Source organism: Streptomyces sp. NPDC001750 (assembly GCF_042892615.1).
Taxonomy (GTDB): Bacteria; Actinomycetota; Actinomycetes; order Streptomycetales; family Streptomycetaceae; genus Streptomyces.
In genome coordinates this window covers 266879-324549 of the sequence record NZ_JBIAUE010000003.1, presented here as the reverse complement: position 1 = coordinate 324549, position 57671 = coordinate 266879, and the positions used below count along the sequence as shown (strand labels likewise).

At 73.0% G+C, this 57671-nt stretch carries 43 protein-coding genes (2 of these 43 running past the window's edge); 27 read left to right on the top strand and 16 right to left on the bottom strand.

Features of this window, described 5'->3' with window-relative positions:
• Both ACFYY6_RS07555 and ACFYY6_RS07550 read left to right on the top strand, forming a co-directional pair.
• Positions 1–112, top strand: the final stretch of a protein-coding gene (locus ACFYY6_RS07555) for an SDR family NAD(P)-dependent oxidoreductase (protein WP_351521798.1). 662 nt of this gene lie to the left of the window's left edge; only the last 112 of its 774 coding nucleotides appear in the window; the start codon falls outside the window, past its left edge; its stop codon occupies positions 110–112.
• A gap of 71 nt (positions 113–183) precedes the next feature.
• Positions 184–1224, top strand: coding sequence for an NAD(P)-dependent alcohol dehydrogenase (locus ACFYY6_RS07550; protein ID WP_389192089.1), 1041 nt, complete (start codon positions 184–186; stop codon positions 1222–1224).
• 132 nt (positions 1225–1356) lie between these two features.
• Here the strand turns inward: ACFYY6_RS07550 and ACFYY6_RS07545 are convergent, their stop codons facing one another.
• Complete coding sequence (locus ACFYY6_RS07545) at positions 1357–1959, bottom strand: phosphatase PAP2 family protein (RefSeq protein ID WP_351521802.1); 603 nt, start codon at positions 1957–1959, stop codon at positions 1357–1359.
• Positions 1960–2456: 497 nt separating this feature from the next.
• Between ACFYY6_RS07545 and ACFYY6_RS07540 the strand changes: the two genes are divergently transcribed.
• The 4 genes from ACFYY6_RS07540 to abc-f all read left to right on the top strand — a co-directional run bounded on the left by ACFYY6_RS07540 (position 2457) and on the right by abc-f (position 7411).
• Positions 2457–2789, top strand: coding sequence for a BlaI/MecI/CopY family transcriptional regulator (locus tag ACFYY6_RS07540; protein ID WP_351521833.1), 333 nt, complete (start codon positions 2457–2459; stop codon positions 2787–2789).
• Positions 2786–3727: a M56 family metallopeptidase gene (locus ACFYY6_RS07535; protein WP_388650544.1), complete on the top strand. Its 942-nt coding sequence runs from the start codon at positions 2786–2788 to the stop codon at positions 3725–3727. Before ACFYY6_RS07540 ends, ACFYY6_RS07535 begins: the two co-directional genes overlap by 4 nt.
• A 333-nt stretch (positions 3728–4060) precedes the next feature.
• Positions 4061–5275, top strand: a complete 1215-nt coding sequence (locus ACFYY6_RS07530; RefSeq protein WP_386607718.1) for a cytochrome P450 — start codon at positions 4061–4063, stop codon at positions 5273–5275.
• A gap of 447 nt (positions 5276–5722) precedes the next feature.
• Positions 5723–7411, top strand: coding sequence for a ribosomal protection-like ABC-F family protein (abc-f, locus tag ACFYY6_RS07525; RefSeq protein ID WP_386607719.1), 1689 nt, complete (start codon positions 5723–5725; stop codon positions 7409–7411).
• Positions 7412–7522: 111 nt separating this feature from the next.
• Here the strand turns inward: abc-f and ACFYY6_RS07520 are convergent, their stop codons facing one another.
• Positions 7523–8056 carry an NUDIX domain-containing protein gene (locus ACFYY6_RS07520; RefSeq protein WP_386607720.1) on the bottom strand — a complete coding sequence of 178 codons (534 nt, stop codon included), beginning with the start codon at positions 8054–8056 and terminating at the stop codon, positions 7523–7525.
• Between the two features lie 292 nt (positions 8057–8348).
• Between ACFYY6_RS07520 and ACFYY6_RS07515 the strand changes: the two genes are divergently transcribed.
• Positions 8349–11798, top strand: coding sequence for a phosphodiester glycosidase family protein (locus tag ACFYY6_RS07515; protein WP_389192225.1), 3450 nt, complete (start codon positions 8349–8351; stop codon positions 11796–11798).
• A gap of 75 nt (positions 11799–11873) precedes the next feature.
• Here the strand turns inward: ACFYY6_RS07515 and ACFYY6_RS07510 are convergent, their stop codons facing one another.
• The 4 genes from ACFYY6_RS07510 to ACFYY6_RS07495 form a co-directional block, all read right to left on the bottom strand.
• On the bottom strand, positions 11874–12284 hold the full coding sequence (locus tag ACFYY6_RS07510) for a PTS fructose transporter subunit IIA (RefSeq protein ID WP_351521812.1): 411 nt from the start codon (positions 12282–12284) through the stop codon (positions 11874–11876).
• The gene (dhaL, locus tag ACFYY6_RS07505) at positions 12281–12895 is read right to left on the bottom strand and encodes a dihydroxyacetone kinase subunit DhaL (RefSeq protein ID WP_351521814.1); all 615 of its coding nucleotides are present in this window, start codon (positions 12893–12895) and stop codon (positions 12281–12283) included. Before dhaL ends, ACFYY6_RS07510 begins: the two co-directional genes overlap by 4 nt.
• A 20-nt stretch (positions 12896–12915) precedes the next feature.
• Positions 12916–13908 carry a dihydroxyacetone kinase subunit DhaK gene (gene dhaK, locus ACFYY6_RS07500; RefSeq protein WP_386607721.1) on the bottom strand — a complete coding sequence of 331 codons (993 nt, stop codon included), beginning with the start codon at positions 13906–13908 and terminating at the stop codon, positions 12916–12918.
• Positions 13909–14091: 183 nt separating this feature from the next.
• Entirely contained in the window at positions 14092–14457 is a 366-nt protein-coding gene (locus ACFYY6_RS07495; RefSeq protein WP_351521817.1) for a nuclear transport factor 2 family protein, read from the bottom strand.
• Positions 14458–14592: 135 nt separating this feature from the next.
• Between ACFYY6_RS07495 and ACFYY6_RS07490 the strand changes: the two genes are divergently transcribed.
• The 9 genes from ACFYY6_RS07490 to ACFYY6_RS07450 all read left to right on the top strand — a co-directional run bounded on the left by ACFYY6_RS07490 (position 14593) and on the right by ACFYY6_RS07450 (position 29734).
• Positions 14593–15762, top strand: a complete 1170-nt coding sequence (locus ACFYY6_RS07490) for a DUF711 family protein (RefSeq protein ID WP_351624661.1) — start codon at positions 14593–14595, stop codon at positions 15760–15762.
• A 191-nt stretch (positions 15763–15953) separates the two neighbouring features.
• Entirely contained in the window at positions 15954–16970 is a 1017-nt protein-coding gene (locus tag ACFYY6_RS07485) for an LLM class flavin-dependent oxidoreductase (RefSeq protein WP_351521821.1), read from the top strand.
• A 28-nt stretch (positions 16971–16998) separates the two neighbouring features.
• A complete protein-coding gene (locus ACFYY6_RS07480; protein ID WP_073785968.1) occupies positions 16999–17187 on the top strand; it encodes a tautomerase family protein in 189 nt (62 codons plus the stop codon).
• Between the two features lie 21 nt (positions 17188–17208).
• The gene (locus ACFYY6_RS07475) at positions 17209–23583 is read left to right on the top strand and encodes an amino acid adenylation domain-containing protein (RefSeq protein WP_389192085.1); all 6375 of its coding nucleotides are present in this window, start codon (positions 17209–17211) and stop codon (positions 23581–23583) included.
• Positions 23580–26063, top strand: coding sequence for an amino acid adenylation domain-containing protein (locus ACFYY6_RS07470; protein WP_389192082.1), 2484 nt, complete (start codon positions 23580–23582; stop codon positions 26061–26063). Before ACFYY6_RS07475 ends, ACFYY6_RS07470 begins: the two co-directional genes overlap by 4 nt.
• On the top strand, positions 26060–26863 hold the full coding sequence (locus ACFYY6_RS07465) for an alpha/beta fold hydrolase (RefSeq protein WP_389192079.1): 804 nt from the start codon (positions 26060–26062) through the stop codon (positions 26861–26863). Before ACFYY6_RS07470 ends, ACFYY6_RS07465 begins: the two co-directional genes overlap by 4 nt.
• Positions 26864–26904: 41 nt before the next feature.
• The gene (locus ACFYY6_RS07460) at positions 26905–27300 is read left to right on the top strand and encodes a RidA family protein (protein ID WP_351521825.1); all 396 of its coding nucleotides are present in this window, start codon (positions 26905–26907) and stop codon (positions 27298–27300) included.
• A gap of 27 nt (positions 27301–27327) precedes the next feature.
• Positions 27328–28677, top strand: a complete 1350-nt coding sequence (locus tag ACFYY6_RS07455) for a SagB family peptide dehydrogenase (RefSeq protein ID WP_389192076.1) — start codon at positions 27328–27330, stop codon at positions 28675–28677.
• A 22-nt stretch (positions 28678–28699) separates the two neighbouring features.
• Positions 28700–29734 carry a zinc-binding dehydrogenase gene (locus tag ACFYY6_RS07450; protein WP_351624649.1) on the top strand — a complete coding sequence of 345 codons (1035 nt, stop codon included), beginning with the start codon at positions 28700–28702 and terminating at the stop codon, positions 29732–29734.
• A gap of 85 nt (positions 29735–29819) precedes the next feature.
• Here ACFYY6_RS07450 and pcaB read toward each other — a convergent pair whose 3' ends face one another.
• Genes pcaB through ACFYY6_RS07425 form a run of 5 tightly spaced genes read right to left on the bottom strand, consistent with a single transcriptional unit; the run spans position 29820 to position 34914 of the window.
• On the bottom strand, positions 29820–31259 hold the full coding sequence (gene pcaB, locus ACFYY6_RS07445) for a 3-carboxy-cis,cis-muconate cycloisomerase (protein ID WP_389192073.1): 1440 nt from the start codon (positions 31257–31259) through the stop codon (positions 29820–29822).
• A gap of 5 nt (positions 31260–31264) precedes the next feature.
• Positions 31265–33244: an FAD/NAD(P)-binding protein gene (locus ACFYY6_RS07440; protein WP_386607727.1), complete on the bottom strand. Its 1980-nt coding sequence runs from the start codon at positions 33242–33244 to the stop codon at positions 31265–31267.
• Positions 33245–33247: 3 nt separating this feature from the next.
• Complete coding sequence (locus ACFYY6_RS07435; protein WP_351520553.1) at positions 33248–34069, bottom strand: methyltransferase domain-containing protein; 822 nt, start codon at positions 34067–34069, stop codon at positions 33248–33250.
• Complete coding sequence (locus tag ACFYY6_RS07430; protein WP_351520552.1) at positions 34066–34707, bottom strand: DUF2461 domain-containing protein; 642 nt, start codon at positions 34705–34707, stop codon at positions 34066–34068. The genes ACFYY6_RS07435 and ACFYY6_RS07430 overlap by 4 nt, the downstream gene beginning before the upstream one ends.
• Before the next feature lie 6 nt (positions 34708–34713).
• The gene (locus ACFYY6_RS07425; RefSeq protein ID WP_107430570.1) at positions 34714–34914 is read right to left on the bottom strand and encodes an MbtH family NRPS accessory protein; all 201 of its coding nucleotides are present in this window, start codon (positions 34912–34914) and stop codon (positions 34714–34716) included.
• A gap of 208 nt (positions 34915–35122) precedes the next feature.
• On the opposite strand from ACFYY6_RS07425, the gene ACFYY6_RS07420 reads away from it, so the two are divergent.
• Entirely contained in the window at positions 35123–36718 is a 1596-nt protein-coding gene (locus ACFYY6_RS07420; RefSeq protein ID WP_351520550.1) for a DHA2 family efflux MFS transporter permease subunit, read from the top strand.
• Between the two features lie 464 nt (positions 36719–37182).
• On the opposite strand, the gene asnB is transcribed toward ACFYY6_RS07420, so the two are convergent.
• From asnB to ACFYY6_RS07405, 3 genes are read right to left on the bottom strand one after another with little or no spacing between them, the layout of a single operon-like run.
• Entirely contained in the window at positions 37183–39015 is a 1833-nt protein-coding gene (gene asnB / locus ACFYY6_RS07415) for an asparagine synthase (glutamine-hydrolyzing) (RefSeq protein WP_351624637.1), read from the bottom strand.
• A 46-nt stretch (positions 39016–39061) separates the two neighbouring features.
• Entirely contained in the window at positions 39062–40138 is a 1077-nt protein-coding gene (locus tag ACFYY6_RS07410; protein ID WP_351520547.1) for an LLM class flavin-dependent oxidoreductase, read from the bottom strand.
• Positions 40120–41388, bottom strand: coding sequence for an MFS transporter (locus tag ACFYY6_RS07405; protein WP_386607730.1), 1269 nt, complete (start codon positions 41386–41388; stop codon positions 40120–40122). Before ACFYY6_RS07405 ends, ACFYY6_RS07410 begins: the two co-directional genes overlap by 19 nt.
• A gap of 465 nt (positions 41389–41853) precedes the next feature.
• On the opposite strand from ACFYY6_RS07405, the gene ACFYY6_RS07400 reads away from it, so the two are divergent.
• From ACFYY6_RS07400 to ACFYY6_RS07370, 7 genes are all read left to right on the top strand, one after another.
• Positions 41854–43137, top strand: coding sequence for a cytochrome P450 (locus ACFYY6_RS07400; protein ID WP_351520544.1), 1284 nt, complete (start codon positions 41854–41856; stop codon positions 43135–43137).
• Between the two features lie 2 nt (positions 43138–43139).
• The gene (locus tag ACFYY6_RS07395) at positions 43140–44660 is read left to right on the top strand and encodes an aldehyde dehydrogenase family protein (protein ID WP_351624634.1); all 1521 of its coding nucleotides are present in this window, start codon (positions 43140–43142) and stop codon (positions 44658–44660) included.
• Positions 44657–46282 carry a tryptophan halogenase family protein gene (locus ACFYY6_RS07390; protein WP_351624632.1) on the top strand — a complete coding sequence of 542 codons (1626 nt, stop codon included), beginning with the start codon at positions 44657–44659 and terminating at the stop codon, positions 46280–46282. Before ACFYY6_RS07395 ends, ACFYY6_RS07390 begins: the two co-directional genes overlap by 4 nt.
• An 80-nt stretch (positions 46283–46362) precedes the next feature.
• Positions 46363–46857 (top strand): flavin reductase family protein, encoded by a 495-nt coding sequence (locus ACFYY6_RS07385; RefSeq protein WP_351624630.1) that lies wholly within the window; start codon positions 46363–46365, stop codon positions 46855–46857.
• The gene (locus tag ACFYY6_RS07380) at positions 46854–48647 is read left to right on the top strand and encodes a non-ribosomal peptide synthetase (protein ID WP_389192068.1); all 1794 of its coding nucleotides are present in this window, start codon (positions 46854–46856) and stop codon (positions 48645–48647) included. The genes ACFYY6_RS07385 and ACFYY6_RS07380 overlap by 4 nt, the downstream gene beginning before the upstream one ends.
• Positions 48647–49426: a thioesterase II family protein gene (locus ACFYY6_RS07375; protein ID WP_386607733.1), complete on the top strand. Its 780-nt coding sequence runs from the start codon at positions 48647–48649 to the stop codon at positions 49424–49426. Before ACFYY6_RS07380 ends, ACFYY6_RS07375 begins: the two co-directional genes overlap by 1 nt.
• A 1-nt stretch (position 49427) precedes the next feature.
• Positions 49428–50624 (top strand): cytochrome P450, encoded by a 1197-nt coding sequence (locus tag ACFYY6_RS07370; protein WP_389192065.1) that lies wholly within the window; start codon positions 49428–49430, stop codon positions 50622–50624.
• 245 nt (positions 50625–50869) lie between these two features.
• Here ACFYY6_RS07370 and ACFYY6_RS07365 read toward each other — a convergent pair whose 3' ends face one another.
• Positions 50870–51472: an LmbU family transcriptional regulator gene (locus tag ACFYY6_RS07365; RefSeq protein WP_351520536.1), complete on the bottom strand. Its 603-nt coding sequence runs from the start codon at positions 51470–51472 to the stop codon at positions 50870–50872.
• Positions 51473–51520: 48 nt separating this feature from the next.
• Positions 51521–52330: an AfsR/SARP family transcriptional regulator gene (locus ACFYY6_RS07360; protein WP_351520535.1), complete on the bottom strand. Its 810-nt coding sequence runs from the start codon at positions 52328–52330 to the stop codon at positions 51521–51523.
• Positions 52331–53363: 1033 nt separating this feature from the next.
• On the opposite strand from ACFYY6_RS07360, the gene ACFYY6_RS07355 reads away from it, so the two are divergent.
• From ACFYY6_RS07355 to ACFYY6_RS07345, 3 genes are all read left to right on the top strand, one after another.
• The gene (locus ACFYY6_RS07355) at positions 53364–54878 is read left to right on the top strand and encodes an MFS transporter (RefSeq protein WP_351624621.1); all 1515 of its coding nucleotides are present in this window, start codon (positions 53364–53366) and stop codon (positions 54876–54878) included.
• A gap of 16 nt (positions 54879–54894) precedes the next feature.
• Entirely contained in the window at positions 54895–55956 is a 1062-nt protein-coding gene (locus tag ACFYY6_RS07350) for a glutathione S-transferase family protein (protein ID WP_389192062.1), read from the top strand.
• Between the two features lie 126 nt (positions 55957–56082).
• A protein-coding gene (locus ACFYY6_RS07345; RefSeq protein ID WP_389192059.1) for an NADP-dependent isocitrate dehydrogenase crosses the window boundary here: on the top strand, positions 56083–57671 show its 5' portion. Its footprint extends 634 nt past the window's final position; the window shows 1589 of its 2223 coding nt (coding positions 1–1589); it begins with the start codon at positions 56083–56085; its stop codon lies beyond the right edge, outside the window.

Here is a 57671-nt window from a genome sequence, read left to right as displayed (position 1 = left end):
CCTCGGCACGGCGGAGGAGGTCGCCGAACTCGCCGCGTTCCTCCTCTCCGACCGCGCCTCCTTCGTCCACGGCAGCTACCACCTGGTGGACGGCGGCTACTCCGCCCCCTGACCGGTGCCGGCGGGCGACGCAGGGGGAAAAACGGGGGGCGAACAAGGAACACCGAGAGCGAGGAGAACTCCATGAAGGCCGTCCAGTACCGGGCGATCGGCGCGGCACCCGAGGTCGTCACCGTGCCCGACCCGGAGCCCGGACCCGGGCAGGTGCTGCTGAAGGTCACCGCGGCGGGCGTCTGCCACTCCGACATAGCCGTGATGAGCATGCCGGCCGAGCAGATACCGTTCCCGCTGCCCCTCACCCTCGGCCACGAGGGCGTCGGCACCGTTGCCGCCCTCGGCGACGGAGTGACCGGCCTCACGATGGGCGAGTCCGTCGCGGTCTACGGCCCCTGGGGCTGCGGAACGTGCGTCAAGTGCGCCGAGGGCAAGGAGAACTACTGCCTGCGCGCCAGGCAGCTGGGCATCGCCCCGCCCGGACTCGGCGCGCCCGGGGCCATGGCCGAGTACATGATCGTCGACGACCCCCGTCACCTCGTGCCGCTCGACGGCCTCGACCCGGTGCGGGCCGTGCCGCTGACCGACGCGGGTCTGACCCCGTACCACGCGATCAAGCGGTCCCTGCCCAAGCTGGTGCCCGGAGCCACCGCCGTCGTCATCGGCACCGGCGGCCTCGGCCACGTCGCGATCCAGCTGCTGCGCGCCCTGACGGCCGTCCGCGTCATCGCCCTGGACGTCTCGCAGGACAAGCTCGCCCTGGCCCGTGCCGTCGGCGCCCACGAGACCGTGCTGTCCGACGAGCACGCCGCGGCCGAGGTCCGGGAACTGACCGGAGGCGTCGGCGCGCAGGTCGTCCTCGACTTCGTCGGCGCGCCCCCGACCGTCACCACGGCAGGGGCCTCGGCCGCCGTCGACTCCGACGTCACGATCGTGGGTCTCGGGGGCGGCGCACTGCCGGTCGGCTTCGGTTCCCTGCCGTACAACACGACGGTGACCTCCCCGTACTGGGGATCGCGCTCCGAACTCGCCGAGGTGCTCGATCTCGCCCGCGCCGGATCCGTCGAGGTCCATGTCGAGACGTACACGCTGGACGAGGCGCCGCTGGCGTACGAACGGCTGCACGCCGGGAAGATCAATGGCCGCGCGGTGATCCTCCCCAACGGCTGACCGGCCGGGTCGGGGCCCGGGACGGGGCGGTCCGACGCCCGGCGCGGCGGACCTCCCCGTCGACGTCCGGAACGACCGGGCGCGCACGGCCGCTTCGGACCGGGCGCCGGGGAAGCGCGGGTGTCCGCGTCGTCACCGGGCCGCCACCAGCGGACGCAGCGGTGAATCCCGCAGCCGGACCACCACCGGCCCGCAGCGTCGTGCCGCCACCGTCAGCACCCAGGCCACCAGGCCGCCGGTGACCAGCCCGATCAGCACGTCGTGCGGGTAGTGGACGCCGATCCACACCCGGGACGCCGCCATCAGCAGCGCGGCGGGAACGGCGATCGCGCCGAGTCTGCGGTCCGTCAGCCAGATCGCCGTCGCCGCCGCCGCCGCGATCGCCGCGTGGTTGCTGGGGAAGGACCAGTCCCCGAGCGGGGGACACGCCTCCACCGTCACGACGTGCAGGGTCCGGCAGGGCCGCTGCTCGTGGAAGAGCGACTTCACCAGGTCGTTGACGACGAACGCGGCCACCACCGCGAGCGGGGCGCAGAGCGCCGCGGCGGTACGGGCGGGCGCCGCGGCGCGCGAGCGCCACCAGGACGCGAGCATCAGCAGGGCGAACAGTGCCAACCCGTAGTCCGACCAGAGACGGACGGCCGAGTCGAGGGCGTCGGGCGAGCTCCGGGCCAGCTCGGTGACCCGGACGTACAGGCCGCCGTCGAGCGAGGCGGCGGTGGAGGCGAGCGGCATCAGCGGGTGTCTCCTTCGGCGGTGTGCCGACCGCGAGGGCGGGGCGGTTCGGTGCCGGGAGGGAAGAGGGGGACCGCAACCGTCACCGCGACGACCGGCGGCCTGCGGACGGCCCGTGACCCGTGGGCGACCGGCCGCGGGCGGGCGACCGGCGACGGGCCGAGGTCCGTGCGGGGCGCCGGGTGCCCCGGTCCGTTCCCGGGGTGGGGCGGGGGCGCGGACGCCGGTGAGGAATCGGACACGACGGAGGGCCCCCCATAATGGTGAGCGGGCGACCTCGCGGCACGCCCGGACTGACTACAGTGGTGTAGACGGTCTACTTCACTGTAGACGCCCGGAGCGGGAGGAGAGTTCCCATGAACCAGGTGAAGGGGATATCCGGCGAGGAGCCCGGCCGTCGGCCGGACGGCGGAGCCGTCGGGGAGCCGTCGCCCGGGGCCGCTCCGGAGCGCCCCTCGCGGTCCCGCGCCGGGTCGGAGCGGCGCCCGTCCGGTGAGCTGGAGTCCACGATCCTGGCGGCCCTGTGGGCGGCGGGCACCGCGCTGACGCCGGGCCAGGTGCAGGCCGCGATCGGACCGGAGCTCGCCCGCACCACCGTCACCACGATCCTGTCGCGGCTCCACGAGAAGGGCGCGGTCACCCGCACCCGTGCCGGGCGAGGCTTCGCGTACACCCCCACCGAGGACGCCCCCGGGCTGACGGCCCGCCGGATGCACAGCGAGCTGCGCAAGGAACCGGACCGCGGCACCGTGCTCGCCCGCTTCGTGTCCCAGCTCAGCGACGAGGACGAGCGTCTGCTGAGGGACCTCCTCGACGGGGACCCGCGTTGATCTACGCCGTATGGGTGCCGCTGCTGACGCCCTTCGTCGCGGTGCCCGCCGCCCGCCGTCTGGCGGACGCCCTGTCGCCGGTACGGGCCGTGCGGCTGCTCGCCGCGACGGGAGTCGGCCTGGCCCTGTGCGGCCTGCTCGCGCTCGCCCTGCTCGTGGTGCCCGGCGCGACCCGGTTCCCCGCCGTCTCCTCCTCCGGCGAACTCGTCAGGCCGCTGTCTGCGATCGCTCCCGCGGCGGCCGTGCCCCTCGCCGCCGCGGCGCTGGCCCTGCTCGTGGGGTGCGCCGTCGCCGTCGCCCGCGCCGCCCGCCGCCACTGGGCGCAGCTGCACCGGCCCGCGCGGCCCGGAGGGACCGAGGGCGAACTCGCCGTGGTGCGCGACAGCCGTCCCGACGCCTACGCCCTGCCCGGACGCCCCGGAACCTCCGGCCGGATCGTCGTCACCACGGGCATGCTGCGCGCCCTGGACCCGGACGAGCGCGACGCGCTGCTGGCCCATGAACGCGCCCACCTCGCGGGCCGCCACCACCTCTACCTCGCCGCCGTCGAGCTGGCGGCACTCTGCCACCCCGCGCTGCGGTCCCTGCGCGCCCCCATGGGCTACGCACTGGAGCGCTGCGCCGACGAGGCCGCCGCAGCGGCCGTCGGCGACCGGCGGATCGCCGCCCGGGCCATCGGCCGCGCCGCCCTCGCCGCACGCGCCGCCGAGGGGGAGGAACGCCCCCGGCCCCGGGTGGCGCTCGGCGCCGCCGTCGGGCCCGTACCGCGCCGCGTCGCCGCGTTGCTCGGCCGCGGCACCCCGCGCTCCCGCGTCGGCCGGGCGGCCGCCGCGGCGCTGCTGGCCTGCCTTGTCGTCTCCGGAGCCGCGGCCCTCGACGCCACGAGCGATCTCCACAGCAGCATCGAAGCGGCCCAGGGCGAGGCCCCGCACCACTGACCTGACGCCACCGCCCCGGCTGTTCGCACGTCCCGGCCCTTCCGGTGACCCTGCCGTCCCCGCGACCCCGCCCTTCCGGCCGGGCAGGGTCCGGCCGTCTCGCGACGCGCGTACGGACGCCGGTCGCTCCCCGGCCGGGCGCCGACGGGTGTGTACCACCCGCTTTCACTCTTTCGCGCCGGTGTGCGCCCTTTCGCACTCCGACGCGCCACCTCGACGATGAACTGCCGCACCCCCGACATCCGTTCCGGCCGCGCCGGGCGACGGCCGTTCCGCCCGGCCGCGTCGCGCGACATCCGTCCCGGCCGTGCCACGCGCAGTGAGGAGATCTCCATGAGGCAGCGGCCGGTCGTCATCGATCCGGCGGGACGCGACATCCACGGCGAGGCGCGCTCGCTCCGCCGGCACGGTTGCGTCGCCCCGGTCGAGCTCCCCGACGGCATCAGGGCCTGGGCACCCACCGGCTACCAGGCGCTCCGCCGCCTGCTCGCCGACGACCGGGTGTCCAAGGATCCGAACCAGCACTGGCCGCTCTGGCGGAACGGGGAGTTCCGGGCGAGCTGGATCAACACCTGGGTGGGCGTGTCGAACATGCTCACCGCCTACGGCGCCGACCACCGCCGACTGCGCAGGCTCATCTCGCCCGCCTTCACCCGACGGCGGGTCGACGCCCTGCGTCCGCGCATCGAGGAGATCACCACGACGCTGCTCGACCGGATGGCCGCCGACCCCGACGGCCGGGCCGAGTTGCGCACCGACTTCGCCCATCCGCTGCCGATGGGGGTCATCTGCGAACTCTTCGGTGTGCCCGAGGACCGGAGGGCCGACACCGCGCGCCTCGTCAGCGAGATCTTCGACACCACCGCGACGGACGAGCAGGCCGTCGCCACCCTGCTGGAGGTCCAGGACCTTCTCGCGAGGCTGGTCGCCGCCAAGCGCGAGCACCCCGACGACGACCTCACCAGCGTGCTGATCGCCACCCGTGACGAGGAGGGCTCCGGCCTCACCGAGACCGAACTCGTCGGCACCCTGCTGCTCCTCATCGGCGCGGGCCACGAGACCACCGTCAACCTCATCGGCAACGCCGTCCACGCCCTGCTCAGCCACCCCGCGCAGCTCGCCCGGGTGCGCGCCGGCGACGTGCCCTGGAGCGACGTCATCGAGGAGACCCTGCGCTGGGCCCCGCCGATCGCCAGCCTGCCGCTGCGCTTCGCCGTCGAGAACATCGAACTCCCCGACGGCACCACCGTCGCGCGCGGCGACGCGGTCCTCGCCACGTACGCCGCGGCCGGCCGAGACCCCCTGCGGCACGGCCCGGATGCGGACAGCTTCGACATCACCCGTCCCGACAAGGAACACCTCGCCTTCGGCCACGGCGTACATTTCTGTGTCGGCGCCCCGCTGGCCCGGCTGGAGGCGTCGATCGCCCTGCCCGCCCTGTTCGCGCGCTTCCCCGGTCTGCGCGCGGACGAGGAGTCGGCACCGGCCGCCCGCCTCGACTCGTTCATCGCGAACGGCTTCGCCACCTTCCCGGTGCGTCTTCGCTGAACCCGCGGCGGCCGGGCCCTGTCGTCGATCTGCCGCCCGCCGTGCGGCGTCCGGCACACGCGCTCGCCGCGTTGTCGGACTCGTCCTCGTGCTCGTACGTCGGGCACGAGGACGACCGTCCGCCCCGCACGCGCACGTACCGGACGCCGCGCGGCCCGGTCTTCGGCCGACGACGGCACTTCCAGGACAACGCCCAGGACGGGCCGGAGGGCGAACGGGCGGGAAAACCGGAGGCCCGCCCGAGCCGCCGCCTCTACACTGCGTCCCATGGGTTCGCGCCACTACTACTTCCGCTGAGTCCGGGCACGGACGCGCCACGCGACACCGGGTGACCCGAGGGCTGCCCCTCTCGCGTGCGACGCGCCGTTCCGCCCGTCCGACAACCCCGTCCCGCCGCGCACGTGCACACGTGCGCCGCCGCGGCATGTCATCTCAGGGAATGCGCCCATGAACCACGAACACCCCCGTGCCCAACTCGCCCTCAAGGACGTCTCCAAGCGCTACGGGGACCGCCCGGTCCTCGACCAGGTGACGTTCACCGTCCGCCCCGGCGACAAGGTCGCGGTGATCGGCGAGAACGGCTCCGGGAAGTCCACCCTCCTGCGCCTGATCTCCGGAGCGGAGGCACCGGACGGCGGAGAGATCACCGTCCGCTTCCCCGGCGGCACCGGCCATCTGCCCCAGACCCTCGCCCTCGACCCCGACCGCACCGTCCAGGACGTCGTCGACCTCGCCCTGGCCGAACTGCGTACCCTGGAGCGCGAGATCCGCGCCGCCGAGGAAGCGCTCGGCGCTCCGGGAACCCCCGACCCGTCCCGGCTCGCCGCCTACGGCGAACTGCTGACGGCGTACGAGGAACGCGACGGCTACCGCGCCGACAGCCGCGTGGACGCCGCGCTGCACGGCCTCGGGATCGGCCACCTCACCCGCGGACGACTCCTCGGCACCCTGTCCGGCGGTGAACAGTCGCGGCTCGCGCTCGGCTGCGTGCTGGCATCCGCCCCCGAACTCCTGCTGCTCGACGAACCCACCAACCACCTCGACCTCCGCGCCACCACCTGGCTGGAGGACCACCTGCGCGCCCACCGCGGCACCGTCGTCGTCATCACCCACGACCGGGCCTTCCTGGAGCGGACCACCCGCGTCGTCCTGGAGGTCGACCGCGACCTGCGCCGGGTCGTCCGGTACGGCGGCGGCTGGGACGGCTACCGCACCGCGAAGGCCGCCGCCCGCCGTCGCCGGGTCCAGGACCACCAGGAATGGCTGGACGAGCTGGCCCGTGCGGAAGAACTCGTGAACGCGACGGGGCAGCGCCTCGCCAGGACGGGGAAGGACCCGCGGCAGGGCTTCGGCAAGCACCGGCGGTCGCACGAGGCCAAGCTGTCGGGCCGGGTCGGGGCCGCCGCGAGACGGCTGGACGAACTGCGCGGGAATCCCGTCCCGGCCCCGCCCGAACCACTGCGCTTCCACGCCGACATCGCCGTCGCCGCCGGGGAGGAGACGGCGACCCCCGCTCCGCTCGCCGAACTCGACTCCGTCGTCGTCGGCGACCGGCTCCACCTGCCCGCGTTGCGCGTGGACCCCGGGCAGCGCCTTCTGGTCACCGGTCCCAACGGCGCCGGAAAGTCGACCCTGTTGCGGGTCCTGGCGGGCGAACTCGCCCCTGACGCGGGCACGGTGCGCCGCCGTGGCCGCCTCGGGTACCTGCCCCAGGAACTCCCGGCCCGGCCGACCCGCCGTACCCTGCTGGAGGCGTTCGCGCAGGAACGGTCCGGCCACCCCGACGAGCACGCCGAGAACCTCCTGGCCCTGGGCCTGTTCCGCCCCGAGGACCTGGCGGTGCCGGTCGCCGCGCTCTCGGCCGGGCAGCAACGCAGGCTCGCGCTGGCCCGCCTGGTCACCCGCCCGGCCGATCTGCTGGTGCTGGACGAGCCGACGAACCACATCGCCCTCGGTCTGGTGGAGGAGGTGGAGGCGGCGCTCGCGCGGTACCGGGGAGCGGTGGTGGTCGTCTCGCACGACCGTGCCTTCCGCGGCAGGTTCACCGGCGACCGGATGGAACTGCGCGACGGCCGCCCGGTCGTGGCGGGTGCCGGCGCGTACGGAAGCGTCGGAGGCCGGGAGCACGGCGGCTGAACCGATGTCCCGCGGCACCGGCGGGAACGCGACGCGCCCGGTCGGCGGCATCGCGAAGGAGGCCGGCCCGACGAGGGCCGACGCCCGCCCGGGGACCGTCCCGGGCGGGCGTCACCCGCACCCGCGCAGGTGCTCGCGCAGCCGGTCGAGGAACACCCGCTGCCCCGCCACGAGCCGCCGCTCCGCCTCCCGGGGAGCGCACCAGGCGAACCGGTCCACCTCCGGGAACTCCCGCAGCACACCGGAGCCCCTCGGCCACTCCATGGTGAACGTCCCCGGCACGGCCGCCGCGGGATCCACGTCCGCCTCCACCGCCCACACCACCACGGTCTTGCCGCCGGACTGCCGGGTCTCGCCGAGCGCCACCCACGCGCCGTCCGGCACCGCGTGACCGAACTCCTCCTCGAACTCCCGGCGGGCGGCGTCCCGCGGCTCCTCCTCCGGGCCGTACTCGCCCTTGGGGACCGACCACGCGGCGTCCTCGCGTCCCGCCCAGAACGGGCCGCCCATGTGCGCGAGCAGCACCTCGAAGCCGGTGCCGCCGTCCGTGGCCCGCACGCCCTCGGTCCGTTCGTCCGCGCCCCCGCCCGGACGGCGGAACAGGAGAAGGCCCGCACTGCGCCGGGCGCGTTTCGGAGGTGGCATGACGTCAAGTCTGGGCCGCCCTGCGGCGGGCCGTCGCGGACAGTGCCGCCGTCCAGGTGATCGTTCCCGTCACGGAGCCGACCCGCCGTGTTCTCCCCGTGGTTCCCGAGTCCCCCTGGTGCGCGGCCCCGGCGCGGGCCAGGCTGGCGGCCGACAGTGCCCTGCCCGTGGCCCGGGCCGGGCAACCGACGCAGCAGCAGGAGGACTTGTGGCCCTTGGCACAGCCGGCAGGAGCACCGCATCACCCGGGGGAGCGGCGCGGCGGCGCGGGAGGGCGACGCGTTCGCTCGTGCTGCTCGCGACCGTGTCCGCGCTGACGGCCGGCGCGATCACGCCCGCCCTGGCCGACACGACCCCCGACCCCCGCCCCCGTACCTCGGCCGAGATCCTCAGACCCGTCGCCCCGCCGCCCGCCGGCGGCCCGGCGGGAAGGCCCCGCTCGGTCGTGGACGGCGACGGCATCGAGACCGCGCGCACCTCGCGCCCGATCGCCCCGGGCGTCCGCCTGGACTCGTACGACCGGCTCGAATCCGACAAGTGGCTGCGGGTCGACTCGCTCTCCGTCGACCTCGACGGCGGCGGCGTGCGCGCCGACTACCTCTCCTCCGGCAAGGTCTCGCAACGGCGCACGGTCTCCGAGCTCGCCGCCGGGCACGACCCGGGCCGGGGCCGCCGCACCGTCGCCGCGATCAACGCCGACTTCTTCGACATCAACCAGACCGGGGCCCCGCAGGGCATCGGCATCAAGGACGGAGCCGTCGTCCAGTCACCGGCACCGGGCGTCGACCGGGCCGTCGGCATCGGCCCCGGCGGCGCGGGCCGCATCCTGAACCTCTACTTCGAGGGGACGCTCACCCTGCCCTCGGGCAAGCGCCCGCTCACCGCCTACAACGCCGCCGATGTGCCCGCAGGGGGAGTGGGCGCCTACACCTCGGCCTGGGGAAGCGCCGACCGCGCGCTGACCGTGGACGACGCCGCCCCCGTCGCGGAGGCCGTCGTACGGGACGGCACGGTGGTCTCCGTGTCGGACACCCCCGGATCGGGGAACATCCCGGGCGACACCACCGTGCTGACCGGCCGTGAGGCCGGGGCCGCCGCACTGCGCGCCCTGAAGCCCGGTGATCCGGTGTCCCTGACCTACCGGGCCCGCAGCGACGGCGGATCCGTGCCGCGCACCGCCGTCGGCGGCCGGGAACTCCTCGTCGTCGACGGGGTCGCCCAGGACCACGAGGGCGAGGGCAACAACACCGCCGCACCCCGCACCGCCGTGGGATTCTCCAGGGACGGCCGGACCATGCAGATCATCACCGTCGACGGCCGGCAGGCCGACAGCGGCGGCGTCACCCTCACCGAACTCGGGCTGATGATGCGCCGCGCCGGCTCGTACAGCGCGCTCAACCTCGACGGCGGCGGCTCCTCGACCCTCGTCGCACGGGAACCCGGGAGCGACGCGCTCCGCGTCGAGAACAGCCCGTCCGACGGCAGCGAACGCGCCGTCCCCAACGGCCTCGCCCTCACCGCCCCCGACGGCAGCGGCCGGCTCAAGGGCTTCTGGGTCCGGCCCCGCACCGCCGCCGCCTCCGCGCCGGGCGTCGACCCGGTCAAAGGCGGTCACCCCGACCGGGTCTTCCCCGGGCTGACCCGTCGCCTCACCGCGAGCGGATACGACGAGACGTACGGCCCCGCCGACGGCACCCCGCGCTGGCGGTCCGTACGCGGCTCGGTCGGCACCGTGGACCGGGGCGGCCTGTTCACCGCGCGGCACGGCGGCACCACCGAGATACGCGCCGAGAAGGGCACCGCGCGCGGCGGCACCACCCTCACCGTCCTCGACGAACTGGCCCGCATCGAGCCGACCGCCCGGCGCATCGGCCTGGCCGACGCGAACGCCACCGGCACGTTCGGGATCGTCGGGCTCGACGCCCACGGCACCTCCGCCCCCGTCGAACCGCGCGACGTCTCCCTCGACTACGACCACACGCTCCTCGACGTCCGGGACGACGGCCGGGGCTCCTTCACCGTCACCTCGCGCGCCGGGAGGGGCGCCGGGCAGATCAGGGCCACCGTCGCCGGCACCACCACCGTCCTCGCCGTCACCGTCGGCCTCGCCGAGCAGGCCGTCTCCTCCTTCGACGACGCGGACTCCTGGACCTTCAGCCAGGCCCGGGCGAGCGGCTCCCTCTCCGCCACCCCCGACGGCCGCACCGGCACCGGGCTGAGGCTCTCCTACGACTTCACGCAGTCCACCGCCACCCGCGCCGCCTACGCCGCCCCGCCCCGGCCGGTCGCCGTACCCGGGCAGCCCCAGTCGTTCACGCTGTGGATCAAGGGCGACGGCAACGGCGCCTGGCCGACCCTGCACCTCAAGGACGCCGCCGGCTCCGACCAATTGCTGCGCGGGCCGTACATCACCTGGACCGGCTGGCGGCAGGTCACCTTCGCCGTGCCGCAAGGGGCCGCCACGCCGCTGACCGTGTCCCGCTTCTACCTCGCCGAGACGGCCGCCACCAAGCAGTACACGGGCGAGATCGTCGTCGACGACCTCACCGCCCAGGTCCCGCCCGCCGTCGACCTCCCCGGACAGGCCGCACCGGCCGACCCGCTGATCGATCCGGCGGCCGTGACCGGGCGGCGCGACTGGCGGTTCGCGGTGATGTCCGACGCCCAGTTCGTCGCGCGGGCCCCGGACAGCGACATCGTCGCCCAGGCGCGGCGCACCCTGCGCGAGATCAAGGCGGCCCGCCCCGACTTCCTGGTCATCGACGGCGATCTCGTCGACGAGGGCTCGCCCGCGGACCTGGCGTTCGCCCGCCGCGTCCTCACCGAGGAACTCGGCGACGCACTGCCCTGGTACTACGTCCCGGGCAACCACGAGGTGATGGGCGGGCGGATCGACGACTTCGTCGACGAGTTCGGTCCCGCCCGGCGGACGTTCGACCACAAGGGCACCCGGGTCATCACCCTCGACACGTCCAGCCTCGGTCTGCGCAGCGGCGGCTTCGACCAGATCAAGGAGTTCCGCGCCCAGCTGGACGCGGCGGCGAAGGACCGGAACGTCGGCTCGGTCGTGCTGATCGAGCACGTGCCGCCGCGCGACCCGACCGTGCAGAAGGGCAGCCAGCTCGGCGACCGCAAGGAGGCGGCCCTCGTCGAGCAGTGGCTCGCCGACTTCCGCCGCACGACGGGCAAGGGCGTGGCGTTCGTCGGCGGTCACGTCGGGGTGTTCCACGCCTCGCACGTCGACGGAGTGCCGTATCTGATCAACGGCAACTCCGGCAAGGCGCCGGCCGGTCCCGCGGGCGAGGGCGGATTCACCGGCTGGTCGCTGATCGGCGTGGACCGCGTCACCTCCGGTGAACAGGCCACCGCCCGGCAGCGGCCGTGGCGGGGCGGCCCGGACTGGGTCTCCGTCCAGACCCGGGCCCATGTCGACGGGCTGTCGCTCGACGCGCCCGAGGTCGTCGGGGCCGGGAGCCGTACGAAGGTCACGGCGACCGTCGCCCAGGGCTCCCGCGAGGTGCCCGTGGGCTTCCCGCTGTCCGCCGACTGGACCGGATCCCCGAACGTCCACATCGGCCGCGCGGACGGCGCCCGGCACCGCCACATCGCGGTCCTCGACCCGTCGACCGGCACCCTCACCGCTCTCCGCCCCGGCACCGTCACGCTCGCCGTGACCGTCAACGGCACCACGCGCCAGGCCGTGATCAGGATCGCGGCAGCCCGAACCGCCCCGGCGGCCTGACCGGCCGGGTACCGTCCGGCCCGGGGCCGTCCCGCACCCGCCACGGGGGGCGCGGGACGGCCCCGTGCCACCCGCCTACACCTTGCGGTACGTGTACGCCTCCGAGGCCGCGGCCTCCACCGCGTCGACGTCCCCGCCCGCCGACGCGGTCACCACGGCGGCCACCGCGCCCTCCAGGAACGGCGCGTCCACCAGCCGCGCGCCCTCAGGCAGTTCGTCTCCCTCGGCCAGCATCGACTTGACCGTCAGCACGGCACTGCCCAGATCGACCAGCAGCACCACGCCGACCCCCGAGTCCACCGAGGCGGCGGCCCCGGCGATCAGCTCCGCACTCGTGCCGAGCCCGCCCTCGGCGGTTCCGCCGGCGGCGGCGACCGGAGCGGTCGCACCACCGGCCGCGAGCCCCTTGGCCAGCTCGGCGACCGACTCGGCCACCGGGCCGCTGTGCGAGACCAGCACGATCCCGACCTGGTTCACGCCGCTCACGCCCCGCCTCCGCCCGCCCCGGCCGTCTCGGCGAGCGCGGCGATCAGCAGGGCGGAGGACGTCGCCCCCGGATCCTGGTGCCCGATGCTGCGCTCGCCCAGATAGCTCGCCCTGCCCTTGCGCGCCTGCATCGGCACCGTCGCCAGCGCCCCCTCCTCGGCGGCCTTCCGGGCCTCCTCGAACGAGGTCCCGAGCGCGTCGGCCGCCGGCAGCAGCGCGTCGAGCATCGTCTTGTCCCCGGCCTGTGCCCCGCCGAGCTGGGCCACGGCCGCGACGCCCACCCCGAGCGCCTCCGCCAGCTGCTGGGGCGTCACCTCGGGCTCGTCGCCCAGGGCCTTTCCGGTGCGACGCAGCAGAGTCCCGTACAACGGCCCCGAGGCCCCGCCGACCGTCGACACCAGCTGCCGCCCGGCGAGCATCAGCACGGCTCCCGGGGTCGCGGGCGCCTCCCTGTCCAGGACCGCGGTCACGGCGGTGAACCCGCGCCGCATGTTGGTGCCGTGATCGGCGTCCCCGATCGCCGAGTCGAGTTCGGTGAGACGGTCCGCCTCGCGGTCCACGGCACTCGCGGCCGCGGTCATCCAACGGTGGAAGAAACCGGCGTCGAGCACATGATCTCCTTGTCGTCGGGTCAACGGCCCCAGCGCAGCGCGGGCGTCTCCACCGGCGCGTCCCAGAGGCGCAGCAACTCCTCGTCCACCTGGCAGACCGTCACCGAACAGCCCGCCATGTCGAGCGAGGTCACATGGTTCCCCACGAGCGTACGAGCCACCACGACCCCCCGCCCGGACAGCGCCCGTTGCACCTCGGCATTGAACCCGTACAGCTCCAGCAGCGGTGTCGCGCCCATGCCGTTGACCAGGACGATCACCGGTCCCGTCGGCCGCAGGTCGTCGAGTACCACGTCCACCGAGAAGTCCGCGATCTCGCGGGACGTCATCATGGGACGCCGCTCCCGTCCCGGCTCGCCGTGGATCCCGATGCCCAGCTCCAGCTCGCCCGGCGGCAGGTCGAACGTGGGGGACCCCTTGGCGGGCGTGGTGACGGCACTCAGCGCCACGCCGAAACTCCGTGAGGAATCGTTCACTCGGCGGGCCACGGCCGCCACCTGTTCCAGCGGCGCCCCTTCGTCGGCCGCCGCCCCGGCGATCTTCTCCACGAACAGGGTGGCCCCGGTGCCCCGTCGCCCCGCCGTGTAGAGGCTGTCGGTCACCGCGACGTCGTCGTCGACGACCACCTGCGTGACCCGCACCCCCTCGTCCTCGGCGAGCTCGGCCGCCATCTCGAAGTTCAGCACGTCACCGGTGTAGTTCTTGACGACGAACAGCACCCCCGCGCCGCCGTCCACCGCGGCGGCGGCGCGTACCATCTGGTCCGGCACCGGAGAGGTGAACACCTCGCCCGGGCAGGCGGCGGACAGCATGCCGGGGCCGACGAACCCGGCGTGCAACGGCTCGTGACCGGAGCCGCCCCCGGAGACGAGCGCCACCTTCCCGGCCACGGGCGCGTCCCGCCGCACGACGACGCGGTTCCCGACGTCGACGGCGAGCCCGGGATGAGCGGCGGCCATACCGCGCAGCGCGTCCGCGACGACGGTTTCCGGGGTATTGATCAGCATTTTCAACGGAGCCTCCTAGCGAGGGTGGCGGGCTGTCGCTGAACCGCAGCCGACTCTACTGAGGGAGGGTCACATTGCGGGGGAGGCCGACGGACGGATGTGTGACCCGATGGCTGGGGAGCCCCGGCCCGCGAGGAACGGGGGTGTCCGGACGCACGGCGGGCGAATAAGAGGAATGCTCCGTTCCGGTCAGCCCAGGACGCTGGGCCGGTCGATCACCCACAGCCATGTGCCGTCGGACTGGCGGCGGGCCACCTCGACCGTGGCATCCTTCCCGTCGGCCAACTGCACCGAAGTGAGCGCCAAGTCGCCATAGTGCAGCGTACGTTGCTGTTCACCATGCTGGAAGACGGGCCGGTCGGCCGTGAATCGCTCGTAGGCCCTGCGGATCTCCCGCTCGCCGGTCGCCACCGTGCCGTCGGGGAGGGCCAGGACCGCGTCGGGTTCGTACAACGCGACCAGGCCGTCGACGTCGCCCGTGTTGAGTCTCTCGACCACGAAACGGCTGAGGTCCTCGGGCTCGACGGCCCGCTCGCGCGACCTGTCACCGCTCATCTCCCGCATCTCCCCGTCAGGTCCGTCCGGCCCGGGAACAGCGCCCGGTTCCGTGATCCTGGCAGGTGACGCGCCCCGCTCCCGGCAGCCGCCACCCACGTTCATTCGAACGCGTGAACTCGCGAGGAGAAGATCATGTACAGGCCACTGATACGCACCGTCACGCTCGGGGTCGCCGAGCCCCATCCGATTCCGGAGGCGGTCGTCGAGGAGAAGGCCCTGCTCGTCCGGCGGGCGGAAGCGGCCTTCCGTGCGGCCGGGTACGAGGTCCAGACCGTACGGCTGTCGACCCGGTCCGTCTTCGCCGACCTCGCGGGACGGACGCCGTCGGACATCGTCTCCTACGCCCACCGCCTGCAGACCGTTCTCGACGGGGTCGGGATCGGCTACTGCTCGCTGGGCCCGGCGGACGCGGCCGATCCCGCCTTCCCGCTGCACACCCTCGACACCGTCGGGGACCTGCTGATCGGCGCGGAGGCGCTGAGCTGCACCGTCCGCACGGGAACGCTGCGGCACGGGGTCCGTTCCGAGGCGTCCGGACCCGTGGCGCGGATCGTCCGCAGGCTCGCCGAGGAGACGGACCAGGGGCTGGGGAACTTCCGCTTCGCCATGGTGGCCTGTGTCGATCCCGGCGGGCCCTTCTTTCCCGCGGCCCACCACGACGGGCCTTCGTCCCTCACGGTCGGCCTGCAGGGCGCGGGAATCGTCGCGGAGGCGCTGCGGGAGGTCGGCCGCCTCGACCCCGCCGCCATCACGCGCCGGGTCGGGCGGGCGCTGAGCGAACACGCCGCGCCCGTGGTGGGGATCGCCGAGCGGATCTGCGAGGAGACGGGCCCGGCGTACGGCGGCATCGACCTGTCGCCCGCGCCAGCGGGCGACGACAGCATCGCCGCGGCCATGGAGCTCTGCCTGCCCGGACCGCTGGGCGGCCCCGGAACGATGGCCGTCACCGCGGCACTCACCGAGGCGATCCGGAGCACGGGCCTGACCACCTGCGGCTACAACGGGGTGATGCTGCCGGTCATGGAGGACACCCGGCTCGCGCAGCGCTGGCACGAGGGCACGGTCGACGCCCAGCGGCTGCTGGCCTGTTCGGCGGTGTGCGGCACCGGACTCGACACCGTTCCCCTTCCCGGCGACACCCCCGAGGAGGAGATCGCGGGACTTCTGACCGACGTGGCCGCCATGGCCGTACGCCTCGGGAAACCGCTGTCGGCCCGTCTCTTTCCCGTACCCGGCAAGAAGGCCGGCGACCGCACGACGTTCTCCTCCCCCTATCTGGTGAACACCACTCTCAGGCGCTGAGTACCGTCCCGCACTACCCGGTGGACCGGTGATCCCGGACGAAGACAATCCCCACCAGCTTGTTCTGTCCCGCCGGCGGGACAGAACAAGCAACATGGTTGACGGCTCCCGGACGACAGTGCAGGGTCGGCGGCGACGAGTTCGACGCGATGCGATGTTCTTTTCCGCAGCGACGCGTTCCGGAGGCGGGCATGAAGTTCGGAATCGGAATCGGGCGCACCCTCACGGCCCGCGAATCGGCGAAACTGGCACGCCAGGCCGACGAATTAGGGTATGAACACTGCACATTCATTGATTCACAGAACCTCTGCCGCGACTCGACCGCGATGATGGCCCTGGCCGCGGCGGCGACGACCCGAATACGCATAGGCCAGGCGGTCACCAATCCGTACACCCGGCACGCCTCCGTGCTGGCCAATGTGATCGCGACCCTGGACGAGATCTCGGAGGGTCGGATATTCCTCGGCATCGGCGCCGGAGGAAGTGCCGTCGCCATGGTCGGAAAGAAGCCGCGGCCGCTCACGGAACTCGCCGAATACGTCCAGTTCTTCCGGGACTTCACCGGAGGAAAGGAAACCGAATGGCAGGGCCTGCCCATGCGTTCGGAGTGGGCCGAGCGCGAGATACCGGTCCTCATCGGCACCCACGGCGCCAAGAGCTGCCGGCTCGCCGGAAGAATCGCGGACGGGGTGTTCCTGCCCGGCCTCTCACCGGCGATCACCACGTGGAAACGGGCACGCGTCGCCGAGGGCGCGCGGAGCGCCGGGCGCGAACTCGCCGATCTCGACGTGTGGTCACGCGGCACGGTGTTCGTGCACGACGACGTGGACGAGGCGCGCGAATACCTGCGCTCCTACGCCGCCACCTCGGCGTACTTCCTCTGGCGTTCGGTGCTCAGCCGCACCACCCCCGAGTCCGAGGAACTGGCCGCCATGCTCCCCGACGCGGTGCTGTCGGACATGGCCGCCCTGGCCGAGCGCTACGACTGGTACCAGCACGAGGTCGTGGGCGCCCCGCACGCCGCCGAACTCTCGGACCGCCTCATCGACTGCTTCGCGATCTACGGTCCGCCCTCCCGGTGCGTCGACCGGCTCCAGGAACTGCGCGAGACCGGAGCCGATCAGGTCTCCCTGGTGCTCTACGGGGTCCCGGACCAGACGGCCATGATCAGCCGCTTCGTCGAGGACGTCGCCGCCCGTCTCGGGTGACGCGCGACGCCGAGTGGAAGGAACCCCCATGCCGTTCATCACCGTGCTCGCGCTCAAGGGGCGCACGCTGGAACAGCGGCGCCTGTTCGCCGACGAGATCACCCGGCTCGCCGTCAAATGCCTGGACGCCAAGCCCGAAGAGGTGCGTGTCCGGTTCGTCGAGATGGACGCGACCGAATTCGCCCGGGGCGGGCGACTGTTCGCGGACCAGTCCTGAGACCCCTGGGGTGTTGCGAACATGACTCTGTCGGCCACCACTCTGTCGCCCGGCCAGGAACGCGTGTGGCTCCTCGACGAGCTGCGCCCGCAGGACCGGACCCTCACCATCGGTGAACTGATGCTCGTCACCGGCCCGTTGGAAGCGGACACGGTCCGGGACGCGCTGGCGGAGCTGATCGCCCGCCACCCCGCGCTGCGCACCGCCTTCCGGACGGGGCCGGGCCGCCCGGAGCCGGTGGTCCTCCCCGCCGGGGAGATCGCGCCGCCGCTCGTGCGCGAGACGGACACGACGGCACCCGACGACCGGATCCGCCGGGTCCAGGACTGGGCGAAGGACCTCTGCGCCCGGCCGTTCGACAAGGAACGGGGCCCGCTGTGGCGGGCGGGGCTGCTCTCGCTCGGCACGGGCGAGCACGCCCTGCTGCTCTGCGCGCACCAACTGGTCGCGGACCGGCACTCCCTGGCGGTCCTCTTCGAGGAACTGGGCGAACTCTGCGCCGGGCCGACGCCGGGCCACGACCGCGCCCGGCCGTCGGCGGAGCACCACGCCGGTCCACCCGCCGCCCCCCGGCACCGGCTCGAATCCCGCGTCGAGGCCCTGGCCGGCATGCCCGTCGGCGTCGAACTGCCCGCCGACCGGATACGCCCGCGTGCCCTGGCCCTGACCGGCGCGCACACCTCGATGCGTCTTCCCGAGGCGACGGCCCGGGCACTCGCGGAGTACGCCCGCGCCCAGGACACCGACACCGGGACGCTGCTGCTCACCGCGTTCGCCGTCCTCGTCCACCGTTACACCGGTGTGACCGACATCGCCCTCGGCACCCCGCACCGCGCCCCCGCACACACCGTGGGCGCCCTGACGAACCTGCTGGTCGTACGCGCCGCGCTCGACGGGGATCCCTCGTTCTCCGAGGCGCTGGAGCGGATGCGGCACGCCTGCGCCGAGGCACGGGCGTACGCCGACGTTCCGTTCGCGCAACTCGTCGAACGGCTCGACCCCGAGCGCGACCCGAGCCGCCGCCCGGTCTGCCAGGTCGGCTTCGAGATCCGGCCGGAGCCCGTCTGCGCGCTGCCGGGTGCCACCGCCGCACCGCTGCCCCTCGACCCGGGGACGGCCGACTTCGACCTGGCCCTCGTCGTGGCGCCCGGGGACCACGGAACCCGGCTGACCCTCGCCTACGACACCGAACTCTTCGAGGAGGAGACGGTCCGCCGCCTCGCCGGGAACTTCGGCACCCTCCTGGCCGGGCTGCTGGCCAAGCCGGGCGAGAGCATCGGCCGCCAGTGGCTGCTCGCCCCCGAGGAGGAACGCCGGGTGCTGCACGACGGCAACGACACCCGCGTCGACTTTCCGCACGACCGGCTGATCCACCGGCTCGTCGCCGACCAGGCGGCCCGCCGCCCCGAGGCGGTCGCCCTCGTCGGCGGCGAGGAGCGGGTGACCTTCGGCGAACTCGACCGGCGCGCCAACCAGGTCGCGAACCATCTGCGTGAGCTGGGCGTGGGCCCCGAGGTCCCGGTCGGCATCTGTCTGCGCCGCTCGGTCGACATGGTCGTCGGCGTCCTCGGCATCCTCAAGGCCGCGGGCGCCGCGGTCCTGCTCGACCCCTCGCAGCCGACCCGCCGCCTGGCGTCCATGCTCGACGACTCGCGGACCTCCGTACTGCTCACCTCCGAAACCCACCTCGCCCACCTGCCCACCGAGTTCGGCGGGCACGTCCGCTGCCTCGACCGGGACCGCGCGCTCTTCGACGCCGCCTCCCCGGCGGCCCCGCCCGAGCGGGCGCACCGGCTGGGCCTGTGCCAGATCGCGTACACCTCGGGTTCCACCGGCGAACCGCGCGGCGTCGCCTTCCACCACGGCGCGGTGCTGCTCGTCTCCCAGGGCACCCAGCGGGCGTACTCGCTGACCGAGAACGACCGCGGCACCTGGATCTCCGCCCCCGGCTTCGGGATCTCCTACGTCAACGAGCTGTGGCCCTTCCTCAGCGCGGGCGGTGCCGTGCACATCGCGGACGAGACCACCACCGCCACGCCCTTCCGGCTCCGCGACTGGCTGATCGACGCCGGGATCACCGTCACCGTCCTCGCCAAGGCACTCGCCGAGCGCGTGTGCGCGGTCGACTGGCCGGGCGAGGTGCCGCTGCGCGTCCTGATGGTGTCCGGCGAACGCGTCGGCTGGCTCCCCTCGACGGTGCCGTTCGAGATCGTCACCATCTACGGCTCCACCGAGACCACGAACGCCACCACCTGCCTCAACGAGGCCGATGGGGTGCGCATCACGCCGAAGACCGTGCCGCCCGCCGCGCGGCACGGCTCCAGCACCCCCGTGGGCCTGCCCGTGCCCAACGCCCGCGTGTACCTGCTCGACGACGCCCTCCAGCCCGTGCCGCTGGGCGTGGCCGGACAGATCCACGTGGGCGGCGACCTGATCCAGAGCGGATACCTGCACCGGCCGGAGCGCACGGCCGAGAAGTGGATCCCCGACCCCTTCGCGGCGCGGCCCGGCGCGCGCATGGTCGCCACCGGCGACATCGGCCGTCGGCTGCCCGACGGAGCGATCGTCGTGCTGGGCCGCGCCGACGAACAGGTCAGCCTCAACGGCTACCGCATCGAGCTCGGCGAGGTCACCACCCGGCTGCTGGAACACCCCGCCGTCCGGCAGGCCGTCGTCACGGTCAGGGAGGACCGGCCCGGCGAACGCCGCATGGTCGCCCACCTCGTGACGGACACCCACCGGCGCCCGACCGGCGGGGAACTGCGCGACCTGCTCAAGGAGCAGCTGCCCGCCTACATGGTCCCCACCGCGTTCGTGGTGGTCGACGCCCTTCCACTGCTCCCCAACGGCAAGGTCGACCGCCGTGCCCTGCCCGCGCCCGACGCGCCCCGCGGCGGCACGGGCCCCACCGTCGCCCCCCGCACCGACACCGAGAAGACCCTGGCCCGGGTGTGGTGCGAGGTCCTGCACCAGGAACGGGTGGGCGTCCGCGACAACTACTTCGAGCTGGGCGGCGACTCGCTCACCGGCATGGAACTCATGGCGTCCGTCGGCCGCGTCCTCGGGGTGGACCTTCCGCTGCGCGTCCTGTTCGAGGCCCCGACCGTCGAGGAGATGGCCGCGGTGGTCGAGGGCGCGGGCCGGGGGACACCGGGTGCGGGACCCGCCCCGGCGGGCGCGCCCCCGATCACACCCCGGCCGGACCAGCGGTACGAGCCCTTCCCGCTCACGGACATCCAGCACGCCTACTGGATCGGCCGCAGCGGCGGCATCGAACTCGGCGACGTCGGCTGCCACGGATACCAGGAGTGGGACGTCCCCGGACTCGACCCCGAGCGGCTGCGACGCGCCGTCGACCTGCTGGTCGCACGGCACGACATGCTCCGCGCGGTCGTGACCCCCGACGGGCGCCAACGCGTCCTGGAGGAGGTGCCGCCCTACGAGCTGCGGGCGACGGACCTGCGCGGGCTCCCGGCCGCCGAACGCGACGGACGCCTCGCCGAGATCCGCGAGCAACTGTCCCACGAACTCCTCCCGGTCGACCGCTGGCCGCTCTTCGACCTGCGGGTCACCCGCGTCGACGAGACCGTCTCCCGCGTGCACGTCAGCTTCGACCTGCTGATCTTCGACGCCCGCAGCGCGCGGATCTTCACCCAGGAACTGTCCCGGCTGTACGAGGACCCGGACCTGGCACTGCCCGCGCTCGAACTGTCCTTCCGCGACTACGTCCTCGCCGAACGAGCCGCCCAGGACAGCTCCCCGCTCCACGCCGCGTCGCGCGCCTACTGGCAGGACCGCCTGGACGACCTCCCGCCCGCCCCCGAACTGCCCTATCTGCGGAGCCTGGCATCGGTGCGCCGGCCGCGCTTCGTACGGTGCCCGGGGCGGCTGGAGCCGGACGTCTGGCAGGCCCTGCGCCAGTCCGGGGCGGCGGCCGGCATCACCCCGTCGGCCCTGCTCCTCGCGGCCTTCGCCGAGGTGCTGGGCACCTGGAGCGCCACCCCTCGGTTCACCGTCAACCTCACCCTCTTCAACCGGCCCCCGCTGCACCCCCGGCTCAACGACCTGCTCGGCGACTTCACCTCCGGGCTGCTGCACGCGGTGGAGGGCGACGGCGCCACCTTCCTGGACCGGGCCCGGCAGGTCCAGGACCGGCTCTGGAACGACCTGGAGCACCGCCACACCAGCAGCGTCCAGGTCATGCGCGACCTGGCCCGGCGCCAGGGCGGCGGGCTGCCGCGGGCGGCGATGCCGGTGGTCTTCTCCAGCCTGGTCGGCGTCCCGCGCATGGAGTGGGGCAGCCTCGGCACGTACGCGTACGGCGTCACCCAGACACCGCAGGTCGCCCTCGACCACCAGGTGATGGAGGTGGACGGCGGCCTCGACTACTGCTGGGACGCCGTGGCCGAACTCTTCCCCGACGGCCTGCTCGACGACATGGCCGCCGCCTACGGAAGCCTGCTGCGGGACCTCGCCGCACGGCGGGAGACGTGGTCCCGGGAGCGGCCCGCGCAGCCGCCCGCCGACCAGCTCGAACGGCGCACCCGGACCAACGCCACCGACACCCCGGCGACGGCACAGGCGCCGGACACCGGCCTGCTGCACGAGCCGTTCCTGCGCCGGGCCGCCGAGAACCCCGGGGCCCCCGCCGTCGTCCAGGCCGGGCGCACCCTGACCTACCGGGACCTCGACACGGCATCGGCCGGGATCGCGAACCGGCTCCTCGAACTCGGCACCCGGCCAGGCCGGCTCGTCGCGGTCGTGATGAACAAGGGCTGGGAACAGATCGCCGCCGTGCTGGGCGTGCTGCGCGCCGGAGCGGCCTACCTCCCGGTCGACCCCGCACTGCCCGCCGCGCGGATCCGCTACCTCCTGGAGAACGGGCAGGTGGAGACGGTCCTCACACAGCCCGCCGTGGACCGGGAGCGCACCTGGCCGCCGGGCGTCACCGCCGTCCCGGTCACCCGGACCTCTCCGGCGCCGCCGGCCGGGCGGCCGTGCCCCGCCCCGGTCGGCCCGGAGGACCTGGCGTACGTCATCTACACCTCGGGCTCCACGGGCGAACCCAAGGGCGTCATGATCGAGCACGGGGCGGCCCGCAACACCGTCCTCGACATCAACCGGCGCTTTCGTGTCGGACCCGACGACCGGGTCCTCGCGATCAGCTCCCTCAGCTTCGACCTCTCGGTCTGGGACGTCTTCGGAACCCTGGGCGCGGGCGGCACGCTGATCGTCCCCGAATCGTCCGAGAACCCGGACCCGGCGGCCTGGGCGGAACTCCTGCGCCGCCACCGCGTCACCGTCTGGAACTCCGTCCCCGCGCTCCTGCAGATCCTCCTGGAGTACACCCGGGGCAGGGGCGAACGCCTGCCGGACGAGCTGCGGACCGTGCTGCTCAGCGGGGACTGGATCCCCGTCGCGACCTACGGACAGCTGCGCGACGTGGCCCCCGGGGCCCGGCTGATCTCCCTCGGCGGCGCGACCGAGGCATCCATCTGGTCCATCGCGCACGAGGCGGGCCCGCCCGGCCCAGAATGGGCGAGCGTGCCCTACGGCAGACCGCTGGCCAACCAGCGCTGGCACGTCCTCGACGACCGGATGAGGCCCCGCCCCGACTGGGTGACCGGCGGGCTGTACATCGCCGGGCACGGCCTGGCACGCGGCTACTGGGGCGACCCGGAGAAGACCGCCGCCCGGTTCGTGACCGACCCGCACACCGGTGAACGCCTCTACCGCACCGGCGACCTCGGCCGCTGGCGGCCCTCGGGCGACATCGAGATCCTCGGCCGCGAGGACTTCCAGGTGAAGATCCTCGGCCACCGGGTGGAACTCGGCGAGATCGAGGCGGCGCTCCAGGACCACCCGGGGGTCGCGGGCGCCTGCGTCGTCGCGCTCGGCGACCCCGGCGCGGCCCGGCGCCTCGTGGCGCACGTCGTGCCCGAACCGGACACCGCGGCGCCGGAGGCGGACGAACTGCGCGAGTTCCTGGCGCAGCGGATCCTGGGCGACATCGTGCCGTCGCTCTTCCACTTCCTGCCCGCCCTGCCGCTCACCTCCAACGGCAAGGTCGACCGCACCGTGCTGGCGGCGCTCGGCGAACCCGCCGCACCCGGTGCGGAATCCGAGCCGCCCGCCACCCCGACCGAGGAACTGCTGCTGCGCATCGAGGCGGACGTCCTCGGCGCCGACCGACTGGGCCCCGGGGACGACTTCTTCACCTCGGGCGGCGACTCGCTCCGTGCCATCGCGGTGATCAACGGGGCCGCCGACGCGGGCCTCGACATCCCGGTCGAGCTCTTCTTCCAGCACCGCACGGTGCGCGAACTCGCGGCCCGCCTCGACGGGCTGAGCACTCAGGACGGCCCGACGATCCTCGACATGAGGGACGACACATGACGCTGCTGATCCACCAGCTGATCGCCGAGCAGGCGGCACGGAGGCCGGACAAGCCCGCCGTGGTCTCTGCCGCCGCCTCCCTGACGTACGGCGAACTCGACCGGAGGGCGAACCGGCTCGCCGCCCACCTGCGCACCCTGGGAGCCGCCCCCGAGGTCCGCGTCGGCGTCTGCCTGCCGCGCTCCGCCGACGCCGTCGTCGCCCTGCTCGGTGTCGTCAAGTCCGGGGCCGCGCCCGTCCTCCTCGACCCGGCCGCCCCCGGCAACAGGATCGCGCTGATGCTCCGCGACTCGGGCGCGCGGGCCCTCGTCACCACCTCGGACACGGTCCCCGGGGAGATCCTCCGCGAGGCGGCGGCCGACGGCATCCGCCCGGTGCTGCTCGACCGCGACACGGCCGCCGTCGACGCCCACCCGTCGACGGATCCGGGTACGGCCGGTCTCACCCCGGACAACGCCGCCCACGTCGTCTACACCTCCGGCTCCAGCGGGGAACCCAAGGGCGTCGTCGCCCGCCACGCAACCGTGCTGCACTGCGCCCGCTGGACGCACCAGGAGTTCGCCGTCACCGCCGACGACCGCTCGACCTGGGTTTCGTCACCGGGGTTCGGGGTGTCCCTCGTCAACGAACTGTGGCCGTTCCTCTCCGCCGGGTGCACCGTGCACCTGCCCGACGAGGAGACCCTGCTCTTCCCCGAGCGGCTGCGGGACTGGCTGACCGCGCACCGGATCACGGTCGTCCAGCTGGTGGCGACGCTCGCGGCCGGACTGTGCGCGACCGCGTGGCCCGACGGCCCCGCGCCGCGGCTGCTCCTCGTCACGGGGGAGCGGTTCGAACCGGCGGCGGACGGCCCGCCCTTCGACGTGGCCGTCACCTACGGCTCCACGGAGACCACCCACATCACCTCCCGCGGCCGCGCCGTCCCGCACGCCCGCGTGCACCTCCTCGACGAGAACCTCGCCGAGGTGCCGCCCGGCACGGAGGGCGAGATCCACGTCGCGGGCCCCGGACTGGCACGCGGCTACGCGGGAGACCCCGCCCTGACCGCGCTGCGCTGGCTGCCCGACCCGTTCGCCGCCGGGCCCGGGGCCCGCATGTACCGCACCGGGGACGTCGGCCGGCTCCTCGACGACGGCACCCTCGACATCGTCGGCCGCACCGACCGGCAGGTGAAGATCCGCGGCAAGCGCGTCCACCTCGACGAGGTCGAACGAAGCATCCTGCGCGGCGGGGAGGCCGCCGAGGCAGCCGTGGTGGCCCGCGGCGAGGGGGACCGGCGGCGCCTGGTCGCCTATGTCACCGCCGTCGCCCCGGACCGGGTGCCGCACCTGCACTCCGGGCTGCGGCGCGAACTGCCCGACCACATGCTGCCGTCCGACTTCGTGCTCCTGGACTCCCTGCCCCGCACCCTGCACGGGAAGCTCGACCGGCAGGCGCTGCCGGAACCCGGACGCGACCGCTCGGCGTCCGCCGCCCCCATGAAGGAGGCACGCGACGATCTGGAACGCGAACTGACACGGATGTGGTGCGAATTGCTCGGCCTCGACCGGGTCGGCACCGCGGACGACTTCTTCGACCTCGGCGGACACTCGCTGCTCGCCGTACAGCTGGTCGGTGCCGTCGAGGACCGCTTCGGAGCCTACGTCGACCTGCCCGCCTTCTACGAACGGCCGACGGTCGCGGACCTCGCGGAACTGATCAGCGCCGCCGCCCCCGGCCCGTCCGGCGCCTGCCTGGTCCGGACCGGCGCCGGGCCCGGAGCCGTCCTGCGCCTTGTCTGCTTCCCCTTCGCCGGCGGCGGCCCGTCCGCCTACCAGAGCTGGGCGGACGCCCTGCCGCCGGAGATCGAACTGGTTCGCGTACAGCCGCCCGGCCGGGGGGAACGCCTGGCCGAGAAGCCCCTGGAGCGCGTCGACGAGCTGGTGACCGAGGTGGGCAAGGCCCTCGCCGAGCTGGACCCGCTGCCCACCGCCTTCTTCGGACACAGCTCCGGGGCCGTGGTCGCCTACGAACTGGCGCTCTGGCAACGACGGCACGGCCACACCCCGCCGGTGCACCTCTTCGCCTCCGGCTCCGCGGCCCCGCACGTCCCGGTGACCACCCGGGTCCACCGCATGACCGACGACGAACTGCGCGAACACCTGCGAGGACTCGGCGGCACCCCGCCCGAACTGCTCGACGATCCGAGGCTCCTCCAGGTCATGCTGCCGACGCTGCGCGCCGACTTCGCCCTGCACGAGACCTACACGCACCGGCCCGAACCGCCGCTCGACTGCCCGGTCACCGTCTTCGGCGGCACCGAGGACACCGAGGTCGACCAGGCGGAACTCCCGCTGTGGCGGACCCTGACCCGGGCCGCCTTCGAAACCCTCCTGGTGACGGGCGGCCACTTCTACCTGGACACGGCGCGCGACGCGCTCCTCTCCCGGATGCTCGACGCGCTCGCCCCGCCGCTCGCCCGCCCGAGGAGCGGAAGATGACGGCCCTCGTGGCGCAGGAGCCGGAGATCGTCGAATCGGCCGACGGCGTACCGATCGCCTGCTGGCGCTCGGGCACCGGCCCCCCGCTGGTCCTCGTCCACGGCAGCGGCGAGGACCACACCCGCTGGCGGCCGGTACTGGCCCGGCTGAGCGACCGGTTCACCGTGTACGCCGTCGACCGCCGGGGCCGCGCGGCCAGCGGCGACGCGGACCCCTACGACCTGCGCGACGAGGCACGCGACCTCGCCGCCGTGATCGACCGGACCGGTCCCGGAACATGCCTGCTCGCCCACTCCTACGGCGCGATCTGCGCGCTGGAGGCGGCGACGCTCACCTCCGGGATCGGCCGGATGGTCCTCTACGAGCCCCCGATCCCGGTCGGTGGGAGCGGGGAACCGTCCGGGCTGGGCGCGCGTCTCGGCGCGCTGATCGACGCGGGCGAGGAACTGCGCGCCCTCGGCCTGTTCCTCGTCGAGGTGGCGGGCGTGAGCCCGCGCGAGGTGGACGTGCTGCTGCGCATCCCCGGCTTCCGCGAACGGGCACCGCTCGCCCGGACGCTGGCCCGCGAGATCGAGGGCGCGCGGCGCTACGTCATCGAACCGGACAGGTTCCGTGACCTGACGGTCCCCGCCCTGCTGCTGGCCGGCGGCGACAGCCCCCCGGAGCTGCGGCGGGCGGTCGACGCGGTGGCCGGGGTGCTCGCGGACTCCCGGGTCGCCGTCCTCCCGGGCCAGACGCACCGGGCCATGGATACCGGTCCCCGGCTCTTTCTCGACACCGTGCTCGGCTTTCTCCAGTGACGCTCCGTCAACCACTCAGGACAGGAAAGGAATACGGAATCATGAAGCGTTCCGTCGTGAACCCGTGGGAATGGTCGCTCAAGTTCGGCTTCAACCAGGGCGAGGTCGTCGAGGAGCACACCCGGATGCTCGTCTGTGCCGGGCAGACGTCGCTCGACGCCGACGGCGAGGTGGCGCACCCCGGCGACATGGCGCGGCAGATCGGCCAGGCGCTCGACAACGTGGAGGCGGTGCTCGCCGAGGCCGGCATGGACCTCACCAACGTCGTCCGGCTCAACATGTACACCACCGACATGCAGCTGTTCCTGGAACACGTGAGCGTCATGGGCAAGCGCCTCGAAGCGGTCCGGGCGGCTCCGCCCGGATCGCTGCTCCAGGTCTCCGGGCTGGCGTTCCCGGAGCTGCTGGTGGAGCTCGAGGCCACGGCTGTGAGCTGACGGATGAGCGGGCAGGAGCAACGGACCGTGCCGCTCCGGCAGGTCTTCCGGCTGCACCCGGGACCCCGCTCCGGGTCGGAACCGCAGGCGGCGCGGCACGCCGGGGAAGCCCCGCAGCCGGGCCACGGCCGTACCGCGGACCCGGCCGCCGGGCACACCCCGGCCCCGGAGGGAAGCGGGGGACCGGGGCCGGGGCCGGGACGCGGCCCGGTGGCGCGGCTGTGGGCGGCGGGCCGCCTCTCGATGACGGTCCTCCTCGACGACAGGGAGCCGCTGTACACGCTCCTGCCCCGCACCCGCCCCCCGGCCCGGCCGGACACGGCCCCGCCCGGCCCCCTCGTGCTGTCGCGGTTCGCCGTGATCCGGTGGCACGGGGACGCGTTCGTCATCGAGTCCCCGCGCGCCTGGTGCGACGTCCGGCTGCGCGACCCGGCGCTGCTCGGCGCGCTGACCGGAGCCGGGGGACGGGACCGCGGCGGGCTCCCGGACGCGGTCGTGGAGCGGCTGGGACGGGATCTGTGGTGGGCGGGCCTGGCCGTCCCCCCGACGGACGACACCGAGGGCAGGGAGCCGTCGCTGCGCCAATGGGCCCCGCACGAGCTGTGGTTCCACAGCCGCACCAGGATGTCGGGACGGCAGCCGGACGAGGGCTTCGGGAAGACCGACTGGGCACGGGGCGCCTTCGCCCCGCTGCCCGCACGGCGCCCGTCGTTCCCCGGCCCCGGCATCGGGCTCCGCCGTCCCGACCTGGGCCTGCTCCGCACCACCGACCCGTCCCTGACCACCGTCATGGAGACCCGCAGGACGATCCGCGCCCACGACGACGCGTCCCCGCTCACCCACGACCAGCTCGGGGAGTTCCTCTTCCGCTGCTGCCGCAACCGGTGGAAGGCGGAGCTGCGCGGGGTCGAGTACGTCGGCCGCCCCTATCCGGCGGGCGGTTCCGGGTATGAGCTGGAGGTCTACCCGGTGGTCGGGAACGTCGCCGGCCTCGCCCCGGCGCTGTACCACTACGACCCGCAGGACCATCGGCTGGAGCGGGTGTGCGGGCGGACGCCCGACGTGCGGCGCCTGCTCGCGCTGGCGGCCCGGCTCGCCGACCAGCAGCGGCCGCCTCAGGTCCTGCTGGTGGTGGCGGCCCGGTTCGGCCGCCTGATGTGGTCCTACCAGGGCATGCCGTACGCGCTGATCATGAAGCACACCGGAGTGCTGTTCCAGACGATGTACACCGTCGCGACGGCGATGGGACTGGCACCGTGCGCGCTGGGGACGGGGGACTCCGACGCGTTCGCACGGGCCACGGGCCTCGACCCGTACGCCGAGGCGAGCGTCGGGGAGTTCATGCTCGGCAGCCGGCCGACGACCGGATCCATGTGAGCGCCGATCAGGAGAGAGCCGTATGCAGACACCGTTGATCATGAGTGAGGGCCGGTGCGCGGTGTGGGAGGAGCCGATCGGTCCCGCGGGCGTGCGCATCCGCGAGCGCGCCGTGTCGGACCCGCTGCCCGGGCAGGTGACCGTCAGGGTCAGGGCCGCCGGACTCAACCACCTCGACCTGTGGGTGGTCACCGGGGCCCAGCGCGTCGAACCGCCCCGGGTCATCTCCGCGGACGGTGCGGGTGTGGTGGAGGCCAGCGGCTGCGACGAGTGGGCGGTGGGCGACGAGGTCCTGTTCTACCCCGTGTCGGCCTGCTGGCGGTGCGAGCACTGCCGGGGCGGGCAGCAGGTGCGGTGCAGCAGGTTCGCCGTCCTCGGGGAGCACTCCGACGGCGCGGCCTGCGAGCTGGTCCGGCTCCCCGGCCACGCCCTGCGGCGCAAGCCTGCGGGCCTCGGCTGGGAGGAGGCCGCCGCCATGCCGCTGGCGTACCTGACGGCATGGCGGATGATCGTCACCCGCGCACGGCTCAAGGCCGGTGAGACGATGCTGGTCACCGGGGGCAGCGGCGCGGTGGGCACCGCGGCCGTGCTGATCGGGAAGCACCTCGGGGCGCGGGTGCTCGCCACGACCCGGTCGAAGGAGAAGGAACCGCAGCTCAGGGCCGTCGGTGCCGACGGCGTGTTCAGCTCGTCGGGTTTCTCCCGCTCCGTCCTCGACGTCACCGACGGGCACGGCGCCGACGTGGTCTTCGAACACGTCGGCGCGGCCACCTTCGACGAGTCCCTGCGCTCGGCCGCCTTCGGCGGACGCGTGGTGACCTGCGGGGCCACCAGCGGCCTCGTCACCCCGGTCAACCTCCCGCGGGTGTTCGTGCGCCAGCTGGAGATCCTGGGGTCGACGGCGGGCAACGCCGAGGAGTTCACGGATCTGGTACGGGCCGCGGACGACGGGCTGAGGCCCGTCGTGGCCCGGACGTACCCCTTCGCCGAGGTGAGCGACGCGCTGGCGTTCCTCGACAAGTCCGACCAGGTGGGCAAGGTGGTCCTCACCATGTGACGCGTCCTCGTGAGGCGGGGCGTCCCCGCACGGCGGGGCGGGGGGCGGGTCCGGTGCGCGACCGGACCCGCCCCCACGCACGGCCTCACCCGGCGCCGGCCTCCGGGGCTGGCCCCGCCGCGGGCCCGTCGACATGTCGCAGCGCGCGGTCGACGAGCGCGCCCGCCACCCCGAGGTAGCGGCGCGGGTCGAGCAGGTCCTCCAGCGGGTGCGCGGCCAGGAGCGTGCCCAGCTCCGGATCGAGTGCCACCGCCTGGGCGAACGGCACGCCGTCCGCTGACGCCTTGTGCGCGATGCGGGTGACGCACCGCTTGGCACGGACCCGGCCCAGCTCGGCCGTGAGCCGGACGGCCAGCCGCTCGGCCAGGATCCGCCCCTCGGTCGTCCCGGTGTTGGCCCACATCCGGTCCGGCAACGGCACCAGCCCCTCGGCCAGTTCGGCCGCCGTCCGCGCGGACCCCCCGGCCAGCCGCAGCACCTCGCGCAGCGGCTGCCACTCCGCCTGCCAGGCGCCGCCCGGCCGCTCGTCCTCCGCGAGCATGCACCGGGCCAGCACCGAGACGTACGCCGGGACCTGGAGCGCCGCCGACACCAGCAGCGAGGCGAGAACCGGATTGCGCTTCTGCGGCATGGCGGACGAGGCGCCCCGGCCCTCGCCGGCCGGTTCGAGACCCTCGCCGACCTCGGTGCGCGTCATGTTCTGGACGTCGAGCCCGAACTTCCCCAAGGCGCCCGCCACGATGGCGAGTTCATTGCCCAGCGCCACGAACGGCGCCCGCGAGGTGTGCCAGGGCAGCAGCGGTTCGGCCAGCCCCGTCTCGTCCGCGAAGGCCCGGACGAGGGCCAGCGCCGCGGGCGTGCCGTCGTGCGCGGGCACCCCGTCGGCCAGGGCGAACTCGTGATAGGCCGACAACGTGCCCGCGGCACCGCCCAGTTGCACGGGCAGCGCCGACGCCGCTGCGGCCAGCCGCCGGTCGGCGTCGTCGACGGCGCACATCCAGCCCGCGGCCTTCAGCCCGAAGGTGGTCGGCACGGCGTGCTGGGTGAGCGTACGGGCCGGCATCACGGTGTCGCGGTGCTCGGCGGCGAGCGAGGCGAGCGCCGCGACCACCCGGCGCAGATCCGCCCGGACGAGGGCGACCGCACGCCCGGCGACCAGCATCGCCGCGGTGTCCATGATGTCCTGGCTGGTGCTGCCGCGGTGCACGTGGTCGGCCGCCTCGGGCGCGTACGCCGCCACCCGCTCGGTCAGGTCCGCCACCAGTGCCACCACGGGATTCGCCGCGTTCCGTGCCCGCCGGGCCAGCGACACCGGATCCAGCCGGGCGTCCCGGGTGACCTCGGTGATCGCCTCGGCCGCGCTCCCCGGGACGAACCCGAGCCGGGCCTGGGCACGCGCGAGGGCGGCCTCGGCGTCCAGCATGGCCTGGAGCCACGCCTCGTCCGAGACCGCGGCCTCGACCGGGGCACCGGCCCGGACCGTGGACAGCAGACCGGTGTCGGTTCCCGGCGGATGCTCGGACATGACGGTCAGTTCCTCTCGTGAGCGGCGCAGGAACGGGCGGATCCGGCGGATCCGGCGGCCTCGGACCCCGGCCGGGCGCCCGCGCGGAGCGCGGCCCTGGCCATGGCGTCGGAGTCGCCGAGGATCACGGAGTTCACCCCCGGACGGACCCCGGCGGCCGTGACCCAGTGGACGTGCTCGGTCGGCACGCCGTACGCGAAGCGGGCGGGATGGGGGAGGCCGGCGGCATCCACCACGTGGTACGGAGCCCGGCTCACCGCGAGGCCGCCCGTCGGGTACCCGGCCCCGTCCGGGTCGGGGACGACGTACGGGCGGCACTGCCCGCGGGCGAGCATGGACCTCATGAGCGGATCGCGGGTGCGCCGGACGTCCGGCTCCGGAAGCCGGGCCTCGACCAGCGCGTCCACCAGCAGCGGGCCGTCGCCGGTCAGGTCCGACGTGACGGCGAAGCGGCCGGTGCCGGGGTCCGGGGCCACCGACATGCCGGGGCCCACGAGCCGCAGGATGCCCGCCTCCATGAGGGCGATCATCTCCCGGACCCGGCGCACCGGCGGCCCGATGGACAGGAAGGCGTTCATGGGGGTGTACCAGCCGTCGAGGTCGTCCCGGTACGAAGCGCCGCCTATCCCGCCGTGGTCGACCACGAGCCGTATCTCGTTGCGCAGATCGCGCAGCACGTCGAGCGCGCTCTTGACGGGGTCGGTGACATTGCCGCGCACCGCGTGCGCCACGTCGCGCTCCAGATGGCCGAGCAGCCAGGCGTTGAACCCGGCGACCCCCTCCAGCGCGCCGGGCGGGCAGGGCCGGTTCACCGCGTCCCAGTCCCACCGGTCGCCGGGGCCGATCCCGTACTCGCCCAGCAGCCTGTCCTCGTCGCTCCCTTCGTCCCCGGCCAGCACGGTCTTGACGTACCGGGGGAGGAAGTCGGCGGACGCCTCGGGGCCGCGGCGCTCCGCGAGCAGCGCCGCGTAGTACACGCTCTCGACCTCCTTGGCCACCAGCGGCCACACCTGGCGCCGGAATCCGGCCGGCGCGCCCGCGTCCGCCGCCGCGCGCAGGGACGCGAGGACGTCGGGGGTCAGGAACAGCGGCTCGTGGCGTTCGGACACGCCCTTCTCGTTCTCGCCCCGGGCGTGGTACGGGACGCCGCGGCGCGAGCCCGCCAGCAGCAGCGGCTCCTCGCCCGACGGCTCGTACACGAACCCGCCGTCGCGGGGACGGAAGCGGCCCCCGCGTCCGGAGGTGAACAGGGCCATGTAGTCGAAGAAGTTGAGGCCCAGCCCGGACAGGGCGACGACGTCCCCCGCGCCGATCGCGGAGAGGTCGACGTCGGCCGGGTTGGCCGGCGGGACATGGACGCGCCCGTGCGCGCGGGCGTGCGCGGCCAGCGCGCGTGTCCCGTCGCCCGGGTCCGTGTCGCAGTGGCCCTGCGCCAGGACGACCGCGTCGACGCCGCCGACGGTCGTGCCGTCGTCCAGCACGACGTCCTGACGGCCGTCCGCGCGGTCGTCGACGGCCACCGCCGTCGCCCGTCGGACGTCGACCACGACGCCGGGGGGAGCGGTGCGGCAGACGAACCGGAACGCCCAGCGCAGGTAGTGGCCGTAGAAGGCCCGGGTCGGATAGGTGTCGGGCCCCAGGCTCGCGGCCTCCCGCAGGACCTCGGCGGGCAGGCCGTCGTCGAGCCCGTCGGCCAGGGGGAGGAGGCCCGCCCACGCGTGGAGGCTGGGCCCCTCCACGATGGGCCCCGCGCAGCTCACGCCGGGGTCGGTGAAGATCGTGATCTGGGACGCCACGGTGTTCATGAGCAGTTGGGCGGACTGGTCCGTGCGCCAGACCCGGCCGGCGCCCGCCGGATGCGGATCGATCACATGGATGACGCAGTTTCTCTCCCCGGCGACGACGGGCGCGTTGGCGCAGAGCCTCTCCACCACGGAGAGTCCGCGAGGCCCCGCGCCGATCACGGCGACGGATATCTCGGCCATGGATCATTCGGCCTTGACGAGGACGGCCTCGAGGTACTCGACCGGGGCGACGAGGCAGCCGTCGGTCGCCCGGTTCCGTTCGTGCCACATGGCGACGAGATCGCGTTCGAGGGCCGCCGCCCGGTTCTTCGAGAGCACCGAGAACGTCATCCGGGTCGGCCCGAAGTTGGACCGGAAATGCTCCATCCAGTGTTCCGGCGAGCGATAACGGAAGACGAAGTCACGGGGGGTGGAACGGATTTCGGCGACGCCGTCGCCGAACAGCGCGCGCAGCGATTCCGGGTCGCCCCAGTCGGTGGGGTTCGGCACACCGGGAGTGGGCGGGATGTACGTGGACATGATCCGGAAGAGTTCGCCGAGCGCGCCGTTCCCCGTCCAGCAGGCGAGTCCGATCCGGCCGCCCGGACGGCAGACCCGCAGCAGTTCGGCCGCCGTCCTCTTCTGGTCGGGCGCGAACATCGCCCCGAAGGCGGAGACCACGACGTCGAACTCGCCGTCGTCGAAGGGGAGACGCTCCACGTCGCCCTCCACCAGCGCGGCGTCGACGCGCTCCACCTCCAGGCGCCGTCGCGCCGCCTCCAGCATGGCGGGGGAGAAGTCGAGCCCCGTCACCTCCGCGAACCGGCGGGCGGCGGCGATGGTCGCGTTGCCGCTGCCGCAGGCGGCGTCCAGGACCCGCGAGCCGGGCCGCAGGTCGAGCGTCTCCATGAGCTGCTCGCTCGCGATGACCGTCGACCCGGCGACCGACGTGTAGTCGCCGTCCGACCATCCGGCCTTCTGGAAGTCCTTGAGCGAGGTCGCGCGAGGAGCGGGAACTGAGGTCATGTCGGGCTCCAGCCGGATTGAGGGTGCGTCAGCCAGTTTCTCAGGGGTGCCGCCCGGTCCCACGCACCGGTGATCAGGTCCAGTACGGCGGGGCCGCCGAGCCAGGCGGAGGCGGGCCAGGTCCGGTCGGCGGTGAGACTCCGGTGCCGCAGGAGCCTGATGTGCGGATGGTCGGCGGGCACCCCCCTGGGTGCCGTTCGCAGCCGCAGGCCGCCGATGGTGAACCCCCGGGCCTCCAGGTCCTCCACGATCGTCAGCAGCGCCCCGCCGGCCGGGCCGTCCACCGCCCGGCGGAAGCGCTCCACCCACTGCCGGTCCGCCCGGTGGATCCCGACGGACACCGTCAGTTCGGTCGCCGACGCGGAGACGTAGTGGTGACAGCCGGAGTCGTCGAACTCGATGCCGATCCGGGTGTGATAGGGCCGCCGGTCGGCGGAGAACCGGAGATCCCGGTCGAGCCGGAACACGCGCCCCGCGCCGTAGCGCGGCTCCAGGGCGGCGACGAGAGCCTCGGCCGGTTCGCGGACGGCCCGCCGGAAGAGCTCCCGGTGCGCTTCGAAGTAGTCCTTGCTGTTGTCACGTGCGAGACCGTCGAAGAATTCCTTGAATTCAGTGCCCCAGCCCGTGAATTCGGCCACGGGAGGTCACTCCCCCATGGCCCGCCGCAGACTCAGCGGCCGCATGTCCGTCCACACCTCATGAATGTGGGAGAGGCATTCCTCTTTCGATCCGGAAACGCCGGTCGTGTGCCAGCCGGCGGGAATCTCCTGATCGGAACGCCAGATCGAGAACTGTTCCTCGTCGTTTTTCACCACGCTGTAGGTGGCGCTTCCGCTTTCCTGCACGATGGGTTCCTTCCAGTGCTCAACTGGACCTGGAGGCGATGCTCCCGCCTCTCACATGGGGAGTCAAGAACATGTCCGATTCAGGGGACTTGGCCATTGCGGAGGGTATAGCATGAGCCGCCGTTCGCCGTCGACGGGGGAGCGGACATCGATTCGGTTCACGAATAACAGCGAGGAGCGACAGATGAATACGGGTGGGAACGCACGGGTGGCGACTCGACACGGGCCCTGGCCCGCGCTGGTGGTAATCGCCCTCGGATACTTCATGAATGTGCTCGACAGCACGGTTGTCAATGTAGCGATTCCGCAAATCGTCACCGGGGTCGGTGCGACGACCGAACAGATCCTGTGGGTCGTCAACGGCTATTTGCTGCCGTATGCGATGTTACTGCTCGTCGCGGGCCGCCTGGGAGATATCAGAGGACACCGCAACGTCTTCGCCGCCGGCCTGCTCGTCTTCACCGCCGCCTCCCTGGTCTGCGGGCTCGCGCAGAACCCGGAGCAGCTGATCGCCGCCCGCGTCCTCCAGGGAATCGGCGCCGCGGCCGCGGCACCCCAGGCACTCGCCATCACCTCGGCCGTCTTCCCGCCCGCCAAGCTGGGGACGGCCTTCGGCGTACTGGCGGCGGTGATCGGTTCCGCCGCCGCCGCGGGGCCGCTCCTCGGGGGGCTCATCTCGGACACGCTGGGCTGGCGCTGGATCTTCTTCATCAACATCCCGCTCGGCCTGATCGGGCTCGTCTGCACCTTCGTGTACGTGCCCGCCACCCGCAACTGGGCCCGTCAGAAACTGGGCATCGTCCCCGTGCTCCTCGCATCGGCCGGCCTGTTCGTCGTGCTGTACGCCCTGATCGAGGGCGAACGGTTCGACTGGGGCACGGTCCGGGGCTGGATCGGGATCCCGCACTTCCTCGTGCTGGGCGTGCTGATCCTGGTCGGCTTCACGCTCTGGGAGCGCCGCAGGGCCGACGGACTGCTGCCCCGCGCCCTGTTCACGAGCCGCAACTACGCGCTGATGGTGTGGGCCTCGGCGGCCACGTACTTCGGCATCTTCGGCTCGCAGCTCGTCATGACCATCTACCTCCAGACGGCGCTCGGCGCCGGGCCGCTGGAGGCCGGACTGGTGCTGTCGCCGATGTGGCTGGCCTCGTCCCTGACCGCACCGATCGGGGGTCGGCTCTCCGGCCGGGTACGGCGCAGTCGGCTGCTGGCCGGCGGCTTCGCCGTCTTCTGCCTCGGCGTCGCCGTCACCGCGCCGTTCGCCGACGCCGACGCGGCCTGGTGGGAGTTCGTGGCGCCGCTGGTCCTGGCCGGGGCCGGGGCCGGACTCACCTTCGCGCCGCTGACCACAGTGGCGATGGGCGAGGTCGAGCCGCAGGCGGCGGGCGGTGCCTCCGGGCTCATCGAGATGTCCCGCATGATCGGCAGCGCGGTCTGCACGGCGGTCGTCGGAGCGGTCCTGGCGACCGTATGGGCGTCCTCGCTGCGGGACGGCGCGGCCGACGCGGGCGGCCGGCTGTCCGGGGAGGACCGGGCGTCCCTGATCGACGGCGCCCGGCAGGCCGCCGACAGCGGGCTGAACTCGGGCACCGAAGCGGTGGCGCCGTCCTCGCTCCCCTCGGGCCTGGTGCGGGTGTTCGAAGACCTGTCCGCGCAGAGCCTGGCCTCGGCGGCCCGGCCCGCGCTGCTCATCACCGCGGCGGTGATCGCGCTGGCCGCCGTCACGTCCCTGTTCCTCAAGGAGTCCGGGCGCGCCGGGGCCCCGGCCCCCAAGGAGGCTCCGGTGGCGGACCGGGCGGCCTGACCCCTTCCGCGTCCCGCGGCGGCCCGTCCCCGTCAGGTGGGGCGGGCCGCCCACGCGCGTCCGCGCCGCGGCCCCTGCCCCGGCCGACGCCCCGCCGCCCGCGGAGGGTCCGTCCCGGTGCTGTCCCGCCGGCGGGACAGCACCGGGACAGCATCGCGGACCCGCCCGCGAGCCCCCGGTGCCCCTGACGACAGGCCCTGGTGCCGTGACCGGCAAGGTTTGCCTGGAAGGAGCGTCGTCCGGTGCTTCCCCAAGCTTTCAGCCTTGTTCGAGCAGGGGAGACCCCATTGATCGCAAGGCGGCCGAAAGCCCTCGGATGCGGTCTTCCTGCTCGAACGAAGTCGAGAGCTCGGGGAAGGGCCACGTGGGCTCTCGGCCAACGCCGAAGGGGGCCCCTGGCCCTTGAGGCCTTGGGGGAGTGCGTGCCGGACGGTGCGACGGGGCGAACGTTGCCGGGAGCGGCACTAGAACCGCAGCTCCGGCCGGTAGACGTCCAGCCAGACGGCCAGGTCGAGGGTCCGTTCCAGACCGAGGCGGGTGAGCTTGTCCATCGCGCCCGCGTCCCGCCCCGTCGCTCCCTCCAGCCACGCCCGGTCGACCAGCGCGAACACCTCGTGCCCCCGGCTGCGCAGCAGTTCCTTCGCCTGTTGCTGGAGGGCCCCGGCGTAGTACGGGTCCTGGGTCGACGGATAGGCGGCCTTCTTCCGGTCGGCCACCGGGCCGGGCAGCGCGTCGCGGACGGCGGCACGCAGCAGGCTCTTCTCCCGGCCGTCGTGGTTCTTGAACGACCACGGCGCGTTGTAGACGTACTCGACGAGCCGGTGGTCGCTGAACGGCACCCGGACCTCCAGGCCGACGGCCATGCTCAGCCGGTCCTTGCGTTCGAGCAGGAAGCGCACGAACCGGGTGAGGTGCAGATGGGTCATCACCCGCATGCGGTACTCGTCGTCGTCCTCGGTGTCCAGCCGTTCGACACCGCGGACCGCCTCGGCGTACCGGTCGCGCCGGTAGCCGTCGAGGTCGAGCGTGTCCATGAGTTCCGGGCGCAGGCCCGTGCCGCCCTTGTCGAGCGGCCCCGCGTTGATGGCGATCCAGGGGAACTCCCGGGCCCGGCGCACCTCGGGGTCGTGGAACTGCCGGTACCCACCGAAGAGTTCGTCCGCCGATTCCCCCGACAGCGCCACGGTCGACCGTTCCCGTATCGCCTTGAACAGCAGGTACAGCGAGAAGTCCATCTCGCCGAACCCCACCGGCACGTCGCGCGCCACGAGCGCCGCCCGGCGCACCTGAGGGTCGGCCAGCGCCCGATGGTCGAGCACGATGTCCGTGTGCGTGGTGCCCACGTGCTCGACGACCTGCCGCACGAACGGGGCGTCGGGGGTGTCCCGCAGATCGTCGGGCTGGAAGCTCTCGGTGCGGTCGGTGAAGTCGACCGAGAAGCTGCGCACGCGCTCGCCGCCCAGACGCAGCGCGGCCAGCGCGGTGAGCGCGCTGGAGTCCAGGCCGCCGGAGAGCAGCACGCCGCGCGGCACGTCGGCCACGAGCTGACGTCCCACGGTGTCGTCCAGCAGCTCGCGCACCCGGGCGACCGTGGTGTCCAGGTCGTCGGTGTGCGGCCGGGTCTCCAGCCGCCAGTAGGTGTGCTCGCGCATCCCGTCGGCGTCGACGGTGACCACCGTGCCGGGCTCCACCTGACGGATGCCGGACCAGATCGCGTGCCGCGGGGTCATGACGAACGCCAGCCATTCGCGCAGCCCATCCGCGTCGACCACCCGGCCGGCCAGCGGATTGGCCAGGATCGACTTCGGTTCCGAACCGAACAGCACGCCCCCGGGCGTCCGGCAGACGTACAGCGGCTTGATTCCCATGCGGTCGCGGACCATCACGAGCCTGCGGCTGCGTCCGTCCCAGACGGCGAACGCGTACATGCCGTTGAGGCGCCGCGCCACGGACTCGCCCCAGCGCAGATATCCGCGCAGCACCACCTCGGTGTCGCCGACCGTGGTGAACCGTTCGCCCGCGCGGACCAGTTCGTCCCGCAGCTCGGTGAAGTTGTAGACCTCACCGCTGAAGACGAGCGTGACCTCCCCGTCCGGCAGCCGGGCGGTCATGGGCTGCACCCCGCCGGGCAGGTCGATCACGGCCAGCCGCCGGTGCCCGAGGGCCGCGTGGCGGCCGGTCCACGTCCCCGAGGCGTCGGGACCGCGGCACGCCATGGTCGCCGTCATCGCGTCGAGCGTCTCCCGCTCCCGGGAGAGGTCGCGGTCGAACGCGACCCAGCCGGTGATTCCACACATGAATTGCCTCCTGGAAAGGTGCGGTTACGGACCGGAACGCCGGATGTCAGGCGCGCTCGGGCCACAGCGTGGGAACGACGGAGCCGACGAGCAGCCGGGACGCCTCCTCGATGTCCGGTCCGAGCGGCGCCCCGAGATAGAACTCCTCGAAGCCGGCGCGGCGGGCGACGGGCACGAGCCGCGCCAGGCGCTCCCCGCAGTCGTCCGGGGTGCCGGAGACGAGCAGGCCGTCCATCAGGTCGTCCGAGACCCTGCGGCCCGCCTCCTCGACGCCCCCGCCCTCCTCGAAGGCGGCACGCACGGCGTCGGCCGACTCGACGTCGAGCCCGGCGCCCAGGAGCCCGGCCCGCAGCGCGGGGTTGCCGACGGAGAGCGCGGCCTGGCGGCGGGCGAAGGCGCGTGCGGCACCGCGGTCGGCCGACACGCAGCAGTTCAGGCCGTACACCAGGCGCAGCGGCCGGCCCGCCCGGGCGCGCCGCGCGGCGAGTGCGGTGATCTCGTCCAGCGCGGTGTTCCCGTCGGGGCGTGTCCCGGCGCCGGACCGCAGGGCGGCGTACGACAGCGGGGGATAGGTGCTCGTGCACAGCAGGCCGTCCGCGACGTCGTGGGCGAGCCGCAGCGTCCGGGGGCCGCCGACCGCGACCAGGACGGGTATCTCCCGGGCGACCGGATACGTGAGCCGGGCCGTCGCGCCCTCCCTGGCGTTCAACCGCTCGGCCAGCAGCGGGAATTCGGCGAGCGGCACCGCCTCGCCCGCCCACAGACGGCGGACGAGGGTGACCGACTGCCGCAGCAGCTCGGTCGCGTCGCGCTTGGAGAACAGTCCGGACACCAGCGAGCCCCCGGCGCCCACGCCCATCAGCACCGGGCGGCCGGGCGGCGTCAGTTCGCCGAGGGTGGCCATCGCCGAGGCCATATCGATCGGATTGCGGGTCACGGGGAAGGTGATGCCGCTGGCCACGCCGATGTCACCGGTGGCGGCGATCGCCGCGAGCAGCACGTGGGCGTTGCGGGCGAGCATCTGGTCCGGCACCCACACCACGTCGAAGGCCCTGGCGAGCACGGCGCTCGCAGACAGGACCTCACGAGCACCGGCCCAGGGGGCTATCTGGACTCCGAGCATCGCTCGGGGCTCCTTCCGGTCGGGTTCTGGTCGAGGCTGTGGCCCGGCTCGGTGATCCGGCCCAGGCAGATGAGCGTGACGACGCTGCCGAGCAGCAGTGCCGCCACGGCGTACAGGGGGAGCTGGTCCACGCCGTCGCTCAGCCCGTTGACCGCCACCGGCACGAGACCGGCGAGGGCGAAGCCCCCGTTGGTCGACAGCGCGACGCCGGTGCCCCGGATCGCCGTGGGGAAGGACTCGTTGAGGAAGATCGGGAGCGGCCCGAACGCGGCGACGGTGCCGCACGACACCAGCACCGCGACCAGTGCGATGGGCAGCAGGTCGGGCGTCCCGTGCAGATCGGCGAGGTGCCAGTAGAGGAAGGGCAGCGCGACCGCGTTCACCGCGGACACGGTCAGCAGCACGGACCGTCTCCCGAACCGCTGGCTGAGGTGTCCGGTCAGCGGGGCGAAGACGAGTGTCGCCGTCGTCACGGCCACCATCAGCTTGCCGACGGCGGGAGCGCTCAGACCGTTGACGAGCTCCAGATAGCTGGGCAGGAAGCCCAGGGTGAGCAGGAAGTGGGTGCCGATGCCGAAGACCACCAGGACGTTCACGGCCAGCACCCGGCGGTGCGGCCGTGCGACCAGGCGGCGCAGCGGCCGTTCGCTCCGCGGCGCGACGGTCCGTTCCCACGAGGGCGATTCGCGCACGTACCGCGACACGACCAGACTGAGCAGGACGGGTACCCCGCCGACGAAGAACATGGCGCGCCAGCCCCACGCGTCGAAGGAGTCGCCCGGGAAGATCTGGGTCGCGGCCAGGAACGCCAGCGCCGCGAGCACGCTCCCGATCGCCGTCGCACCGCCTCCCACCAGGCCCGAGACCAGACCGCGCCAACGGGGCCCGACGCTCTCGGTGGCCAGCGTGAGCGTGGACGCGAACACCCCGCCGACGAAGAACCCTTGAACGAGCCGCAGCGACAGCAGCAGGATCGGGGCGAGCACACCGATCCGCTCGGTGGTCGGCAGCGCGCCGAGGAGCACCGTCACCGTGCCCACCCCGAGCAGCGCCACCACCATCGCGCGCTTGCGGCCGTGGCGGTCCGCGAGCCCGCCCAGCAGGACGGCCCCCACGGGCCGCATCAACAGCGTGGCGGCGAGCGTGACATAGGCGCCGGCCAGGGAGAGAACCCCCTGATCGGACGGAAAGAAAAGATCGGCTATCACCGGTGCGACGTACACCACCGCGTATAGGTCGTAGAAGTCCAAGGCAAATCCAATTGCCGACGAGGCAGTTGCTCCGATGCCTTGACCGCGTCTTGTGCCTGTGCTTGCCAATTGCATTTGTTCGGTCTGCATGACAACCCGCTCTCCGCGAATGCCGAAGTCACTGGCCGGGTGTGCGACGGGGAACGTTAGCACCGCACCGGCAATGTCTCGCCAGGGTCTCCCGAGTTCAATTCGGGCCTTGACAAGGCGGGTTGGGTACTTCAAAGCTGGGGGCGGTCAGGAAGCGTATCCAAGTACTGTCCCGCTGTCCCGGCGGGCGTGCGACGGCGGCTATGGAGCCGCGCCGCCCGGCCGGTCCTCCCGAATCGATCCGGTATACGGAATCCCTTCACCCGCGACGCGTCCGTCCGACGCCGCGCTCCGGTCCGTCGGGGATCCGGCACACCGGGCCACCAGGGATTCCGGGACAGGCTTCAGGCAAATCAAATGACGAGGTGGTCGCCCATGCCCAGCAGTGTGCCGAGCCCGAGCGGTTCGACCGCGGTGAATCTCTTCAGTCACGATGTCCTGGTCGATCCGTACCCCACGTACGCCCTGCTCCGGGAGACCGAACCGGTGCACTGGGACGACCGGCTGAACGGCTGGGTACTGACCCGGCACAGTGATGTGCACGCGGCACATCTCGACCCCGACACATTCTCCTCCCAACGGCTCGGGGCCATGGTTTCCGACCGTGTCGGACCCGACTCCTCCGCCGAGATGCAGAGGTTCATGCAGTTCGCCCCCGAGTGGATGCTGTTCCGGGATTCCCCGGACCACGCCCGGGTGCGCAAACTGATGAACCGTGAATTCCGGGCGCGCGACATACGCAGGCGCGGACCCGGTATCCGGCAGATCGTCGCGGGTCTGGTCGACGACCTGCTGGAGAAGCAGGAATTCGACCTGGTCGCCGATTTCAGCTACAAGCTGCCCGGCCTCGTGCTCGCCGCGCAGTACGGGCTGCCGGAAGCGGACGCGGCACTGCTCACCGACTGGTGGTACGAGATCCGCAACATGCAGCGCGTCTTCCTCGGCGCGGACCCGGCCGATGTCGCACCCACCGGCAGTTCCGTGGCGAACGCCTTCGGCGAGATGGTGCCGTACCTCGGCGAGCTCATCAAGGACCGCCGGCGCACCCCCCGGGACGACCTCGCCACCCGGGTCGTCGAGTACGCCAGGGAGACACCGGAGGAGGGCGAGGAACGGCTCAGCGAACAGGAGATGTTCGCGCACCTCCTGCTGCTGCCGCTGGCCTCGTTCGGGACCACGATGGACCTCATCGGCAACGGTCTGCTCGGCCTCTTCGACCAGCGCGACCAGTGGGAGCTGTTGAAGTCCGACCCCACGCTCGTCTTCAGCGCCGTCGAGGAAGTGCTCCGCTACGACGCCTCCGTGCAGCTCACCCACCGCGTGGCGACACGCGACACCGAGGTGGCCGGCACCACGATCCGCGAGGGCGAGCTGATCTACATGGTCCGGGGCGCGGCCAACCGCGACCCCGAGCGGTGGACCGACCCGGACCGCATCGACATCACCCGCGGCGACTCCGGTCACGTCGGATTCGGCGTCGGCATCCACCGGTGTCTGGGTGCCGGACTCGCCCAGCAGGTGACCGCCGCCGCCTACGCCGAACTGTCCGCCCGCATACCGGACCTGCGGGCCGACACCTCCCGGCCGCACCGCTGGAAGGCGGACACCCCGCAGTTCCGCGGACTCGCCGAGTTCCCGGCGACCACGGGGAAGTCATAGCCATGACCAGCCACGCGCCCACGCGTACCCGCGAGGCGTTCTGGATCGGCGGCCACTGGGCGCGGCCCCTCGGCGACGGCGCGATCGACGTCGTGGACCCCAGCACCGAACGGCCGCTGGGGTCGGTCCCGGCCGGCACGGCCGCCGACGCGGAAGCCGCGGCGGCCGCCGCCCGGCAGGCCCTGCCCCGGTGGTCCGCCACCCCGGTGTCCGAACGCCTCGGCTTCCTCGAACGGCTGGTCGCCGGGCTGTCCGCCCGTGCCGACGAGCTCGCCGACGTCCTCACCGCCGAGGTCGGCGCGCCGGTGGCCATGGCACGCCGCACCCAGGTCGGCCTCGCCGTCGCCCTGGCGGCCTCGTACCTGGACATCACCCGGGACTTCGCCTTCGAACGACGGGTGGGTAACTCGCTGGTCCTGCGCGAGCCCGCGGGAGTGGTGGCGACCATCACCCCGTGGAACGTGCCGCTGCTGCTCACCCTGCAGAAGGTCGTCCCCGCGCTCATGGCCGGCTGCACGGTCGTGCACAAGCCGAGCGAGCTCACCCCGCTGCACGCCTACCTGCTGACCGAGGTGATCGCCGAGTGCGATCTGCCGCCCGGTGTGTTCAACCTCGTCGTCGGCGAGGGCCCGGTGGTCGGCGCGGAACTGGCGCGCACCCCGGACGTCGACCTCGTGTCGCTGACCGGGTCGACGCGGGCGGGCCGCGCGGTGGCCGCGATCGGCGCCGAGCGCGTGAAGCGGATCCATCTGGAACTCGGCGGCAAGAACGCCGCGATCCTCCTGGACGACCTGGACGACGCCGGGCTGGAGTCGGCGGTGCGGGCGTGCGTCGACCAGATGTGCTTCAACACCGGCCAGGCGTGCCTGCAGTGGAGCAGACTCCTGGTGCCCGCCGACCGCCACGACGAGGTGGTCGGCCTCGCCGCCCGGTGCGCGCGGGAGTACCGGGTCGGCGATCCGCGCGACCCCGCCACCGACCTCGGCCCGCTGGTCTCCGCCGCCGCGCTGGACCGTGTGCGCGCGGCCGTCGTGCGCGCCGTCGAGGAGGGCGCGCGGCTCGCCACGGGCGGCCCCGGCCGCCCCGAGGGGCTGACCCGCGGCTACTACGTGAGCCCGACCGTCCTCGGCGGGGTCGACCCCTCGATGGCCGTCGCCCAGGAGGAGGTCTTCGGCCCCGTGCTGTCGGTCATGCCCTACGACGGGGAGGACGACGCCGTACGGATCGCCGACGGCACCCCGTACGGGCTGCACGGCGCGGTGTGGTCGGCGGACACCGCGCACGCGCAGCGGGTCGCCCGCCGGCTGCGGACCGGACAGGTGGACATCAACGGCGGCCCGTTCAACATCCGCGCCCCGTTCGGCGGCCACCGGCAGTCGGGGGTCGGCCGGGAGTGCGGCGAAGAGGGACTGGACGGCTTCTGCGAGATCAAGTCGCTCCAGCTCCCCGTGGCCCCAGTGGATTCAGTGGACTCGGCCGGACCCGTGGTGCCCACGGGCCCCCGGCTGCGTGACGCGTCATGAACGCCCGTGCATCGATCGGAGGAAGCAGCGTGGATCACCGCATCAGGAAGGTCGTCGTCCTCGGAGGCGGCACCGCGGGCTGGATGGCCGCGGCGTACCTGGGGAAGGCGTTGCAGCGCACGGTGAAGATCACCGTGCTGGAGGCACCGACGATCCCCCGGATCGGGGTGGGCGAGGCCACCGTGCCCAACCTCCACCGGGCGTTCTTCAGTTATCTCGGCATCGCCGAGGACGACTGGATGAGAGAGTGCAACGCCAGCTTCAAGACGGCCGTCAAGTTCATCAACTGGCGCAGTCCCGGCGAGAGCGCACCGCGTCCCAAGCCGCTCGGCGACCGCACCGACCAGTTCTTCCACCCCTTCGGTCTGCTCCCCTCGGCCGACCACATCCCGCTGTCCCACTACTGGGCCGCCAAGTACCTCGCCGGCGAGACCGACGAGCCCTTCGACTACGCCTGCTTCAAGGAACCGGCGATGATGGACGCGAACCGCGCCCCGCGCTGGGACGACGGCCGGCCGGCGACCAACTACGCCTGGCACTTCGACGCCCGGCTCGTCGCCGACTTCCTCCGCCGCTTCGCCGTCGACAAGCAGGGCACCGAGCACGTCGAGGACGAGATGACGGAGGTGCTGCGCGACGAACGCGGATTCATCACCGCGCTGCGCACCGCGGGCGGGCGGCTGCTGGAGGCCGACCTCTTCGTCGACTGCTCGGGCTTCCGCGGCCTGCTCATCAACCAGACGATGGACGAGCCGTTCCTCGACATGAAGGACCACCTGCTGTGCGACAGCGCGGTGGCCACCGCCATCCCGCACGACGACGCGGCCCACGGCGTCGAGCCGTACACCTCCGCGATCGCCATGTCGTCGGGCTGGACCTGGCGGATCCCGATGCTCGGCCGGTTCGGTACGGGCTACGTGTTCTCCAGCGACTTCATCGGCCGCGACGACGCCACCGCCGAGTTCAGCCGGCTGTGGGGCCTCGACCCGGACAAGACCGCGTTCAACCAGATCAGGTTCAGGGTCGGACGCAACCGGCGCTCCTGGGTCAAGAACTGCGTGAGCATCGGCCTCGCGTCGTGTTTCCTGGAACCGCTGGAGTCGACCGGCATCTACTTCACGTACGCCGCCATCCACCAGCTCGCCAAACACTTCCCGGACCGCCGCTTCGACCCGGTCCTCATCGACGCGTTCAACCGCGAGATCGAGGAGATGTTCGACGACACCCGGGACTTCATCCAGGCCCACTTCTACTTCTCGCCCCGCACGGACACACCGTTCTGGCAGGCCAACAAGGAACTCCGGCTCGCCGAGGGCATCCAGGAGAAGGTCGCCGCCTACCGGTCCGGTCTGCCGGTCAATCCGCCGATCACCGACGAGAGCAACTACTACGGCAACTTCGAGGCCGAGTTCCGCAACTTCTGGACGAACGGCAGCTACTACTGCATCTTCGCCGGGATGGGCCTCGTGCCCGACCGTCCCCTGCCCGCGCTCTCCTACAAGCCGGACTCGATCGAAGCCGCGGGTCCCCTGTTCGAGGCGGTGAAACGGCAGCAGAGGGAGCTGGCCGAGAAACTGCCGTCCAACTACGACTACCTCCGACGGCTCCACGGCAAGCCATGACCGGGGTGGACACGTCCGGGGCCGCCGGACTGCGACCGGGATCCGTGCGGGGGGCGTCGCGGGAGGAGTACCGGGACCTGATGTGTTCCTTCCCGACCGGGGTCACCGTCATCACCTCCCTCGACGCGGCCGGCCGGCCGTGCGGGATGACCTGTACGTCGATGACCAGCGTGACACTGCGGCCGCCCACCCTGCTCGTCTGCCTGCGCGTCGGCAGCGCCACGCTCGAAGCGGTCCGGAGCCGGGGCGCGTTCGCGGTCAACCTGCTGCACCACCGGGCACGGCGCACCGCGGAACTCTTCTCCTCCCCGGTCGCCGACCGGTTCGAGCGGGTGCTGTGGAAGCGCTCCGGCACCGGACTTCCCTGGCTGGCCGAGGACGCGTTCGCGCTGGCGGACTGCCGAGTGACCGAGGACCGGGAGATGGGCGACCACGCGATGGTCCTCGGTCGCGTCCAGCAGGTGACGCGGGCCGTGGACACCCCTCTGCTGTACGGGCTCAGGCGGTTCTCCACCTGGGACCCCGCAGGACACGACCCGGCGCACGCCGCCCGTCAGGCCGAGGAGAACCGATGACCGGCACGGTAAGCACACCGCACGAGGACAAGGAGAGGACGGGGACGGGGGCCCTCTTCGAGGCCGTCGAACGCTGGGCCGCGCGAACCCCCGGGGCGTGCGCCGTCTCGGCCCCGGACGGGACCCTCACCTTCGCGGAACTGACCGAACGGATCCGGGCCCTGGCCGGGGCGCTGGCCGCGGAGGGCGTCGGGCCGGGCGTCCCCGTCGGGCTGTGCCTGGGCAGGTCCCGGCTCTCCGTACCGGGCCTGCTCGCGGTGTGGCTGCTGGGGGCGACCGCCGTGCCGCTCGATGAACGGCACCCCGCCGAGCGGCTCAGCTTCGTGCTGCGCGACTCGGGGACGCGCCTGCTGCTCGGGGACCGGCTGCCGGCCGGGGCCGCCCCGAGCCGGGCGCGCCGGATCCCGCCCGACGGCCCGGCCGCCAGGGCGGCGGGCGGGTACCCGGACCACCCGGCCGCCCCGCACCCCGACGCATGCGCCTACGTCGTCTACACCTCGGGCACCACCGGCTGGCCCAAGGGAGTCGAGGTGACCTACCGCGGTCTCGGCGCCTTCCTGTCCGCCCTGGGGGAACTGCGTCTTCCCCCGGGCGGCATGGGGATCAACGCGGTGTCGCCCGCCTTCGACGGCTGGCTCTGGTGCACTCTGCTCTACCTCCTGCACGGGCAGGGCGTCGGGATCATCGACCTGGAGGCGGAGGACGACGCGGGCCCCGACCTGGCGGCACGCGTCGCCGCGGCGGCGCCGCGCACGGTCTGCCTCACCCCCTCGCTCCTGACGGCCTGCGCCGACGACATCGGCACGGCCGAGGTGCTGGTGGTCGCCGGTGAGCCGTTCCCGCGCGCCCTCGCCGAACGGCTCGGCGACCGGCACCGGCTCCTCAACGTGTACGGACCCACCGAGGCCACCATCGCGGCCACCTGGGCCGACAGCGCACGCGGCGACGACGTGCTGACCATCGGCGCGGCCCTGCCCGGGTACGCGGTGTACGTCCTGGACGAGGACCGGCGCCCCGTCCCGGACGGCACGGCCGGTGAGCTGTGCGTGGGCGGACCCGCCGTCGCCCGTGGCTACCGCAACAGGCCCGGGCTGACGGCCGAGCGGTTCGTGCCCGACCCGTTCGCCGCGCCCGGCTCCCGGATGTACCGCACCGGGGACCTCGTCCGGATCGGCCCCGGCGGACGCCTCGACTACCTGGGCCGCGGCGACGAACAGGTGAAGGTCCGCGGCTTCCGGATCGAGCTGCGCGAGGTCGAGGAGGCGGCCGAGGGCTGCCCGGGGGTGGCGGCGGCCGCGGCCTTCGTCACCGTCGACGGGGACGTGCTCGGGCTGGCCGTGGTGGCCGCGGCGGGGGCCGCCGAGAAGTGCGTCGCCGAGGTGCGCGAGCGCTGCGCCCGTCAGCTCCCGGACTTCATGGTCCCGGCCCTGGTGGTCCTGGTCGACGCGCTGCCCACCTCGCCGGCGGGGAAGGTGGACCGGGCCGCGCTGGCCGAGACGGCCGGGTCCGTCGCGGTGCCGGCCGGGCGGTCGCCGCGGACCCCGAGGGAACGGCAGATATGCGAGGTCTGGAGCACCCTGCTGCCCCGGCCCGTGACCGACGCCGAGGCCGACTTCTTCGAGATGGGCGGTCACTCGCTGCTGGCCGCCCGCGCGGTCGCCGCGCTGCGCAGGGCCACCGGGATCCGGCTCACCGTGCGGCATCTGCTCGCCAACCCCACGGCGGCGGACCTGGCACGGGAAGTGGATCTGTTGGCCGGGCAGGCCGCGCGGACGGCGGGTGACGACTGATGGGCGGCACCTGGGTGGTCCCCTGGCAGCCCCCGGAACGGGGCCGGACGGCACTGCTCTGCCTGGCACCGGCCGGGGCCGGATGCGGACAGTTCCGGCCCTGGCAGTCCGCGCTCGGTCCCGGGGTGTCGGTGATGGGCGTGCAACTGCCGGGCAGGGAACGCCGGTGGGCCGAACCACCGGCGGTCTCGGTCGACGAGGTCGTCACCGCGGTGGTGGACGAACTGACCGCCCTGGTCCCGGCGGCCTGCCCGCTCATGGTGTTCGGCCACAGCTTCGGCGGTCTCCTCGGCTACGAGATCACCCGCAGGCTGGGCGAGGTCCACGGACGCTGGCCCGCCACTCTGGTCGTCGCCGCCTGCCGGCCGCCGCAGATGTGGGTCGGCGCGGGCCGGGGCCTGGTGGACGACGACGAGGAACTGGTGCGGCTGCTCGACGTACGGGGCCTGGGGGAGGACGAACTCGACGAGGACAGCCGGGAGCTGATGCTGGAGGTGCTGCGCGAGGACGCCCGTCTCTCGATGACCTACACCGACGCCGGAGCCCCGCGCGTCCACGCGTCGGTCGAGGCATGGGGCGGTGAGGGGGACGGGACCGTCACCGCGGATCACCTGGCCGGCTGGCGGCACCGGACGGCGGCGGACTTCCGCCGCCGCCAGTTCCCCGGCGGCCACTACTTCACGGCGGAACGGGCCGGACTCGTCGTACCCGCGTTGCGGGAACTGGCCGCGCACGGCGTGGCCGGGGCACGGCGGCTGCGGCGGACGAGCGGAGGCTGATGTGAAGGTCGACCTGCTGGACCCCTCGCTCTTCGAACGGGGCGAATTCTGGCCGGTGCTGGCGTGGCTCCGGGTGAACGACCCGGTGCACCGTCACGCCGAGCCCGACGGGCCCGGGTTCTGGGTCGTCAGCCGGTACGAGGACATCGTCGGCGTGTACGGCGACCAGGAGAACTTCAGTTCGCGGTACGGCATGCGGCTCGACAGCGACGCCGAGGCGGTGTCGGCGGTCGCGCAGCGCATGCTGATCGTCTCGGACCCTCCCGACCACACCCACCTCAAGCGCGTCCTGGGGAAGATGTTCGCCCAGGCGGAGCTGGAGACGATCGGGCATCTGGTGCGGCGTGTGGTGCACGACGTGCTGACCGAGGCGGTCGAGGCGGGCGAGCTCGACTTCCTCGACGCGGCCAAGAAGATCCCGAACCATGTGGTGTGTTCGCTGATGGACATCCCGCGCGCCGACTGGGAATGGGTCGGGGACATCACCACGGAGGCGTTCGAGGGCGCCGACGAGGAGACCCGCCGGGCGGCGCACGGCGAGATCTTCCTGTACTTCACCGAACTGCTGGCCGACCGCCGGAAGAACCCGGGGACCGACTTCGTCAGCCGCGTCGCGCACGACCGCAGGGCGACGGACGTGCCGGGGGAGGAACGGCCGCTCACCGACGAGGAGATCGTGTTCAACTGCAACGGGGTGCTGGCGGGCGCGAACGAGACCACGCGCTACTCGTCGGCGGGCGGCGTGCTCGCGCTGATCGAGAACCCCGACCAGTGGACGGTGCTGCGCGCGGGGGGACCCGCCGCGGTCCCGGCGGCCGTCGAGGAGGTCCTGCGGTGGACCGTGCCCGGGGTGCACGCGATGCGCACGGCGTTGCGGCCCACCACGGTCGGCGGCGTCAGGATCGGCGTCGGCGACCGGGTGACGCTGTGGAACGTGTCGGCCAACCGCGACGAGACCGTGTTCCCGCGTGCCGACCGCTTCGACGTGACCCGCTCGCCCAACCGGCACATCAGCTTCGGCGCGGGCCGCCACCTGTGCCTGGGCGCGCGGCTGGCCCGGATGGAGCTGAACGCGTTCCTCACCGGACTGACCGCCCTCGTCGACCGGATGGAACTGCTCGGCGAGCCGAGGTACAACGCGTCCAACTTCACCTGGGGCATCTCCTCCCTGCCCCTGAGACTGAGGGCTGTCCCGTAATCCGTGGTGGATCGGCGCGCGGCGTCGGATGTGGTGCATCGCAAGGCGGAGGGGCGCCCGCATACGGGACGTATGAGGGCGTTCCGACAACGCGGCGAGGAGTGGGGCCTCCCCTGCTCGAGCGCAGCCGAGAGCTCGGGGAAGCAGCTGTCGTCGCGTGCCCGCCAGGGATTACGGGACAGCCCTTGGTCCCGTGACGCACGTCCGGGGCGGCCGACGGCCGCCCCGGACGTGTCCGTCGCGCACTACTGCATCACGGAGAGGTCCCCGCTGCCCTCGACCTGTGCCGCCTCGTCGAGGGTGAGGGCGATCCACTCCAGGAGGTCGCACTGGCGCCGGTTGGCGGCGCCCTGCCAGAGCCGCTGCCTCTCGGGCGCCACGGTCATCTGGATGCCTACCGGCGCGGCCCCCCGGTGCGCGGCGGGCAGCGCACGCGCGCTCCGTACCGCGCTCCGCAGCTGATTGCGGGACCAGTGCTGTTCCTCCGCCCTGCCGAGCCAGGAGTCCTGCTCGTCCTCGGGAAGTGCGACGACTTCTGCGTGGTGCTGAAAACTCAGCCCGGAACGCCGTCGGCCGGGGCGGATATTGCGGGCGACCCATGCGTAATTGCGCAGGGTCTGGTAATCCAGGGACGTTTCCCGGACGGCCCGCCTGTAACGGTCCGGAAAGGTCTCCTGCCCGTACACGAGCCAGTCGCCCAGCCACCAGGCCGACGAATCGGTGATGAGGAAGATCTGCTGGCCCAGGCGCTTCCACTCCTCGAGCGGCATGCGCGCGGGCAGAATCAGCGACGTACGTCTCGTCGTGGCAGCGTGGGAGATGTTGAGCCGTTGCGGTTCTTGCCGCACGCGCAGAGCCCCCGTTCGTGAGAAGTCACATGGTCACCGCGGTCGCGTTCAAGTATCGGCAGTGCTTCTGGACGCGCTCTGGACGTTCTCTACATGTCCGGCGTGGGCCGCGCAGACGACGTCCGGCGGGGCGAGTTCGCCGCGGAGGATCTGCTGGTAGCAGCGGTGCAGCCGGGATCCGGGCTCGACGCCGAGCTCCTCGCGCAGCGTGCGGCGGACCCGCAGGAACACGTCGAGCGCCTCGGCCTGGCGCGCGCAGCCGTACAGAGCGGCCATCAGGAGTTCGCTCAGGTGCTCGCGCAGCGGGTTCTCGCCCACCAGGATGCGGAGTTCCGCGACGGCGTCCTCGTTGCGGCCCATCATCAGCAGGATCTCTATCCGCAGTTCGGCGGCGGCGACCCGGTGCTCCTCCAGGCTGGCGCGCCAGATCTGCGGGACGGGCCCGGGAGCCCCGCCGACCGCGTTGCCCCGCCACAGCCGCTGCGCCTCGGCGAGCGCCCGCAGCGCCTGGTCGAACCTGCCGTCGGCCCGCAGCTGCTGGGCGTGTTCCACGCGCCGGGCGAACAGGCTGGCGTCGAGCACGCCGTCCGCCAGGCACAGCCGGTAGGTGGACGGGGCCCCCGAGACGAGGAGGCTGCCGTCGCCGCGCGGCCGGCGCCCGGGTTCCAGGGTCTGCCGGAGCGCCGCCACGTATTTGTGGACGCTGCTGTCGGCCGTGCGCGGCGCGTCGCTCCCCCAGACGGCCTCGACCAGTTCCTCGCGTTCGACGGCCATTCCGGCTTTCATGACGAGAACGGTGAACAGCGCCTTCTGCTTCGGCGGTCCTAGAGGGAGTTCACGCCAATTGCGCCACGCCATCACTGGGCCGAGAACTCCCACATGGAGCTTTGTGACGTCGGCATCCGATTTCGGCGGTATCACGATCCGGCCCCCGGACATCGAGGCAGACCTTTTGCGATCCCGGAATATCCGACGAGGTGGATGGCCTGTCCCATGTATCCCCCTGATCGTTTTTGGCTACGACTACGGGGGATCGTGCCAGATCGGGCCTGAGCCAGGCAATGCGCTCGTTACAAACGTTCCTTTTTGATTTTGGCCTGAAGTCGACTGTCCGGGATGTGCGGGATGACCCTCCGTGCGGCGCCGCCGGAATGGCGGGACCGTTCGCGGATCTCCCCGGCGGGAGTGTGCGATCGGCCCGTGAACAGGCCGTGCGCGCCCGCCGGGCGGGATGCCGCCCCGCCGCTCGGGCGTACGGATCGGCCGGTCGGGGGTCCCGGCGCGCGAGCGCGACCGGATTTCGCCCGGTGACGGTCGTCCGGGCGCGGGCGGCGAACCGATCCCGCATTTCCGGGATCGGCGCAAAGGGCGGGCGGATTGTGTGTCGGCGCCTGCCGCGGCCGCCGTTCCTCCGCATTTCGTGTCCATGACATGCGCGTCTCCGGGTGTACACGCGGGATTCCGGGCGCCGCCCGGCACCGGCGCCCGGCACCGGATCCTGAGGCGGACACGGGGTGGCGGAGGAGCAGGCCGTATCCGCCTCCTCCGGGCGTCGGGCGTCGGACAGTCGCCGCGTCCCCGGCCCGCTTCGAGGCACGTCCCCCGTCCCATGGGCTGCGACGCAGGGTCCCCTCTCACGGGCCGACCCCGCTCGGAAACGGCCATCCGTCCCGTCCAGGCCCGCGGTCACCGGGCCGTCCCCGTCGTCCGCGACGGGCGCGTGACGACGGCCGCGACACCTGACCGCGCTGCCGGGACCCCGCACGACCGCGCCGCCAAAAGCGCCCGTACACGTCCGGTACGCGAGCGCCGCTCCGCCCCGCGACGCACCGCGTCCGACGCCGCGCGCTGATCCACCACGGATCGCGGGACAGCGCTTAGGGTGCGAGCCATGGCAGAGAGCGCTGCTCACCGGGGTGCCGCGGGGCGGGGCGCGCGTTCCGCCCACGCCTCCGGGACCCCCGACCCGCGCCGCTGGCGGGCGCTGGCGGTGTGTCTGATCGCGGGGTTCATGACCCTGCTGGACGTGTCCATCGTCAATGTCGCCCTGCCGTCGATCCGGTCCGGGCTGCGCACCCCGGAGTCCGACCTCCAATGGGTCCTCTCCGGCTATGCGCTCGCCTTCGGACTGTTCCTGATCCCCGCCGGACGCCTCGGTGACGCGCGGGGGCGCCGAACCGTGTTCATGGCCGGTCTGGCTCTGTTCACGCTCGCCTCGGCGGCCTGCGGCGCCGCCCAGTCCAGCCTCTGGCTGGTGGTCGCCCGCCTGGTCCAGGGCCTCGCCGGCGGCATGATCTCGCCACAGATCTCCGCGCTGATCCAGCAGATGTTCTCCGGCCAGGAGCGCGGCCGGGCCTTCGGCATGTTCGGCACGGTGGTGGGCGTCTCCACCGCCGTCGGCCCGCTGTCGGGCGGGCTGCTGATCCAGGCGGCCGGTGCCCACGAGGGCTGGCGCTGGGTGTTCTACGTCAACCTGCCGCTCGGCGCCCTCTGCCTGCTGCTCGCCAGGCGCCTGCTCCCGGACACCCCGTCGGCGGGCCCGGTGCGCCTGCGCGACCTCGACCCGCTCGGGGTCCTGCTGCTCGGCACCGGCGTACTGGCCCTGCTGCTGCCCTTCGTCCAGGCCCAGCAGTGGCCGGGGGACCGCAAGTGGCTGCTGCTGATGCCGGCCGTGGTGCTGCTCGCGGCCTTCGTCGGGTGGGAGTCCCGGTGCGCCACACGGGCCACGCGCCCGGTCATCGACCTGTCGCTCTTCCGGGTCCGCTCGTACTGGCTCGGCTGTCTGCTGGCTCTGGTGTACTTCGGCGGATTCACCTCGATCTTCTTCGTCACCACGCTCTACCTGCAGAACGGACTGCACTACAGCGCCCTGCAGGCGGGGCTCGCCATCACGCCGTTCGCGCTGGGTTCGGCCGTCGCGGCGAGTCCGGGCGGCCGGCTCGTCCACCGCTTCGGACGCCCCCTCGTGGTCGCCGGGCTCACCGCGGTGGTCGTCGGACTGGCGGGCGCCGCGCTCGCCGTGCACCTGGTGCCGGGGCGGGGCGCGGGATGGGCGATGGCCGCCCCGCTGCTCCTGGCCGGTCTGGGCAGCGGTCTGGTCGTCGCGCCCAACCAGACGCTGACCCTCTCCGAGGTGCCGGTGGCCACGGCGGGCAGCGCGGGCGGCGCCCTCCAGACCGGGCAGCGGGTCGGATCGGCGGTCGGGATCGCCGCGGTCGGCTCGGTGTTCTTCGCCCAGCTGGGCCAGGCCGACTGGGCCACCGCCTACGACCACGGCCTGGTCGTGGCGGTCGCCTTCGTCGTGCTCGCCCTGCTCGTCGGTCTGGCGGACGTGCGCGGAGAACGCCGCGGCCGGGGCCGCACCCCACGAACCGTCACCCACACCCACGCAGACAGAACGCCATGAACGCAGGGAGAACGCGATGAGCGACAACAGGCCGACGGGCCCCGAGGGCGCCGGGGACACCGGCCCGGCGGTCGTCGGCAACGAGGCGTACGGGCACAAGCCCTTCAAACGGTCCCGGAGCCACTTCGCCGACCGCATCGCCGCCGACGGCCGGGGCGAGTGGCCCGTCGAGGCCGGCCGCTACCGGCTCGTCGTCAGCCGTGCCTGCCCGTGGGCGAGCCGCGCCCTGATCTCCCGGCGGCTCCTCGGTCTGGAGAGCGTCCTGTCGCTGGCCGTCGCCGACCCCCTCCAGGACGACCGCAGCTGGCGCTTCACGCTGGACGAGGGCGGCCGGGACCCGGTGCTCGGCATCGCGTACCTGAGCGAGGCGTACGAGGCACGGGAGCCCGGCTACTCCGGCGGGGTCAGCGTGCCCGCGATCGTCGACGTGCCCAGCGGCCGACTCGTCACCAACGACTTCCAGCAGATCACCCTGGACCTCGCGACCGAGTGGACCACACTGCACCGTCCGGGCGCCCCCGACCTGTACCCCGAGGGCCTGCGCGAGGAGATCGACGAGGTCATGGAGGGCATCTACCGCGATGTGAACAACGGCGTCTACCGCGCCGGGTTCGCCTCCGGACAGTCCGAGTACGAGGACGCCTACCAGGACGTCTTCCGCCGCCTCGACCTGGTCTCCGAGCGCCTCGCGGACCGGCGCTACCTCGTCGGCGACTTCATCACGGAGGCGGACATCAGGCTGTTCACCACCCTGGTCCGCTTCGACGCCGTCTACCACGGCCACTTCAAGTGCAACCGGTCGAAGCTGGCCGAGGACCCGGTGCTGTGGGCGTACGCCAGGGACCTGTACCAGACGCCCGGCTTCGGCGACACCGTCGACTTCGACCACATCAAGCGGCACTACTACCGGGTGCACACCGGTATCAACCCCACCGGCATCGTGCCCGCCGGACCCGACCTGTCGGGCTGGCTGACCCCGCACCACCGCGAGCAGCTGGGCGGGAGCCCGTTCGGATACGGCACCGCGCCGGGTCCCGTACCGGCCGGTGAGGAGGTCCCGGCCGCGGGGCGCCCCTGACCGGGAGCCCGCGCACCGGACGGGGACGGGGTCCTGCCGGAGCGGGGGCAGGGCCCTGTCGAGTCGGCTGCCGTCACGAGATATCTTGATGTCAAGCAATGTTGCAGACGTGGAGCGGAGCAGAGGGTGACTGACTCGACCATCATCTATACACACACCGACGAGGCCCCGGCCCTGGCGACGTATTCGTTCCTGCCCATCGTCCAGGCGTACGCCTCGACGGCCGGGGTCGACGTCGAGAGCCGGGACATCTCCCTGGCCGGGCGCATCATCGCCTCCTTCCCCGAGCGTCTGAAGGAGGAGCAGCGCATCGCCGACGCACTCGCCGAGCTGGGCGCGCTGGCCAAGAAGCCCGAGGCCAACATCATCAAGCTGCCGAACATCTCGGCCTCGATCCCGCAGCTGAAGGCCGCCATCGCCGAGCTCCAGGCGCAGGGCTACGCGCTCCCGGACTACCCGGACGACCCGCAGACCGACGAGGACAAGGACGTCCGCGCCCGCTACGACAAGGTCAAGGGCAGCGCGGTGAACCCGGTGCTGCGCGAGGGCAACTCCGACCGCCGCGCCCCCGCCTCGGTGAAGAACTACGCCAAGGCGCACCCGCACCGCATGGGCTCCTGGTCGTCCGACTCGAAGACGAACGTCGCCACCATGGGCGTCGACGACTTCCGCTCCACCGAGAAGTCGACCGTCGTCGCCGAGGACGGTTCTCTGCGCATCGAGCTCGTGGGCGACGACGGCAGCACGACGGTGCTGCGCGAGTCGGTGCCGGTGCTCGCGGGCGAGGTCGTCGACGCGGCGGTCATGCGCGTCGCGGCCCTGCGCGAGTTCCTCGCCGCGCAGGTCGCCCGGGCCAAGGAGGAGGGCGTGCTCTTCTCCGTCCACCTCAAGGCCACCATGATGAAGGTCTCCGACCCGATCATCTTCGGCCACGTGGTCCGCGCCTTCTTCCCGAACACCTTCGCCAAGTACGGCCAGGCGCTCGTCGCCGCCGGGCTCTCCCCGAACGACGGCCTGGGCGCCATCCTGAACGGCCTGGAGTCCGTGCCGCACCTCGGTGCCGAGATCAAGGCGTCCTTCGAGGCCGAGCTCGCCGAGGGCCCCGCCCTGGCCATGGTCGACTCGGACAAGGGCATCACCAACCTCCACGTGCCCAGCGACGTCATCGTCGACGCCTCCATGCCGGCCATGATCCGCACCTCCGGCCACATGTGGGGCCCGGACGGCCAGGAGGCCGACACCCTCGCGGTGCTCCCCGACAGCAGCTACGCGGGCGTCTACCAGGTCGTCATCGACGACTGCCGCGCCCACGGCGCCTTCGACCCGTCGACCATGGGCTCGGTGCCCAACGTCGGCCTGATGGCGCAGAAGGCCGAGGAGTACGGCAGCCACGACAAGACCTTCGAGATCCCCACCACCGGCACGGTGCGGGTCGTCGACGGCAAGGGCGACGTCGTGCTGGAGCAGGCGGTCGGCGCGGGCGACATCTTCCGCATGTGCCAGGCCAAGGACCTGCCGATCCAGGACTGGGTCAAGCTCGCCGTCACCCGGGCCCGCGCCACCGGTGCCCCGGCCGTGTTCTGGCTCGACGAGGACCGCGCCCACGACGCGCAGCTGATCGCCAAGGTCAGGAAGTACCTCGCCGACCACGACACCGACGGTCTGCGGATCGAGATCATGTCGCCCGAGAAGGCGACCGCGTTCTCGCTGGAGCG

Coding starts and splice junctions, on each gene's coding strand:
- ACFYY6_RS07390 (WP_351624632.1), top strand. CDS start 44,657: ATGAACGCCCGTGCATCGATCGGAGGAAGCAGCGTGGATCACCGCATC.
- ACFYY6_RS07550 (WP_389192089.1), top strand. CDS start 184: ATGAAGGCCGTCCAGTACCGGGCGATCGGCGCGGCACCCGAGGTCGTC.
- ACFYY6_RS07380 (WP_389192068.1), top strand. CDS start 46,854: ATGACCGGCACGGTAAGCACACCGCACGAGGACAAGGAGAGGACGGGG.
- ACFYY6_RS07495 (WP_351521817.1), bottom strand. CDS start 14,457: ATGAGCGGTGACAGGTCGCGCGAGCGGGCCGTCGAGCCCGAGGACCTC.
- ACFYY6_RS07490 (WP_351624661.1), top strand. CDS start 14,593: ATGTACAGGCCACTGATACGCACCGTCACGCTCGGGGTCGCCGAGCCC.
- ACFYY6_RS07485 (WP_351521821.1), top strand. CDS start 15,954: ATGAAGTTCGGAATCGGAATCGGGCGCACCCTCACGGCCCGCGAATCG.
- ACFYY6_RS07435 (WP_351520553.1), bottom strand. CDS start 34,069: ATGACCTCAGTTCCCGCTCCTCGCGCGACCTCGCTCAAGGACTTCCAG.
- ACFYY6_RS07440 (WP_386607727.1), bottom strand. CDS start 33,244: ATGGCCGAGATATCCGTCGCCGTGATCGGCGCGGGGCCTCGCGGACTC.
- abc-f (WP_386607719.1), top strand. CDS start 5,723: ATGAACCACGAACACCCCCGTGCCCAACTCGCCCTCAAGGACGTCTCC.
- ACFYY6_RS07520 (WP_386607720.1), bottom strand. CDS start 8,056: ATGCCACCTCCGAAACGCGCCCGGCGCAGTGCGGGCCTTCTCCTGTTC.
- asnB (WP_351624637.1), bottom strand. CDS start 39,015: ATGTGTGGAATCACCGGCTGGGTCGCGTTCGACCGCGACCTCTCCCGG.
- ACFYY6_RS07480 (WP_073785968.1), top strand. CDS start 16,999: ATGCCGTTCATCACCGTGCTCGCGCTCAAGGGGCGCACGCTGGAACAG.
- ACFYY6_RS07350 (WP_389192062.1), top strand. CDS start 54,895: ATGAGCGACAACAGGCCGACGGGCCCCGAGGGCGCCGGGGACACCGGC.
- ACFYY6_RS07395 (WP_351624634.1), top strand. CDS start 43,140: ATGACCAGCCACGCGCCCACGCGTACCCGCGAGGCGTTCTGGATCGGC.
- ACFYY6_RS07465 (WP_389192079.1), top strand. CDS start 26,060: ATGACGGCCCTCGTGGCGCAGGAGCCGGAGATCGTCGAATCGGCCGAC.
- ACFYY6_RS07355 (WP_351624621.1), top strand. CDS start 53,364: ATGGCAGAGAGCGCTGCTCACCGGGGTGCCGCGGGGCGGGGCGCGCGT.
- ACFYY6_RS07400 (WP_351520544.1), top strand. CDS start 41,854: ATGCCCAGCAGTGTGCCGAGCCCGAGCGGTTCGACCGCGGTGAATCTC.
- ACFYY6_RS07410 (WP_351520547.1), bottom strand. CDS start 40,138: ATGCTCGGAGTCCAGATAGCCCCCTGGGCCGGTGCTCGTGAGGTCCTG.
- ACFYY6_RS07470 (WP_389192082.1), top strand. CDS start 23,580: ATGACGCTGCTGATCCACCAGCTGATCGCCGAGCAGGCGGCACGGAGG.
- ACFYY6_RS07375 (WP_386607733.1), top strand. CDS start 48,647: ATGGGCGGCACCTGGGTGGTCCCCTGGCAGCCCCCGGAACGGGGCCGG.
- ACFYY6_RS07460 (WP_351521825.1), top strand. CDS start 26,905: ATGAAGCGTTCCGTCGTGAACCCGTGGGAATGGTCGCTCAAGTTCGGC.
- ACFYY6_RS07450 (WP_351624649.1), top strand. CDS start 28,700: ATGCAGACACCGTTGATCATGAGTGAGGGCCGGTGCGCGGTGTGGGAG.
- ACFYY6_RS07385 (WP_351624630.1), top strand. CDS start 46,363: ATGTGTTCCTTCCCGACCGGGGTCACCGTCATCACCTCCCTCGACGCG.
- ACFYY6_RS07545 (WP_351521802.1), bottom strand. CDS start 1,959: ATGCCGCTCGCCTCCACCGCCGCCTCGCTCGACGGCGGCCTGTACGTC.
- pcaB (WP_389192073.1), bottom strand. CDS start 31,259: ATGTCCGAGCATCCGCCGGGAACCGACACCGGTCTGCTGTCCACGGTC.
- ACFYY6_RS07360 (WP_351520535.1), bottom strand. CDS start 52,330: ATGGCGTGGCGCAATTGGCGTGAACTCCCTCTAGGACCGCCGAAGCAG.
- ACFYY6_RS07530 (WP_386607718.1), top strand. CDS start 4,061: ATGAGGCAGCGGCCGGTCGTCATCGATCCGGCGGGACGCGACATCCAC.
- ACFYY6_RS07475 (WP_389192085.1), top strand. CDS start 17,209: ATGACTCTGTCGGCCACCACTCTGTCGCCCGGCCAGGAACGCGTGTGG.